Here is a 57,671-nt window from a genome sequence, read left to right on the forward strand (position 1 = left end):
GACACGCTCGGCGAAGCTCTTGGCATCTTTGATGCCGCGCCCCACCGAGAAGGTGGCGCCCCTCGGCAGCGGCAGCTCGGCGCGCTCCAGCAGCGCCCGGCGCATCCGCTTGTCCTGCGCATAGGTGACCGACCCGAGCGTCGTACTCCGCGGAATGCCGTGGATGAAGGCCAGCTCACGAGTCTCGTCCGGGGTGCTGACCATAAGCACCTGCCGGGGATAGAGCACCACGTTCAGGCCACGACGCAGGGCCGCCTGATGCACCTCGTAACCGTCGCGGACCTCGGGAGTCAGGTGCTCGACCCCGAGACCGGTGGGCACCTGGGCAGACTCAACCGACATGGACTAGCTCCTGTGGTGTGCGATCGACGATCTCAAAACTGTTCACATCCGGTGGCTGGACGTGGACCGTGGACACCGACGTGGGAAGCGCGTTCTTCGGGCCAAGCACGGCGGCAGCTGCCAGCGCGCTGGCAGCCGGCGTCGCGCCCACCAGCACCGCCTCGACCGTGCGGTCGTTGACGTTGCGCACCCAGCCGGTGACTCCGAAGGTCTCCGCTCTGCGCTGCATCCAGACCCGGTAGCCGACCCCGGTGACCCGGCCTCTGATGGTGAGCTTGAGCGCCAGCTGTTCCGCCCGCTGTTCGTGCGCATCCAGATTGAACTGGCGGACACACTCCTGCATGAACGTCCGCGCCACCTGGCGGGGCGAACCGTAGAGCGGATACTCACAGTTGCCGATCGCGGCATGTGCGTTCAGCTCGCAGATACCGGCTTGTTGCTCGTCGATGGGTTTCGTGTGGTCTTCGAGCAGGAAGTCGACACCACAGAACGCCAGCCCGGGAATGGCCCGCACAGCTTTGACACAGGCTTCCTTGATGGACGGGTGCATCTCGTCCAGCACGTCGATCGAATCGCCACCCTGCGACAAGCTGCAGGTGTTGGAGAGCAGCACCTGCTGGCCCGGCTCCGGTACCGACTCGAGGGTCAGACCGGCACGCTCCAGCTGATATCGAGCGGCATCGTCGTACTTGATCGGGCGGCCCCACAGATGCGGGTTGAGCCGGCGCGCGAGGTTCTTGCGGATCAGTAGCTCGGCGACCGAGTTCTTTCCGTCGCCGACCACCGAAGCGGGCTCACGAAGAATCGCGGCGATGACCTCGTCGCCGACCACCACGATCCGGTAGTCCCGGCCGGTCACATGCTGCTCGACGATGAAGTCTTGGTTCCCGAGCTTGCTGTCCTCCAGCTGCTGGAACGCGAGATCGAGCTCGTTCTCGTCCTGGATGTTGGCGACGACGCCGATACCACGCACCCCCATGGCCGGCTTCACCACGACGGGATAGCCGATCCGCTCGGCATACACGCGCGCGGAATCGTAGTCGCGGTTGGCGAACGTGCGGCCCTTGGGCACCGGTACGCCAGCTCGATTCAGCCGCATCCGGGTGGCCTCTTTGTGGGTGCACAAGGCGAGCGACACCGCGCTCGACAGCGGCGAGCGGCTCCACTTGAAGACCAGCTGGTCATGTATGCCGTCGGAGGCCACGAACGCACCCTTGGAGAAGCGCGTGGTGGACAACCCGAGCGCCAGCGCCTCACGTTCCAGCAGGTGCCCTTTGGTGCCATTGGGCCCGAGAGGCTGCAGGTACGGGACTTCGTCGTAGACGTTGGGTGTCTCCCCTGCCGCCCCGGTGAGCTCCACCGGCGTTGGCACAGTGACGTAGTCGGTGATTCGATCGACGATCGTCTCGTACGGCATGAGTGCGCCTAGCCCGGGCCCCTGCGGCGCGGTGACCTCCTCCGGCTCGTCATCTATCTGGATGTAGTCGAGCCGGGGCAGCGCCACCGCCAGATTGCGCAGCGCGGCGGCGGCGACCTCGCCGATGCCTTCGGAATGGCTCAAGTAGATCTGAATGTCCGGGTTGGCGGCCAGCGCGACCTCGGCCAGCTCGATGCTTGCCAGCAGGCCGCCGGCGGCCGCCGGCCGAATGTTCAACGCTCCACTGCCGCCGCGTGCGATCAGCCGGTCCAGGCCCTGCCGGCTCCACACGCTGCTGCCGGCCACGACCCGGACATCGACACCGGCGCGCGGAGAGGCTGCCGCTGCTGCAGCAGCCTTACGCTGCAGGTCGGGTAGTTGTTGCCGGTTACGGGGCCGCACCGGCTGCTCCAGGATCACCTGTCGCGGCAGCTGCTCCGCGGAGATCGCCCGGACCACCTGCTCGATGAGGTCGGCGGCGTCGGGCGGGCTCAACGACCCCCGAAGGTCGATCCACAAGGGCTCGTCGCCGTCACCCGATTGCGACGCCGCGGCCTCGGTGAGCAAAGCGAGGTTCTTCTCCACGCCAGAGCCGCCGGTCAAGGCCACCAAGCCGGAGACCTTGCCGGCGCGCAGCCCCAGGAGTTCGGCGACAGAAAGGTCGAGGCCGCGGGCGACGATGTCGAGCAGAGCGGTCTCGATGCCGATCAGCGTGCCCCGGAATGGGATGGCATCGTCGATGCGCCCGGCCCGGCCGGCCAGTTGCCGAGCCCAGCCCTTGACCGCCTTCTTCAGCGAGGTCGGGCGCGGGCGGGCCGGCGTGGCCTCCAGCGCGGCGGCGCGCAACTCGGCCATCACCTCTTGGACGGCGGCTACGGCAGCGTCGCGACCGGTGAGAACGAACCGGCGGCCCTCGAGCGTCTTGACGGCCTCGAGGAGGAAGTCCCACGAGGCGCTACCGCGATCTCCGGTGTCGCCGCCGCGCGGCTGGGCCTCGCCGAGTCCGATGAACCGGACACCCTCTCCGGCAGTGGCCTCCAGCTTGACGAGGTAGTTTCCCCTTGACTGCTTGGCCTGCCCGTTGCCACCGTTGGGAGTGCGGTACGCGATCGCGTGAACGCGGTCGACGGTTAGCGCCCGCCCGGATTGGTCCATGCCCCGTTGCCTCTCGTGACTCCTAGGATGTTGCGACCGGATTCGCGTTAACGGATGTGCACGGCCGCGTGCGCCTGCCGATTGTACGGGCGCTGGTAGCCGCGCGTCACGTCCCGCCCATCACCCGGACCGCAGAGGCAGAAATCGCTGGTGTTCACCCGCGTATCCGATTGACGCACGCGATTGCCAGCGCCTCCGCGGCATCCCAGGCGGGCGCGTCGATCCCATCAGGCGGGAGGCCCAACACAGCAGACACATCGGTACACCCGTAGATGATTCCGTCCGCGCCCCGCCCGAGCAGCTCTCGGGCAGCGTTGCTCAGTATGTCCCGGGCGCCGTCCAGCGAACCCGCCTTCACCGCCCTGATGCCGGCCATGACCGGATTGTCCGGGCCGAGGTCGGTCAGGTCGATGACTCGCTTGCCGGATTGAGCCAGGACCTTCTCGTAGATGCCGGACCGGACCGTGCCGTCGGTGGCCATCAGGCCCAATGTGGTGGCATCGGGAGCGTCGCGTTCGACCTGAGCGGCCACGGCGTCGACGATGTGCACCACCGGGACAGTGGTGGCCGCGGCGAGATCGTCATACCAGTGGTGCGCCGTATTACACGGGATGGCGATGAGGTCGCAGCCAGCCTCGTCGAGGAAAGCGATGCCCCGGAACATCGCCGGCAACGGATCTTCACCGTCGGCGAGGATGGCATCGGAGCGGTCCGGAGTAGTGGGGTCGGAGTACACGATGGTCGCGATGTGCTCTTGATCACGAGTAGCCGGCGTATGGGCGGCGAGCTTGGCGAGAAAGTCTGCGGTTGCGGCGGGACCCATCCCGCCCAGCACTCCGAGCAGCGGCGACATCATTCCTCGAAGGCTACCGTACGTACACCGCGTTGATCATGGCCGATTTGCCCCGGCTGTCAGCCTTGTGGGGAGATCTCCACTCAGATCGGCTCGTCGATTTCGACCGCCGGCGGCTCCGAAGCGAGATCGGTGGTGACTCCGCGCTCGGCATAGTAGGCACGTGCCCGGCGATCGGCGAACAGCGGCTGATGGGCCTGGAGGACGTTCATCCCCGTGTTGATGTTCGCCTCCAGCACCACGGGACCCTCGGGCGTCACGACGATGTCCCAGCCGATGTACTCCATGAAGGACAGCACCCGCGCGGAGTGCAGGACCAGGTCACGGATCTCGGCCCAGTACGGCACCTCGACACCGGTGATCGGCGCCCCGGTATCGGGGTGCGAGTCGAACCACTCAACCGTGTCGCGCTCGGGCAGGCGGGTCGCGCGACCCAGCTGACCGGTGTCCAGGTCGACCTGTGCGCTCAGGCCGCCGCGGCTCCAGTTGTCCGCGGGTTGCGAGCGATCTGTGCCGATCCGCTGGACCGCCATGGCGATGAACGGTCGGTGATCGTCGTTGATGTCGATCATGGTCAGCGCCCGGATGGTGTTGACCGCATGCGGGTAGAGGGCGCTCTGCTTCGGGTGCTGCTCCAGGCCCTCTTCCACGATCAGCGGGCGATTCTGCGCGTAGAACACCTCGATGACCTGATCGAGATCCTTTTCTTCGCCGTTGACGGTCCAGCGGTGCTCGGAAAGCCGTTTCACCGCGAAGATGTTCTTCCCCTCCGCACCGGAGAGAACCTTGAAGAACACCTGTTGCGCGACCCGGAGCCGGTCCAGATACTCGGGTAGTTCAACCCGCTCCTCACCTGGGAACCGATGCACCGCCCGTCGCCAGTACACCCCGAGCAACTCCGCGGAACGGATGTCCATGGTGCCCAGCAGCAGATGAGTGGTGAGCTTGTTGTTGATGACGTCCTGAAGCCGCTCGTGCACCATCCGCTTGGTGCGGTACACGCGCTGCAGATCGGACACATACTCAGCGGGATCGTTGTGACCAAGGTCGTACAGGACCGCGCTCCGGGACAGGAAGCCCTTCAGCCACCACCGGGGCCGTCGTAGCCGCAACGGCGCGTCCCACTCCCGCTCCTTCTTGATCAGCTTGCGGATCGCGGTCCAGCGCATCCGCCCGGCGCGGTACCGGTGCCGAGTCCGTTTCGGCAGCTTGCGAACCCGGCGCGCAGCAACGCGAGCCCGTCCACGCGCCCATGTGAGCCCCGTGCCAACTCTGTTCATCGTCCTACCTCAACGCGTCCCCGTGTGTGTGATTTCATGCGCGTCGTCGCGTCCGGGCCATTTCCAGGACGTCGAGAACCGCGGCCGACGCGCCCGCCTGTCCCGCTGGTTCGATCGTACGGTCGATGTACACCACCGTGATCGGGTGGATGACCCGGCAGGTCTCGTCAACCCGGCGACGCAGATAATCCTGCCATCCTTCTCCGTAGAGCGCGTTCCAGCCGGATTCAGGGACCAACGTCTCCAGAGTGACCCCGAACTCCACCGCTTCGTCCACCCACGACGGCGGAGCCAACACGGCCGGACGGAACGCGGCCGACATCTGGGCACGTTCGACGACCGCCCGCAGCGTGGCAGCGGGGTCCACCTCTTCGCCGGTGACGATGAGCAGCGCGACCGGCAGCCGGTCCGGCGCCGGATGGGTGATCGGCGCCCGCGCCGGCAACGTCAGATCGGCATCGCTCACCTCGAACAGCATCAATCCCGACGACGGCGCCACCCGCTCGAGCATCTTGACCCGGCCACGCCGCAACGAACTCATCGTCCGCCGCGCCGCATGCCGCAGCCGCGTCGGAGCCTTCCGGCGGAGCCTGGCCATCCGGCCGCGCTGCGGAGCGGTCGCGGGTCGCCCCGGCGCCCGGAAGGTCACGGTCCAACCCTCCGGGAGCGGCCAGGCGGGTGGTTCGGCGTCGGTCGTATCGTCCTCGGTGGTCACCGGAGCCGGCCGGTCGGATACTGACGGCGAACCACGATGCACACGGACACGTTCGATGCTCACGTCCTTCACCGAACCGGTGACCACCTTGGCGTCCGGCCCGCCACCGTCGACGACGACGATCCGCGACGGCCGGTGCGTAGCCACGAGTCCGTCCAGGCGCAGTGCCAGGTACCGCCGCCGCTCCGCGGCGGAAAGCTCGGCCAAGCCCCACGGGAAGGTCTCCACCAAGACTTCGCGCCGCTCAACGGCTCCCGCGGCCCGGCCCGGCTTGGCGACGGTTGGGACATGTGCCACCTCGGCGGCTCGCCACGCCGGCACCACCACCGCACACGGCCCCTCCCCGGTGACGTGCCCAACAACACTCGGCAACACCGAGCCACCGGTGGTGTCCCACCGAACGTCGATGACCAGTGTGCGCGGCCCATCGGCATGATTCACCCTCGGCCGACGCTGCTCCTTGGGCTTCTCGGACGAGGCTGCGGATCGAGCCGTGCGGCGGCGGGTAGCAGAGGCACGCGGTGAGCCCGTTGCGCCCTCGGGAGCGCCGATGAGCTTCTCGACCCGCTCGATGTGCGTCTCGTAGCTGAACCGCTTCTGGGCCAGCTCCACTCCGGCCTGGGATCGCGCGGCGAAGGCATCCCAGTTGCCGTACAGGTCGTCGACGTATCGCCGCACGTCGGCCGGGGATCCGTACAGACATGCGCCGCCGAACAACGGCTCCAGATATGGCGGCACTATGGCTACGGCCCCGGCCGACAACGCCTCGAGCACGACTCTCCCGAACGCCTCGACCAGGCCGGGATGGTGAAAGTAGACGAAGAAGTCGATCGTGGCCAGAAAGTCACGGACCGGCACCGAGTTGAACGGCAGGTCCACCCAGTTGGCCGGAATCCGGTCGAGGATCTGCGCCGGCGCGTCGGTGCCGCCGAGGATCCGCACGGAGTACCGCGGATCGTGCGGGTACGCCGCCAGGATGTCGGACTTGTTGTCCGGCCATTTTGTCCAGTGTCCGCGGCTGTGCCGCCCGATCACCGGACGGTCGGACACGAAGCCAGTCCGCTTCACCTGCGAAGCAGCGACGTCGATCACGTTCTCCCAGTCCCAGGGCAGCATCGGCAGCCAGCCCGCGTGCGACTCCAGCGACTGACGCACCCGGGGCCCGATCGGCGCCCACGTGGCTTCCTTGCCCATGAGACGTTCGATCTGACGGTGGACATGACGGACGTCGTAGTACGGCTGTACTCCCCGGTCGTCTGACGCGACCTGGTTGACGGCAAGGATCACGTGCTCCGCGTCGAGCTGCGGCAACCCATGCGGTGGGTCGGTGAAGATGGTGGGATGTCTGGCCAGCAGGAGCCCAGCCTCCACCCGGTCAGCGCCGAGCACCAGCTCGGCCTTGCCCTCATCCAGTGCCTTACGCACCTTGGGGGCAAACGGGCGAGCTTTGCCCAGCACCGGCGACGGCAAGTGCAGGAGGCCGGTCCGGTATCCGGCTCGGTGTTGTGCCTCGATCTCTTCGACCACACTCGACGTGGTCCCGCCGGGGAAGCGGCCGTCAGTGGCCATCAGGATGTCGAATCTCGTCGTTCTGCTTGTCATGAGACCTTCTGCTACGTGGACGCGACCTTCAGTCAGGAGTTTGAGAGGTCTCGCGCCCCGCACCGCGCGACCTGGTGTTCCGACCGCGAATCTTTCCATATAGCGCCCGCATCGGCATGATCCGGTCGCCACGCCCACCGAGCCGGGCCCGGATTGGTGCGGGACGGCCGGCGGCTGCGAGTAACTCCGAGATCCAGGCTTTTATCTGGTCGGTGCCCACCGAGGCGACCACCCGGACCCGTTCAGCTCCGAAGCGCCGCCTGGCCTCCTCGCCTACGTCGGGCTGGTCAGTCACGACATATCGACAGACGGCAGCCACTGGTGTATCGAGATCGTCGGCAGCTCCGGCCAGCAGGACCGAGGCGGTGCCGCGCCGCTCGCATTCGACGAGCACGTCGACGAGACCACCGGCCAGCTGGTCCGGTCCACCAGCTTCCTTTCCGACGATCAATACCAGCTCCGCCGCGGCGGAGCTGATTGCCGCCTCCGATCCGGCACCCTTCTGAGTGGATTCGTGGCCGAGAACCACATACTTCTTGCCCAACACGTCTCACCCACGCCCCAGTAGGGCGTCGATGCCCGAACCGTCGAGCACGTCCTCGTAATGATCGAGCCAGAGCGACAGGGTCGCCAGCCCCCGGATCAAATGCTGCGGGCGAGTGAGGTTCAAGTACTTCCTCCAGATATCGAGATCGGCGACAACGAGCTCGGGCGAGAGCAGCTGCCGCACGGGTTCACGAGTCACGATGTCGCGCAGGACCCGCGCGGCTTCTGCCGACGAGACGCGTCGTTGGTGCGGGCGTTCTTGCGGGGTGAGCTCAAGCGCCGTGGGCAGGTCAGCCAGTTGCGGCGCGAACGGCCGGAGCAGCTCCGGGTAGAGGCGGCCGTCGGCATGCTGCTCGGCCGGAATGGCCAGCGCGGCCCGGACCACGGCGTCGTCGAGGAACGGGGTCGCCACTGGTGTGGCCGAACTCAGCAGCCCGTAGGGTGCCAGGCTGATCCCGGGCAACGTGCGAGTCAGGTACGCGGTGAACGTGCTGCCGAAGGGGTGGTTCACCAACGGCGCGGCGACGGTGTCGAAACTTGCCCTGGTGCGTTCCCGGAGCTGCTCGACCACACGCGCATCCAAGATTTCTTCCGCACCGTGCAGGTACCTGGCCAGCCGATCGAACCGGCGGTCGAGAATCGGGCGTTCGGAGTCCTCGTCCGGGAAAGCGCCCCCGACGAACAGCCCGCCGCCAAGACCGTCGAGCACCGTGCGCGACGTTCCGGCCAGCGCCCGCGCCAACGGCACCAGCCACACGTGAAAGGACGTCTGGTAGTCGACCGACCGAGCGAAATGTTCGAGGTCAGCGCCGAAGTCGTCCCGGACCGGCGGCACGATCTCATGCTGGATCCCCAGCATCCCCGCAACTTTGGCAGCCACCAGCTCTTCCATGACCGTCCCGGTATCGGACGAGGTGGTCCACGCGGTCAGCTGCTCCGGCACCAGCCCGGACGCGATCGCCGTGAGCACCCGCGAGTCCCAGCCGCCGCTGAGCAGACAGGTCAGGCCTTGCCGCATGCCGAGTGCGGATACCGTCTCGGCCAGAGCATCCCGCACGGTATCGACCGAGGCGCCGGATACGGCGTCGACGTCCAACCACGGCCAGCCCGTCGAATTCACCTCTGGAGCCGAGCCCGGCGTCACAGTGATCCGGCTCCAAGGCTGCATCCGGTGAATGCCGGCGAAAACCGTCCGGCCCCCCAACGGGCCGCCCGCCGCGAGAATGTGCGCCCAGGCGTCCCAGTCGGGCCGGGCTCCGCCGGCCTGGGTGCGAGCCAGAGGCTCGATCCGGGAGCAGAAGTGCACATGGGGATCTTTGTCCGGCGCGGAGCCGGCATCCATGTAGATCGGCACGGCACCCGATATCCCACTGTGGAGGCGGGCGGCACGGCTGTCGACCACAAGCGAGAACGCGTCGTGCTCCCGGGCTATCCGGGAGTCGTCCGGAGGCAAGCTGGCTGGCAGCGGTGTGGGAGACCACGAAACGCCGGTGTGCTGGTTCGCATCGGTGTCCGGCGCAGCCCACCGCACCGAGCCCGCATCCGCGCGCAACGCAGCGCCAGGCTGGTCGATGAGCCCACGGACACCACCCAAGACGTCCGACATGGCGTCGACGCGGCTTCTGTCACCTGGTCCTACACGTCCGCACATGCCGAGTGTGCGTCTGGATCGGTCGCCCTGCATGGCTCCATCCTGCCTCCTCCCGCCGCGCATTCGCTCGCGACGGCAGCCAATCGGGCCGACTCCGGGCCGCATAGTCGGACAAAGCGGACAACTCTCAAATGGGTGACGTGGTTTTCCCATCTAACGGGGATGTAATGTCACATGAAGATCTCGTCTAGACAACAATTAAGCAGCGAATTCATGACACACCACGAAGAGTCCAGCTCCGTGCAAACCGAAGACTCAACCCGGCCTCCGGAATTCGAAGTCCTGATCGGTGCCGCGCTTCATCAGCTCCGCCACCTCGAGCCACGAGCGTATGAACTCGATCACAAGGTCGCCAAACGCGAACTCGATGCCGCGCTGATCGCCGACTCCGCCCGGCGCCGCGGCCTGGAGGTGCAGCGTCTCACCCGGCAGATGCAGATCATCAGAAGCGACTCACTCGCTGTCGGCTTCTTCCAGAACATGAGCTCGCCGCTCACCGCGCTCGACCGGGCAGCCACCAACAACAAGCTGCTCACCAAACGGATCCTGGCCGAGAACGGCATCCCACTGGCCCGGGGTGAGGTCGCCACCAGTGTCGACGACGCTCTCGCCGCCTTTCACCGGATCGGTCCGCCCGTCGTGGTCAAGCCGATCTCGGGCAGCCATGGCCGCGGCGTGACCGTCAACGTGCAGGACGAAGGCGAGCTCAAGACCGCTGCTGGAGAAGCCTTCGAGCGCACCAACCGGCTACTGGTCGAGGAGATGATCTCCTCGATCGACCTGCGGGTGATGACCGTCGCCGGCCGCGCGGTGGCCGCGATGCTCCGCGTCCCCGCCAACGTGCTAGGCGACGGCGTGTCGACGATCCGAGAGCTGGCCGATCAGAAGAACGACGTGCGAGCCGGCAACGCATACCTTCGCCATTGCCCCATCACCATCTCACCTTTCACCGAACACCATCTCGCGCTGCGCGGGCTCACCCCGGACAGCGTGCCCGAAGCGGGTCAGCGAGTCTTCCTGCACTACAAAGCCAATCTGTCGTCCGGTGGCGACAGCTACGAGATCATGGACGTCGTCCACCCGGAGATCCTGCGGCTGGCTGAACGGGCGGCATCGTGCATCGAGAGCGCATACCACGCTGGGGTCGACATCCTGCTTGAACGATTCGACGCCCCACCAGATGCGCAGTCATGCATCGTTTGTGAGATGAATCTCAACAACGAGATGCCCATCCACATCTACCCGTTGTTCGGAACCCCCAGCCCCACTGGCGACGAAACGGTCGAGGGGTACTTCTTCCGGGCTAGCGAGCAACTCCAGGCCGAGCCGCGCCGGCTGGCAACCGAACCGCCCCGCGCCGTACCCGGACCACCAACCGACGATGACGCCACCTCGATCGAGTTGCTCGAAGCACTGGCTGCCGCCGGGCCCGCAGAGCCCTCGAATGAATACCCCACCGAAGCCCACCGGAGCCCGCGACGGCTCGACCAGCACTACCTCGGGCAGGCTCTCGAACAAGCCGGGTTCGACAACGTCTCGTTCCAGGGCAAGCTGGTCCACGCCGTGGAACATGATCGCGAGGTCGTGTTCGAGCGCAGTGGACGCACCATCTTCGCCACGGTGCTTTCCAGCAATCCCGCTGCGCTGCGATCGCTCCTCAGCATCGCCGGCTTACCCGGCCTGGCCCGGAAACGATTCGCCCTGGATGAGCTGCCGGCAGCCAAGAGTCTGATTGCCGGCACCCCTGGGCCGTGGCGGCTCCGGCCACGCCCCCGCATCGACAGCCAGAGACAGAGCTTCCGGGTGGAAACCCCTTCGAGGCTCGAGCGGGTCTGGTCCGAGCTACCCGCCGGCGTCACTCATGTCTTCCTGGAGCAAGTGCCTACCGGGTCGGCCATGAGCGTCTTGATGATCAACGGAGCGCCTTCCGCATCGGTCCTGCTCAATCCACCCAGCGTGCTTGGTGACGGCTCGACGCCGCTGGGTGTGCTGATCGACCGGAAGGTGGCCGCGCGCACAAACCACCCGTACCTCCGGCACGCTCCGATCAAGGACTCGTTGCTCAGTGACGAGCGCCTGGCTCGAAAGCAGCTGAGCCGAGCCGACATCCCCGGCGCGGGCGAGGTGATCGGGCTGGCGCGCTCACCATTGATGTCGCTCGGCCCAGACACGGTAGGTGTTCCCGGATGTCCCTATCCGGAACTCGCCGCGATAGCCGGCACGCTGCTGCAACTGATCGGCGCGTTGCCCATCGTCAGCATCACCTTTGCGCGTCGGCCCGGCTCAGATGCGGGCAGCCCAGCGTGGGTGGTGTGGGAGATCGACCCTGATCCTGAACTCGCCCAGTTCGCGTTCCCATGGGTGGGCGACGTGGGTGAGATTTACCCGGCCGCCGCAGCGGCCCTGGCCGCTGGCCAGCGCTATCGTTTCTCACCGGACACCTCTGATGGGCCGACGCGCTAGAAACCTGACACCCATCACGCGCACACTTACCTGACGGGTCAGACTTCGTCACGTTCGGATAGTCAGGCATAGTGGACGGCGCGATCGTCCCGCCGCCGGTGACGATCCAACTCACGAGGAGGCAGATATGGCCGCAGAGCTCGCCGTCATCGGGCTCGGCTACGTCGGGTTGCCGCTGGCGCAGGAGGCAAGCCGGGCTGGACTGAAGGTGCTGGGGCTCGACGTTGCCCCGGATATCGTCGCCGGCCTCAACCAGGGCCGTTCCCATGTCGACGATCTCAACGATGAGGACGTCGCGGAGATGGTCGCCGCCGGTTTCGAGGCAACGACCGATCCCGCCGGCCTTGCCACCGCCTCCACCATCGTCATCTGCGTGCCGACGCCGCTGTCTGACGAAGGCGGCCCCGACCTGGCCGCGGTCACCAGCGCATCGGAGACCATCGCCGCACACCTTCGCCCAGGCATGCTGGTAGTCCTGGAGTCCACCACCTACCCGGGGACCACCGACGAGGTAGTCCGCCCCATCCTCGAACGCGGCGGGCTCGTCGCCGGCCAGGACTTCCATCTGGCGTTCTCTCCAGAACGCATCGACCCCGGCAACCCCACGTACGGCCTGCGCAATACCCCCAAGGTGGTGGGCGGGCACACCCCGGCATGTACGGCCAAGGCCGCCGAACTCTACCGGCGCTTCGTCGACACCGTCGTGGAGGCACGTGGCACGAGGGAGGCCGAGACCGCCAAACTCCTCGAGAACACCTACCGGCATGTCAACATCGCGCTGGTCAACGAGATGGCCCGGTTCTGCCACGAGCTGGACATCGACCTGTGGGACGTGATCCGGCTGGCCGCCACGAAGCCGTTCGGCTTCAAAGCGTTCTACCCCGGTCCCGGCGTCGGCGGACACTGCATACCCATCGACCCGAATTACCTCAGCCACAATGTGCGGGCCCGGTTGGGCTACCCGTTCCGGTTCGTCGAACTAGCCCAGGAAATCAACGCCACGATGCCGGGATACATCGCCCAGCGAATCCAGAACCTGCTCAACCAGGAACGCAAGGCACTCAACGGCGCGACCGTCCTGTTGCTTGGTGTCACGTACAAACAGAACATCGCCGACCAGCGCGAGTCGCCAGCCGTTCCGGTCGCGCGGCGGCTGATGTCACTGGGCGCCAACGTCGTGTTCCACGATCCCCATGTGCCGGTCTGGTATCTCGACGGGATGGCCTTGGACCGGGTGCCGGACCTCGATGCGACGCTGGCCGCCGCCGACATCGTCGTCATCCTGCAGGGGCACAGCGAATACGAGGGCGAGATGATCGCCAAAAAGGCGGCCAAAGTGTTCGACACCCGCGGCATCACGCCGCCGTCCGCCACCGTCGAGCATCTGTAGTCCACCTTCTGGGTTCGGCGCAGGGTAGGGTCTTCACCCGTGAACGTCCTGGTTCTGACCGTGGTGCACGATCCTGAAGACACCCGTATCCGGCACAAGCAGATCAACACTCTGCGCGCGGCCGGGCACGCGGTCACCTTCGCGGCTCCGTTCAGCGGTTATGACCGCCCGCGCCCCCGCGATATCACGTCCATCGACATCCCACGCGCCCGCGGGCTCCGCCGAATTCGGGCCCTGCGCGCCGCCCGGATTCTTCTACGGCGGCACGCCACTGAGTACGACGTAATCCTGATGCACGACCCAGAACTGCTGTTCGCCGCCGGCGGCCTCGAACACCCAGGGCTGGTGTGGGACGTCCACGAAGACACCGCCGCCGCCGTCCGGATGAAGCCGTGGCTGCCGCGGCCGGCACGTCCGCTGGCTGCGATGCTGATCCGCAAGGTCGAACGGCGCGCGGAGCAGAAGATGACTCTTCTCCTCGCCGAAGACGGCTACGCCGCAAGGTTCGAACGCAGCCATCCGGTCATCCGCAACAGCGCCGTCGAACCGGAGAGCCTCGACGTGGAGACCGGCAACCGGGTCGTCTACCTCGGCCGCATCACCCGCGCGCGCGGCGCCCTCGAGATGGTGGACCTCGGGCAGCGCCTCGCTCCCGACATCGAGGTACACCTCATCGGCAACGCCGATCCCGAGTGTGCCGACCAGATCCGTGCCGCCCACGAAGCCGGCCACGTCCACTGGCACGGTTTCGTCCCCAACGACGAGGCACTGGCGCAGCTACCAGGTGCGCTGGCCGGCATCAGCCTGCTGCACGACCAGCCCAACTACGCCCATTCACGGCCAACGAAGATCCTCGAATACATGGCCTACGGCCTGCCGACGATCACCACCCCGAACCCGGCTTCCCGGCAACTGATCGACCAGCACGGTTGTGGCGTCGTCGTGCCGTTCGGCGATGTCGACACCGTCGAAGCCGCCATCCGCCGCCTCGATGCCGACCGCCCCGAGCGCGACCGAATGGCCGCGGCCGGACGCCAGGCCGTGACAGAGCACTACAGCTGGGACGCCGACGCCGACACATTCGTTCGCACCTTGGAGCGGGTCGCTGCCAGGTCCTCCCGTCATCGGTGACCGGTAGCGCACGTCACACCCCGTGTGATCGTGAGCGGCTGAACGTCGCCAGAGCGACCGGATCCTGCTCACGATCACGGGAGTGACGGACGCTACATTTGGTCACATGCCCGACGTTGTGTGGAAGCCAGAGCCGCAGCGGGTTGCCGCCAGCCGGATCGCGCGGTTCCGGGACTGGCTACGGCACCAGCGCGGTATCGACGTCCAGGACTACGACGAGCTCTGGCGCTGGTCGGTCTCCGACCCCGGAGCGTTCTGGGCCGCGCTGGCCGAGCATTTCGACGTGATCTTCCACGATCCGCCGGTGGAGGCCTTGCCCGAGCGCACCATGCCGGGCACCCGCTGGTTCCCGGGCGCGACGCTCAACTACGCCGAACACGCTCTCCGGCCGGGCCCAGGCAAAGACGACGCCGACCCCGCCATCGTCTTCCGGCGCGAGGACGGGCTGACCCAGCGGCTCAGTTACGGCGAACTTCGCGCGGAGGTCGCGGCGGCCCGCTCAGCATTGAGCCAGCTCGGTGTCGGCCCAGGAGACCGGGTGGCCGCCGTGGTGCCGAACTCCCCGGAAGCCCTCGTCGCGTTCCTGGCGGCAGCCAGTCTGGGAGCCGTCTGGGCCTCGTGCTCGCCCGACTTCGGCACACGCGCGGTGGCCGACCGGTTCGCCCAGCTCGAGCCCACGGTCCTGGTCGCTGTCGACGGGTATCTGTACAACGGCCGCGCCTTCGACATCCGCGATACGCTCAGCCAGCTCCAGCAACAACTTCCCAGCCTACGAGCCACGGTGATCATCGGGTATCTGCCGGACAATGCGGACGGCTCCGCCGGCTCTCTACCGCCGGACTCGCTCAGCTGGGCCGCACTGCTGGACGCTCACCGCGGCGCGGCACTCGGCTTCCATCCCGTCGCGTTCGACCACCCCCTGTGGGTGCTGTACTCGTCGGGCACCACCGGGCTGCCCAAAGGCATCGTGCACGGGCACGGCGGGATCACCCTCGAACACCTCAAGGCCATGGCGCTGCACTTCGATGCCGGGCCCGGGGACCGCTTCTTCTGGTTCACCACCACCGGATGGATGATGTGGAACTTTCTCGCCTCCGGACTGCTGGTGGGCTCCACGGTGGTGCTCTACGACGGAAGTCCTGCGCACCCGGGCATGTCAGCGCTCTGGCAGCTCGCCGAGGAAGAGAAACTCACGGTCTTCGGCACGTCCGCCCCGTTCATCCAGGCATGTTTGAAAGACGATCTCTCGCTGGCGCGGTTCGATCTCGCTCACCTGCGCACGGTGGGTTCCACCGGAGCACCGTTGTCAGTCGACGGTTTCCGCTGGCTGGCCAGCAACCTCGGCCCGGCCGTGCAAATCGCCAGCTTCTCCGGCGGCACCGACCTGTGCACCGGATTCATCGGCCCGGCACCCGACGTGCCGGTATGGCTCGGTGAGCTGTCCCGGCCGTCACTCGGCGCTTCCGTTGCCGCCTATGACGAGTCCGGACGGCAGGTAGTCGGGCAGGTGGGCGAGCTGGTACTCACCGAACCGATGCCGTCCATGCCGGTAGCATTCTGGAACGACGCCGACGGCTCTCGCCTCAGAGACGCCTACTTCGCCGAGTTCCCGGGCGTATGGCGGCACGGCGACTGGATCACCATCACCGACCGCGGATCAGCGGTGATCCATGGACGCAGTGATTCCACGCTCAACCGCGGCGGCGTACGCATGGGCACGGCGGAGTTCTACCGTGTCGTCGAGGCACATCCCGGCGTCGCCGACTCGCTCGTCATCGACACCTCTGGAGCAGCGGACGACGAAGGGCGTCTGCTGTGCTTTCTGGTCCTCATGGCCGGTTCCGAGCTCAGCGACGTCGAACCCGAACTACGGGCCACACTGCGGCGTGAACTCTCGCCCCGGCACGTGCCGGACCGCTTCGTGGCGGTGGAAGACATTCCTCGTACGCTCAACGGCAAGAAATGCGAAGTCCCGGTCAAGCGCATCCTGGCGGGGGTGCCGCCCGAGAAGGCTGTCAGCCGCGAAGCCCTTCGCAATCCGGCGGCGCTGGAGCCGTTCCTCACCCTGCGGTAGGGGCGGCGGCGTCAGAGGCTTCGGCGCATGGAACCTCTCCTCGCCCAGCAGACTCGGTCGGAGAGGGGCTCCGCCATCGGCCTCCCTCGCTGAGGCCCACCACTCCATGGAGAGGTTCCATGCGCCGAAGCCTCAGTGGGCGCCGCGTACGCCGGCTCGCCACTCGACATGCGCGCCGCCTATGGAGCGACTTCCATCTCCCGGACAGCGGTTATCAAAAGCTCAGTGGGCGCCCCGGACACCGACCAATGAAGCGACGCGGCGCCGAGCCGTTGCCATACGGCGCGCCACTCGGTACGAGCGGCTATTCAAGATACGTTGCAGCCTGCCCTCGACCTTGGCCAGTCTGGCCTCCGAACGTGCCAACCTGAGCTGTAACTCGTCGATCTCTGTGCGCAAACGACCCACCTCGCTCTCAGAACTCCCGCCCGTCCGCATGCTCGGCACCACCGCTGCCGAGCTGCTGCGGTTGAGCAAGCCATCCGCCCCGTTACCCCGTGGAGGCGTGTGTACCGGTGCCAACTCGGTCATCACGCCGTAGTCACTGTTACTTTGACGCACGGACCTGACAATACGCAAGACCATCACAATCTGTGAAATCTTTGGTCACACTCTGAGATGGACGCTGGTCAGAAAGATCGTTCTCTGACAAGATACCGGGCGTGGACCGGGCGTCAAGAAGGTTGTCGATCAAGCACCTGGCGGCCGGACACCGATTGCGCAGTGCCGGGCTAGGTGTCGCCCGGCCTTCGGCTACATGTCCTCGAGGCTGAAGACGTCCTCGCCGACCTCGAGGAACTTCGAGTACGCGGCAATGACCTCTTCCGGCTCACCCTGCATCTTCACCTCGCCCTTGTGCAGCCAGATGCACTCGGAACAGAGCTTCTTGATGCTGCGCATGGAGTGGCTGACCAGGAACATGGTGCCGGCGTTCTCAGCGACCTCACGCATCCTGCGGGCGGCCTTCTGTTTGAACTTCGCGTCGCCGGTGGACAGGGCCTCGTCGATCAGCAGGATGTCCGGGTTCAGGTGCACAGCGACCGAGAACGCCAGGCGACTGTACATCCCGGACGAGTACGTCATCATCGGCATGTCGATGAACTCGCCGAGTCCGGCGAACTCAGCGATCTCTTCGTACCGCTCATCCAGCTCGTCGCGGGTCATGCCGGCTGCCAAGCCACCGAGTACGACGTTCTCCCGGCCGGACAGCTTCCGGTTGAACCCGACGCCCAGCGCAAGCAGCGTGCTGACCCGGCCGTGCACCTCGATCCGGCCCGTACTGGGCGGCAAGATACCCGCGATGGTGCGCATCAGCGTCGACTTACCGGCGCCGTTCGAGCCGATGACACCGATGCTCTTGCCGTGGTCTACCTGGAAGGACACATCGGTCAACGCCTGGACCTCGTGCACCTCGCGCTTGCCGCGGCCGAGGCGGCGCAGCGCGGATTTGAAGGTCGGCACCTTCTCGAACGTTGTCCGGTAGGTAACCGAGACATTGTCGACCCGCACCGCTGGGTTCGGCGTTTCCGCAGTGGTCACCATGCTGGCCTCAGAGACGGACGGCAAATTCGCGCTCCCTCGACATGAAGAACAACGATCCGACGATGAACGCCACCACCGCCCACGACGAGCCGGCGATCCACCACGCCGCCTCGGGGATTTGGCCCCGCACGATCAGATCCGTCCACCCACCCAGCATGGAATACAGCGGATTGATATGCACGATCCATTCCGGGATCCCCAGGCTTCGCAGCTGGCTGAGCGGCATGTCCGGGAACCAGAGAATAGGTGACAGATACAGCCACATCCGGACCATGTACTGCAGGAAGTTGCCGATATCGCGGAAGTACACCTGCATGGTCGCGAAGATCATCGCCATACCGGTGCCGAACAGCAGCACCATCAGGAAGAACGCCGGCGCGATCACGGTCTGCCAGTGCAGCGGACGGCCGAAGCCGAGCAGGATCACGAAGGTGATGACCAGCGTGGGCAGAAATTTGATGAAGGCGGTACGGACCTCGGCCAACGGCAGCAGCAGCCGCGGGAACGACATGTTCAGCAGCAATTTTCCGCCACCGACAACGCTCGAGGCACCCTGGCGCACACATCCGGAGAAGAAGAAGAACAGGAACAGCGCCGTGCTCAGGTGCGTGAAGCGCGCGATGCCCTCCTCGAACGACGACGCGCCACCCCGGATGATCATCACGAGCAGGAAGTAGACACAGGCCAGCAGCAGCGGATTGATCACCAGCCAGATCTGCCCGAAGAACGTGTTGACGTTGTCGGCACGGATGCTCGCCTTCGACATCTCCGACGCGAATGGCCGGCGCTGCCACAACGCTTTGAAGTACGGCCGCAGCCGGGGCAGCCCGGCACGGTGCGGCTCGTAGACGTGTACCGACGAGGTGAATTCCTCGTCGAGCCGAGTGGCGTTCATTGCCCAGCTTGCCCTTCCACGTCATACACCTGCCATTTCTCGCCGTGCGTCGCCCGCCGCGTGGCGAACCTGGTCAAGAGTAGACGACCGGCCGATGATCACGCTTGCCGTCTCCTTCGATCCTCGGTGTTCCGATGCCCACATTCCACATGCGGGCCCTCGGAGCAGTCTGTTCAATTCCAACATCCTCAAAACCACTTCGTCACAGGTGGATCGGTTGCACAACCAAGATGATCACGGCGAGCGCCACCACATACACGGAGAAGTAACGGAATCGCGCCTGGTAGAGCAGCTTCAGCACGGCCCAGAGCGCAACGGCGCCCACGCCGGCTGCCATGACGAAGGCCACGGCGTAAGCACCGGCGTCGATAGTGATGGTGAGATCATCGTCACGGACGACGTCCAGAGTCTGCACCATCATGGCGGACAGGATGGTCGGGATCGCGATGAAGAAGCTGTATTCGGCCGCCAGCTTGCGGTGCATACCAAGAAGCAGGGCCATCGCGATGGTCAACCCGCTGCGGCTGAGCCCCGGCAGCAGTGCCGCCGCCTGGGCCACGCCGATTCCGATAGCCACCCACACCGTCAGGTGCCGGGCATCCCGCCACAGCGGCCCAGCGCTGTCGGTCCACCAGAGGATCGCACCGGTGATGATCAGCGCTACCGCGATGACCGCGGGGTTGGCGAACACGTCGGTTCCGAACGCCCGCACCACCAGCCCGAGGACGCCCGTGACGCCAACGGTGATCACGCCTAGCCAGGCCAGACGCAGATAGTGAAGGTCGCCGATCTTCCGCTTCTGCCCCCGCCCCAAGCCGCCCCGCCGGTGGCTTCCTCGCTTCGGCGGACCGATGATCACGTAGCGCAGGTCGGTGATGATCCCCGCTGTCACACGCATCAAGCTGACCCGCATGACCAGCACAATCGAGACGAGGGTGCCGACGTGCACCAGGATGTCGAAGAGGATCATCTCCGGAGAATCCGGATCGGGGATGGCCGATCCGTGATCCAGGAGCCAGTGCTGGGTCAGCGCCAGGTGGCTGGTGGAGCTGACCGGGATGAACATGAACAGGCCTTGCACCACTCCCAGGAGAGCGGCCTCCCACAGCGTCATCCGCCAGCGCTCCTGGACCGGGCTGGGCCGGTGAGAAAGCCGGCCCCCCAGCTGAGATGGACCGTCATGAGCACGGCCGGAAGCCAGCAGCGTGCCCGTACCGGAAGGCCGCGTCCGATCGCGACGCTCGCGGCGAGGGCACCTGCCGCGTAGCCACCAGGCGCCAACCAGCCCAGGCTCAACCACCCCGGCGCGCCGAACATTGCCGCCAAGCCGGCCAGCGTGCCGACCGCCGAGGCGATCAAGACCACCGGTGGGGCAAGGTACCGTACGCTCGCGGTGTCCGGATACTTCCGCACGACCTCCCGCCGCCACTGACCGGTACGGAGGAACTGTTTGGCCAGCGCCCGCAGGGTCGGCCGCGGACGATAGGTCACGGTCAAATGGGGGGTGAACCAGACGCTTTCCCCATCCGCCCGGATCCGGTAGTTGAGCTCCCAGTCCTGAGCCCGGACGAAATGCTCGTCGTACCCGCCCAGGCGCTCCAGCACATCACGGCGGAAGACGCCGAGATAGACGGTGTCTGCCGGGCCCTCTGGACCTCCCACGTGGAACCGTCCGCCGCCGAGACCTAGCGTCGAGCCGTAGGCACAGGCCACGGCCCGCTCGAAGTCCGTGGTGCCCTCCGCGTGCATGATGCCGCCCACGTTGGCCGCGCCGGTCTTCTCGAGGACCTCGACGGCGGAGCGGATGTAACCCTCGGACAGCAGGCCGTGGCCGTCGACCCGCACGACGATCCCGTGACGAGCCTCGCCGATCGCCGCGTTGAGTCCGGCCGGAGTTTTGCCAGCGGGGTTGTCGACCAGCCGGATCCGGGTGTCCCCGGCGGCCAGGTCGGCAGCGATCTGCGCCGTGCGATCCCGCGACGGCGCGATAGCCAGCACCACTTCCATCTCACCCGGATAGTCCTGGCTCAGCACTCGCGCGACGGCGTCGGCCAGGTGCCGCTCCTCGTCGCGAACCGGCATGATGACCGAGACGGCAGGCCAGCCCGCAGCCTCATCGGGCTGGCCCCCGTGAGCTGGTGTCTCGCTGGCAGATTGAGGCTTGTGCATGTCGCGAGCAGATTACCCGTTCGAGATCGCGGCACCGGCAACGGCCCTCTCCGACCGCTTACTCGTACGAGCACACCGATGAGACGTCGGTGAGGGCGTCCTCGTCTTCGGGTTCGCCGCTGCCCGCGGACTCTTCGTCGTCGGATGCCTCGGCTGTTGTGTCGTCAGCGTCGGTCTGGTCCGGCGCCGGGCTCGGGCCGCTGCCGGACCCGGCGTCTCCCGGCTGGGTCTCGTCGGTGCCGGCCAGGGAGACGTCGTCGTTGGGGCGGCCCACACCGTCGAGAAGATCAGCGGTCTGCTCCGCGATGAGCGCGAAATCGGGATCGGCCGGAACAACAAGCGGTGGCACGAGCTGCAAGCTCATCAGTTCCTGGCCGCGTGCATCGAATGCGAGATCGACCAGGTTGCCGAGGTCCTCGCGGGGAATGTCCGTGGTCACCATGTCCGCCGAGGCGTCGGCCAGCTCGAGGAAGTTCACCAACACGTTTCGGGGATCGGCCTCGTTCATGAACGCGCCGAGCACGCAGCGCTGCCGGGCCATCCGGTCGTAATCCGACGTGCTCTCGCGAGAACGGGCGTACCAAAGTGCGTGGTAGCCGTCGAGTTCCTGCACCCCGGTTTCGAGCACCCGGCCCTTGTCCCCGATCGGCAACTCTTCTTCGACGTTGATGGTGATGCCGCCGAGCGCGTCGACGAGGTTGCGGAAACCCATCAGGTCGACCGCAACGTAGTAGTGCATCTTGATACCGAGTGTTCCTTCGACGGCCTGTTTGACGGCGGTGGGGCCAGGCCCCGACGGACCGTCGAACAGTTCCGGGTTCGCCTCGCCGTAGGTCCAGCTGGCATTGAGCAGGTACTCCGAGCGGTCGCCGTCGCCGGAGAATCCGTCCGGGAACTCGGCTGCCGCGGGCGTGCCACTGGGAAAGCGCGCCTTCTCCAGGTTGCGCGGCAGGCTGATCAGTGCGGGCTCGCCAGTCAGAACGTCGACCGAAACCACATGGATGCTGTCCGGGCGCGTCCCGTCGCGGCCATCCCCGGAGTCCAGGCCGAGCAGCAGGATGTTCAGCCGCCCGTTGCTCGCCGCGGCCACCTCCCCGGAAGGAAACATCGAGACCACCATGTCGTGGGCGGCCTCCGCATATCGCGCGGCGACGACGAACGGCGTGGACACGAGCACTGCGACAACCAGCGTCGCTGCCACCATGATCAGCCGATGCTTGCGGTTCAGGCCCGGCGGATGGCCGAGCCTCCATGCGTCGATGATGATCAGCACCCAGGCCAGAGCCAGCATGAATGCCAAGATCTGGAACGACGTCAGCAGCCAAGGACGGACCGCCATCTTGGCGAGATCGTTCATCGATGTGCGCCAGGCGACCAGCAAGACGATGGCGATCACGGCGCCCCACGCGTAAAGCGCGACCTTGCCGACCTGCCGATTGCCTTTGACGAGCTGAGCACTGCCCGGTGCCACCACGGACATACCCAGCAGTGTGATGGACCGCCGGAAACGAGTGGCCTCGGCGCGCTGCTCACGGACCGAGACCCGAGGCCGCCGAGCAGGACGACGTGGATCACGGATCGATCCCCGTGTCCGTGTCGTCGGCGCCATACCTGTCCCCCAAGGAACGTGTCACACCGACGCCCCCGTAGCGCCAGCATGGCCAGTATCACCACGAAGAGCCGCCGGATTGGCGACGGCACGCCGAGTGAACTGGCACACCTCCTGTCACATCAGTCACAGGACATCATGACCGGCGGTGTTGGTGATCACGGCTTGACCACTACCGTGACTTGGTGATTACCATATCGTCACACGACTCAGCCGCATGGCAGCCGCGGGCGCGGCGTGTCGCTCCCCAGATGCCCGTCGCCGCATCGTCAGTGGGCATGGGCATACCCACTCACTCACGTAGCCGGAATTTTGACGGTACGTCTGGAGCATTTCGCCACAAGAAGCAGGTACCGTTCACACCGTGAGCGAGCACCGCAGCCAGGGTGAGCGAGGCCACGACGCACCGTTGCCGGGTCCCGTCAAGGTGACGACGTACACGTCGGGTAACGTCCCCGGCGTGTCGTACAAGGGTGGCTACGCACATAGCCCACGCGACGAAGACGAAGCTGCCCCACCGGCCGCCGCGGCGGCTCGCCAGGGCGCACCAGGCGGCACCCGGGTCATGCCCGCTGACCGCGACCATCCGGCGTCGGCACCGCCGCCCGCCAAGCCCCCACGTAGCCGGAGGTCTGGCGGCCGGCCCAAGAAGCGCCGCTCGGGGTTCGGGCGGTTTCTGCGCTGGTTCCTCGCGATCATCCTCGTCATCGCCATCGCGCTGACCGGGCTCATCTGGTTCATCTGGTCACGGATCGAGAAGGTCGACGCGATCCCCGACGACCACGGCTCCGCCCGCTCCGACGGCCAGGTGTTCCTGGTGGTCGGCTCCGACCGGCGCGACGACCTCGACGAGGAAGAGCAGGCTGAGCTCGGCACCGGAACCGCAGAGGGCGAGCGCGCCGACACGCTCATGCTGTTGCACCTCCCGAACAGCGGCCGTCCGGCCTTGATCAGCGTGCCGCGCGATTCCGTCGTCGACATCCCTGGGCATGGCTCCGGCCGGGTCAACGCCGCCTTCGCCTACGGCGGCCCCGCCTTGCTCGTCGAGACGATGGAGGCCAACACCGGTGTAGCTATCGACGACTACGTGCAGATCGGCTTTGGCGGTTTCGCGCAGATCGTCGATGCTCTGGGCGGGGTGGAGATGTGCCTCGACGAGGCCATCCAGGACGAGAAGGCGAAGATCGACCTGCCCGCGGGGTGCCAGGAGCTCGCCGGCACCGACGCGCTTGGATTCGCCCGAGCCCGCTACTTCGATCCGCGAGCCGACCTCGGCCGCGTCGAACGCCAGCAGGAGCTCATGGCGGCTATCGCCGACGAGGCGCTGTCTCCCGGCACGCTTCTCAACCCGATCGAATTCACGCGCACCGCTTTAGCGGGGGGCAACGCGCTGATCCTCGACGAGGGCACCGGCCCGCTGGACATGTACAGGTTCATCCGCGCCATGGGCAGCATCGCTGGCGGCTCCGGCGACACCCTGACCGTCCCGCTCGGCCGGGTAGGGAACACCGTCGACTGGGATCCGGCCGCCGCCGGTGAGCTCTGGTCGGCGCTGCAAGAAGGCCGGAGCGTGCCCGAGAACCTCCTCGAGTAGGCCCTAGATGATCATGTTTGATCATCTAGGGGGAGCGGCGGTTAGGGGCGGCCTAGGCCGCGGTAGGTCCATCCAGCAGCACGCCACGCGTGGTCGTCCAGACAGTTGCGGCCGTCGAGAACCGTGCGGCTGGCCACGACGTCACCCACCACCGCCGGGTCCAGCTCGCGGAACTCCGGCCACTCGGTCAGGTGAAGAACGACGTGCGCTCCCCGGCACGCATCCAGCACAGATTCGGCGTAGGTCAACGTCGGGAAAATCCGGCGCGCGTTGTCCATGGCCCGGGGGTCGTAAACCACCACTCCCGCGCCTTTGAGGTGCAGCTGACCGGCGACGGTCAATGCGGGAGAGTCACGGACGTCGTCCGAATTGGGTTTGAACGCAGCGCCAAGAACCGCGATGCGCCGTCCGATCACCGAACCTCCGGCCAGATGACGGGTCAGGTCGACGACCCGATCTCGCTGGCGCAGGTTGATGGCATCGACCTCGCCCAGCAATGTGAGGGCATCGGCCACGCCGAGCTCACCGGCTCGGGCCATGAAGGCCCGTAGGTCCTTGGGCAGGCAACCGCCCCCGAAGCCGACGCCGGCGTTGAGAAACTTGCGGCCGATACGGTCGTCGTGCCCCATGGCATCGGCGAGCCGGGTCACGTCGGCCCCGGTCACCTCGGCGACTTCGGCGATCGCATTGATGAAGGAGATCTTGGTGGCCAGGAACGCGTTGGCGGATACCTTGGCCAGCTCGGAGGTCGCCAGGTCGGTGACCACCACGGGGGCGCCGTCGGCGATCATCGTCGCGTGTAGTTCACGCAGCACCTTCTCGGCCCGGTCCGAGGCCACCCCGAAGACAAGCCGGTTCGGATGCAGGGTGTCCTCGATGGCCCGGCTCTCCCGGAGAAACTCCGGATTCCACGCCAGCTCGGCCTCGGCGCCGACGGGCGCCAGCTCTGCCAGCCGTTGCGCCAGCTGTTCGGCGGTACCGACCGGCACCGTCGACTTCCCGACGACCAGACACGGCCGGGTCAGATGCGGAGCCAGCCGCTCGAGGGCTTCATTGACGTACTTCATGTCGGCACCGAGTCCGTCAGCCAGCTGCGGTGTGCCCACACAGATGAAATGGACGTCCGCGTCGGCGACGTCAGATATCGAAGTGGTAAACCGCAGCCGGCCGGTGCCGATGTGCTTGGCCACCAGTTCTTCCAGGCCAGGCTCATAGATTGGCGGAATCCCGGCCGCGAGGCGGGCTATCTTTTCCTCGTCGTTATCGACGCCGACGACGGAGTAGCCCAGCTCAGCCATACACGCCGCGTGAACGGCGCCAAGGTAGCCAGTGCCGATGACCGAGATATGCATACGCACGAGACTAACGGACGCCCGGCGCGGCACCAGCGCGGCAGCTCGCCCGACGCTCGCGACCGATGCCGGAGCTCGGCAGCCGCTGCGGGACAGCCCGCATGACAGGTTGATCTGCGCCACACAAACGGACACACTCATGCCACCATGACCGTGCCTGCCGCCTCGTACCGCAGCGTTTTCGCCATCCCCGAGTTCCGTAAGCTCTGGGCGGCGCATGCCCTCTCGGTAGTAGGCGATCAGCTGGCGCGTGTCGCCATCACGATTCTGGTCTACGAGCGAACACGGTCGGCCGGGCTCGCGGCGATGACCTACGCGCTGACGTACCTTCCGGACTTCATCGGCGGTGCGGCGCTGGCCGGACTGGCCGACCGGTTTCCCCGGCGCACCGTCATGGTGAGCACAGACCTCGCCCGCGCCGGCCTGGTCGCGCTCATGGCCGTTCCTGCCGTGCCATTGGCGGTACAGGCCGGGTTGCTCTTTGCGGTGCAACTGCTGGCCGCACCATTCGCCACGTCGAGGCAGGCCATCTTGGCCGACATGCTGCCCGGTGATCGGTTGACAGTGGGGCTGGGGGCGATATCGATCACCTCCCAGGCGGCATTCGGGGCGGGATTCGCGCTTGGCGCCGTCCTCGTCGCCCAGGTGGGTGTTGCGGCCGCGCTGCTCATAGACGTGCTCACGTTCCTGATCTCAGCCGCGATCATCCGTTCGGGCATCCGTCTCTACCGGCCCGTAGCGCCCGACGGAGACGACAGCCGTCCGCCAGGCCATTGGCAGACGGTGCGGGCCGGGTGGTCCGTCGTGGCCCGGAGCGCACGGCTGCGCACGCTGCTGGCGATTGCCTGCTGCTCAGGCTTCTACGCCGTTCCGGAAGGTCTGGCTGTGCCCTACGCCGAGCAACTGGGCGCGGGAACGGCGGCCGTCGGGTGGTTGCTCGTAGCGAACCCACTGGGCACGGTGATCGGCATGGCGTTACTCCGCGCCATTCGACCTGATCGCCGGCTCGCATTGCTAGGTCCGATGGCGGTGTGCAGCAGCTTGGTGTTGCTTCCCACCGGGTGGTCACCCGGCCTCGCCATCACGGTGTCGCTGTGGACACTCAGCGGACTGTTCTCGGCACACGACATCGTCACTCAAGCCACGTACGTGCGAAACGCTCCGCCCGAGCGGCGTGGACAGGCAATAGGTGTGGCAATTGCCGCACTCCGCGCAGCCCAAGGGCTAGGGATCGTACTCGGTGGCGTCATCGCCCAGCTCGTGAGCCCAGCAGTGACAATCGCGGGCGCGGCCGCGCTCGGCACCGTGGTGACCGCCATCGCGGCGTACAGGTGGACCCGTGCCGTCTCGTCCCGTCCAGATCCGCCCGGAACGAGACTCACGAGTTGACCGAAATCAGCACTACCTGCCCCCCCGGCTCGCCACGACTTCCGTTCAGACATCATTCAGTCCCAGCTATTCGCACGCATCACGACACTCCTCTCCCTCGCCGTACCACCAACACCGCCACACTTCAGTCCCAGCTATTCGCACGCATCACGACACTCCTCTCCCTCGCCGTACCACCAACACCACCGCACTTCAGTCCCAGCTATTCGCACGCATCACGACACTCCTCTCCCTCGCCGTACCACCAACACCGCCACACTTCAGTCCCAGCTATTCGCACGCATCACGACACTCCTCTCCCTCGCCGTACCACCAACACCGCCACACTTCAGTCCCAGCTATTCGCACGCATCACGACACTCCTCTCCCTCGCCGGATCCTGCCGGTTTACAAGCAGCCTGTCGCACTGGACGGAATATAGGTAGATGTCACATTTGCCCGTCCGCTCCTCGGTGCCCGAACGCTGCTACATTGGTCGCTCTGGGTCTATTGTCCATAGTCCGCCCTAAAAGCTTGTGCGATCGAGCTCCTAGCGGGTGGCTCGTTTCAGCTTGACCAGGTGGAGGCAGGTGCACGTGGCATGAGCCGCGCAGGGCGCTGGTGCAAGGGCTGGGCCCTGTGGGGTTTGCCCGTGCCAGTCCGCGTGCTCGTTGTCGTGGTGAACATCCTGGCGATCACGCTGGCGGTGATCACCGCCTTCTTCGCCCCAGTGGAAAATGTGGACCTCATGCGGTTCGCACTCCTGGCCGGCTGCGCGCTGGGCGCGATCGAACTGACCCGGCACGTTGAGCGCCGCCGGACATTCGCCCACCGTCCACATGTCGCATATATCGACTCGACAGCTGTCTGGATGGTCGCCGCGGTGATCGTGCTGCCGCCGGTCTTGGCCTCGATACTGGTCGTCACCATACGAGTGGTCGTCTGGCTACGGGTGAAGGGCCGCAAAGCGGTGCCGTACCGGTGGATCTACTCCAGCTCCACGGTGTTGTTAGGGGTACAGGCCGCCATTCTGATTCTTGCAGTCGGGCTGCGGTCCTACCCGGGGCTGCCCGGCGGCACGTTCCTCGTCGGCTTGGCCGATCTCGGCGTGATCATGCTGGCTGCCGCCGCCTCATGGGCGGTGAATTTCCTGCTGATCCTGGCAGCGGTCGCCGCATTCAATCCGCAGGCTTCCGTGGCGGACCTGTTCTCGAACTTCAGTGAACAGATCCTCGAGGCCGGTGCGGCCGCGCTGGGCATCCTGGTGGCGATCGTCCTGGTCGCGAATCCCGTCGCCGTGCCGGTGGTTCTCGTGGTTTTGGCCGCGATGCACCGCGGCCTCCTGGTCAGCCAGTACGAGCACGCAGCGCGGATCGACAGCAAGACAGGGCTGGCCACCGCGGGCCGATGGCACGACTTCGCGGAGGACATGCTCGCCCGGGCTCGGCATCATCAGACCAGCCTGGGTGTGCTCATCGTCGATCTTGACCATTTCAAGTCGATCAACGACACCTATGGGCATCCGTTCGGAGACAAGGCCCTTCGAGCCGTCGCAGACGAACTGCGTAGTGAGGTCCGCGAGCTCGACGCTTGCGGACGATGGGGCGGCGAGGAATTCGCCGTTGTGCTGCCGGACGTCGGCACCGAGGACAACGTCCACCGCATCGCCGAGCGCATCCGGCTGCGAATACAGTCCATCTTCCTCGACCCGCCCGCAGGAACCGGAGACGCGGTCAATATCACCGCGTCCGTCGGCGGGGTTTTCCATGAGGCCGACGACACCACGTCGATGGACGACCTCATCCTCGCGGCTGATTCCGCCCTGTACGAGGCGAAGAACGACGGCCGGAACACCGTACGGCTGCGATCGGCAACCGTCGACGATCCCGGCGTTGCAATCCCGCCCGCTCCGGACGCGGCCAACGCCGCCGACCAGGCGATCTCCGAGTAAGTACCCAGGCGCGTAGGGGCGCGGGTTCTCAGACGCCACGGGCCGCAATGAGGAAGCTTGTGGTGCCCCAGCAACAACAAGCTTCCTTATTGCGCCAGCCGGTGACCGTTGACATCCCGATCGTGATGCGGCGTGCTCGGCACCGGCACACTGGGCCGTGGAGATCCTCGAATCTCCCGCGGATGTCCAGGTGCACGTACAGCGCTGACGTGCGGTTCGCTCGTTCACCAGGTCCGATGCACGAGCCGCCCTTCAACGATCGTGGCTGCCACCCGGCCGTCGTCGTCCAGCATCACGACGTCGGCGTCCTTACCCGGCTCCAACGTGCCCTTCCGGTCGGCCACCCCGATGGCCTCGGCGGCGTTACGGCTGACCGAGTCCCACGCGGCGTCGAACGGAAGGTCGTTGGCCGCGCAGTAGGTGCGCAAGCCGACGTCGAGTGTGCTGGTACTCGAACTGATGGTGCCGTCGGCCATCCGCATCGCGCCGTCGCGCACGGTCATCTTCCGGCCCGCGCGAATGTACTCTCCGTCGGCCAGGCCCGCGGCCTTACCCGCGTCGCTGACCAAGATCACGCCGCGTCGGCCCTTCGCCTGCCGGACGAGGCGCAGCACCGCCGGATCGACGTGGATGCCGTCTGCGATCAGCTCGCACGAGATCTGGTCGAGGAGGAGGGCCGCGCCGGCTGCCCCAGGCTCGCGATGGTGCACCCCGCGCATCCCGTTGAATACGTGCGTCACCTGCGAGACACCGGCGTCCGCCGCGGCCAGCATGTCCTCGAACGTGGCGTCGGTATGGCCCGCGGAGACGGCCACACCGCGGTCTCGCAAAGCGGCGACCAGCCCCGCGTTCCCAGGCTGTTCGGGGGCGACGGCCATCAGCCGTACCACACCCGTCGCGAGGAAGGCGTCCAGCTCTTCCCAGTCGGCCTCGCGGATGTATTGCTGCCGGTGCGCGCCCCGGCGGCGACGGCTGATGTACGGGCCCTCCATATGCGCGCCGAGCACGGTGGCGCCGCCGTCGACCGAGCCCTGCTGAGCGGCGATGATCTTCAGGACGTGCAGCGTGTCCTCGCGCGAGGCCGTATAGGTGGTCGGGAGGAAAGCCGTCGTTCCATGCCTGGCCAGGAAGAACGAGACACCGGCCAGCGCGTCCTCGCGGCCCTCCATGATCTCGTGGCCGCCGCCGCCGTGAATGTGGAGGTCGATGAAACCCGGACCGACCCACCTGCGACCGGCATCCAGCTCCGTCGCGTTCGCGGCCGCATGAGCCGGTACCGGGCCGGAACCGAGCGCCGAGATAACGGTGCCGTCGGTCCGCAACCAGCCGGTATCGAATGTCTCGGTGGGTGTGACGATGCGCCCGTTGGTCACCAGCAGCGGCGTCCGAGCCGATCCCGCCGTCGTCATCCTTTCTCCGCGCCGCTTGTCAGGCCGGACACGAGGGCCTTCTGCGCGAACATGAAGACGACGACGATGGGCACGGTGATGGCGATGGAGCCGGCCATGAGGATCGTCGGGGACACCGTCAGCGAATCGCTGAGCTGGTGCACGCCGAGCGACACCGTCCACCGCGGACGGTCGTCCACGAGGAAGAGCAACGCGAAGAGGAACTCGTTCCACGCGATCATGAAGACGTACAGGGCCGTCGCCACGATGCCGGGCATGGCCATCGGGATGACCACCTTCCGGATCGTCTGCAAGCGGGTGCAGCCGTCGATCATCGCTGCTTCCTCGACGGAGGGCGGCACGGCAATGAAGTAGTTACGCAGCATGTACAACGCCACCGGCACCGTCTGCGCGAGGTAGATGATCACCAGGGTGAACAGGGAGCGACGCAAACCCATCCGGGAGAACATCACGAACAGCGGCACCGCGAGCACGATGGTCGGAACCAGGTAGACGGCAAGGAACAGGCCGTTGACCGTGTCCCTCCCGAAGAACCTCAGCCGCACGGCGGCATATGCGCCGAGCACCGAGAAGGTGATGACCAGGACCATGGTGCCGAGCGCCACCATGGCGGAGTTGCCCATGAAGCGCGAGAGCCCGAATCCGCCGTCGCTCTCGGAACGCAACGCGGTTCCATAAGACGACAGATCCCACTCGCCCGGCATGGGGATGACGTTCAGCGGATTGTTGACCACGTCGGTCATCGACCGCATGGACAGGAAGATCCCGTAGAGCAGCGGACCGGCGCACACGAACACGGTCGCCGCGATGATCAGCCAGCGCAGGACCCGGAAGACCTTCGTCTCGATCGCGACCCGGTTCGAGCCGCGCGGCCGGCTCACGGGTTCCCCGGCTACCGGATGATCGCCGGTAGTGGTGGCCTCAGCGCCGGTAGCGGCGCGCGGCAACGCGCTCATCGGTCCACCTCCGCTCGGCTCATCCGGACGTAGACGACGAGGAATCCGAGCAGCACGACGGTCATCACCAGGCCCAGCGCGGAGGCGGTGCCGATGTTCGCGCGGGTCGCCATCTCCTCGTACACGCGCACCGCGATCACCTGGGTGCCCCCGGCACCGCCGGTGAGCAGGTAGATGTCGTTGAAATTCTGGAAGGACCAGATGAACCGCAGCACGCTCAGTAGCGCGATCACGCCGTACAGCTGCGGGGCGATGACGTGCCGGAAGCTCTGCAGCGGCGACGCCCCGTCGATCAGCGCGGCTTCCTCGATATCGGCCTGGGCTGCCTGCAGCCGCGCCATGATGAACAGATAGGCCAGCGGGAATGACTTCCAGATCTCGAACACGACCACAACGAGGAGCGTCATCGGCACGCTCACCCCGCCGATCTCATGACTGACGGTGGCGAGGAACGAGATCGGCGCCTCCCAGCCGAGGAACTCCTGCCCGAAGGCGTTGACGAAGCCGTACTGGGTGTTGAGCAGCGTCTTCCAGATCATCACCGCGGCTACCACCGGCAGGACGAACGGAACCAGCACCAGCCCGCGAACGATAGCCCGCCCACGGAAGGGTTTACGCAGCGCCAGTGCAACGACCAGACCGGTGCCGATGGAGCCGATCGTGGTCAGCGCCGCGTAGATCAGGGTGGTGCGCATCGCGGTCCAGAACCCTGAGCTGGACGTGACCTCGGAGAAGTTGTCCCACGTCAACCGTAGATCGGTCAACGACATCGTGGGGATGTCGATGACGCGAAGATCCTGGAAGGCGAAGAGCAGCGTCGCCCCGAACGGCACCAGGACTACCGCGACCACCACCAGAAAGGTGGGTGTCACCAGCAGCCGCCCCGCGCGGTCCTCACGCCGGGCCATCTCGGAGCGCCGGCGGCGGCGTGTGGGGGCGGTGGCGCCCCCGCGCCACCGCTCGACGCCGGTAGTCATTCTCCGGAGCCTCCGGCCGCCGCCTCCGCCGTCGCTTGCATGGCCTCCGCCACGGACGCCGGGTCCGCGCCCCCGAACAGCGACTGCAGGTCTTCGGCGAGCGCGTTCTGCGCCGCGAGGCTGCCGGCCACCGCCGCGTGCTCGGTGCCCAGACCCCAGCGGGAGAAGCCGTTCGCGCCGTCGACCACCGCGGTGATGACGTCGTCGGAGTACACCTCGTCGAACGGCATCTGGGCCGACGGGTCCGCGCCGAGCGGCTGACTACGCCACTCCCGCACGAAGACGTCCGGGTCCTCCGGTGTTCCGGTCCGTACCGGGATCCGGCCTTCGGTGGCACTGGACAGCAGCTCGATGTAGCCCTCCGACAACGCGTACTCCACCCACAGCTGTGCGGCCTCGGTGTCCGCGCCGCGAGTGATTCCGAGGTTCATGGTCAGGCCGTAGGTGGTGGGAGTCGGGTTGTCCGGCCCGGTGAACAGCCCGACAACACCGGTGTTCTTCGCCAGGTGCTGCGGGTCGTCCGCGCACTCGTCGCAGCTCACCGGGAAGTTCGGATCCAAGCCAGCCAGCTCGTCGAGGAAATGTGACGACCAGAGCGTCATGGCGGCGTCGCCGGCCAGGTAGGCGGCTCGGGTGCTCTCGACGTCCTGGTCTCCGTTGACCGACTCCGCCTGGATCCGCTGGTACTCGGCCAGCGCCGCCGCGCATTGGCCGGAGCTGAGGCTCACCTCGGATCCGGTGAAGAGCTGGCAATCGTTCATCAGGGCCAGCGTCTCCAGCGTCTGAGTCGTGTAGTCCTCACCCGGCGCGGTGCCGAGCACGATCCCCGTGGTGCCGGCGTCGTTCAGAGCCGCGGCCGCGTCGGCGATGTCCTCCAGCGACGACGGCGGCTCGACCCCGGCGTCGTCGAACAGATCACTGCGGTAGTAGAGGAACTGGCCCCAGCCGTCGCTGGGCACCGCCTGCAACTCACCGTCGAGCGTCACCAGATCCACGGCATGCTGGCTGAACGTTTCCGGACCGAGCCGCTCGAAGACCTCCTGGGCCGCATCGGGGTCCAGCAGACCCTGTTCGGCCCACGACGCGGTCTGGTCCGGACGGTGCAGGACGACGTCGGGCATATCACCGGAGGCGGCCCCCGCGACGATGGCCTGATTCGCACCGGCCGCGTCGAGTCCGACGACGTCGACCTCGATACCGGTCTCGGCGGTGAACGCCGCAGCCACCTCCTCCTGGATCGCCAGCCGTTGCGGGGTGGTGTGCGGTGTCCAGAAGACGATCTCGCCGCCTTCCGTGGCGGCGGCGTCGCCGTCGTCGGAACCGCATGCGGCCAGGCCGAGCGCCGCCACGGCGCCGATCGCGGCCAGTGTTCGTGCTGTGCTTCGTATGGTCATGACAGCAACTCCTCTATTGGCCCCGTTTCAACGGGGCCGCGTCCGAAATCGAGCCCCACTCATGCGGCGGGCATCAGGTCGAGATCGACGGGCTGTCCCGTCCGTGCGGACTCTTGAGCGGCCACGACGATCCGCACCAGGCGCAGGCCCGTGTGTCCGTCCGGCTGGGGAGCCACGCCGGTGCGGATCCCGTTGAGAAAGGCATCGAGCAGGCGGGCTTTGGGGCTGTCGCCGTACGGGATCCACATCTCCCGGCGGGCGTTCTCGTCGAACCCGCCGACGCGGGCGGCGTACGGATCGATCCGCATGGTGCCGGCTGTGCCTACCACCTCGAGCGTCACGCCGCCCCAGGTCGGTGCGTGCGGCGGCTGGCTCCACGAGCAGTCGATGGTCGCGACCACGCCGTTGTCGTAGGCGATCGAGACAAGCCCGCCGGTTTCGGTGGCGACGGCCGGGTTGTCCGCGTGCAGGACGCGGTTGCTCACCGCCCGGACCCGCACCGCCTGGCTGCCGAGCAAGCAGTCGAGCAGGTCCGCGACGTGCACCGTGTGGTCGGCGATGGCCCCACCGCCGGCCAGCGCAGGGTCGGTGAACCAGGCACGCCCTGAGGGCAGCCAGCCGTTGTTCGTCCCGGTGGCTCCGAGCACGTCGCCGAGCCGGCCGGCCTCGACCGCCGCGCACAGCGCCTGAAAACTCGGGGCGAATCGCACCGGGAGCGCGGTCATCAAGAACACACCCGCCGCGTCGCACGCGTCGATCATGGCCTGAGCATCGTCGACACTGGTGGCCAGCGGCTTTTCACACAGAACGTGTACACCGGCCGCTGCCGCCCGTTCCACGAGCGGCCGGTGGCGGGCGTTCTCGCTGCACACCACCACGGCGTCGGGCCGCCAGGCGAACAGCTCGTCGTAAGTGTCGACGTAGGGCAGGCCAAGATCAGCGGCCAGCGCGGCGCCGCGCAGCTCGCCCGCCGGGGCGGCGGCAGCGTCCGGATCGGCACACATCAGTTCGACGTCCGGGCGCCCCTGCAATACACCGGCGAAACCGGCGGCATGCAGATGCGCGAACGACATCACGCCGACCCGCAGCGTCCGTCCCCCGTCGTGCAGCGCCTTCTGGCTGGGCATGGTCACCACCCCCCGTTCCAGGTGAGAAACGGCACGGCCTTGCCGGTCCGGATGGACTCCAAGGCGGCCAGCGCCAGATCGACGGCGATGATGCCGTCCCGCGCGTTCAGCCGGGCGGGCGGTCCCCCGCCGATCGCCCGGCTGAACTCCCGCAATTCCCCCAAGAACGGATCCCCTCCGGCCCGGACATCCGGCGCCCCCGCGCCGTCGGGAGTGTTGAGCCGGATGGTGTGCTCGGCCGCGGAGTCGAAGCTCAGCACACCGTGTGTCCCGGACACGTGGTAGCTGGTGGTCAACCGGATTCCTGGTGCGCCCCACGTGCCGGTCACGTGGCTGATGGCGCCGTTGGCGTGGGTCAGCACGGCGTGCGCCGTCGCCGTCGGCGTCCCCTGGTGCTGCGCTTGCGAGGTCACGGCATAAACCTCGGTGACCTCCCCGCAGACCCAGTGGGCGATGTCCAGGTCATGGATCAGCAGGTCGAGGACCACCCCGCCGGATTCCTGCGGATCGGCGAACCACGACGACCATGCCGGGAACGGAGCCGTCCTGCTGTACCGCGCCACCGCGGGCACACCGATCCGGCCCTCGTGGACGGCCGCGCGCATAGCGGCATACTCGGCGCGAAAACGCACGACGTGTGCGGGCAAGAGTTGCCGGCCCTCCTGGTCGGCAAGCCGGGCCATCGCCACGGCGTCATCGTGATGACGGGCCAGCGGCTTCTCGCAGATCACGTCTTTGCCCGCCCGCAGGGCAGTCTCGGCACATACGCGATGTACCGGCGTGGGTGTCACGACGTCGACGACGTCGCAACACTCCAGCAACTCGTCCAGCGACGCGACCGCAGTTCCACCGAATCGTTCGGTCAGCTCGCGCGCGCCGCGCTCCGAATAGACGACCACCTCGGCACCCAGGCTCAACCACGCAGGCAGATGCCTGGTCGCGATGCCGCCAGCACCGATGAGGCCGATCCGAATGCCGCTCATGGGTCTCCCTCGTGTGGAACCGCCCGGGAGGGCGTTGCCACGAGACACTAGACCGATGGACCATTTTTTGGCAAGGCATAGCTCATCTTCGGTGCACATTCGCTGGTCGCGCTAGTATGCCGATGGTCTATGTGAGAGACTTCCCATGGGCGTCGGCAGCAGGTCACGAGGGGAAACGGCATGAGCGGTGAAAGCAAGCGCGAAGCGGTCCGCCGCGCCCTGCTCGACTTGATCGCCGACCTGCCCAATTGGCACCCGCTCCCGCCGGAGCGGCAACTCGCCGAGCAGTTGAACGTCGCCCGGATGACACTGCGCACCGTCATGGATGAGCTCGCCGCCGAGGGTCGCGTCATCCGGCAGCCCGGGCGCGGCGCGTTCGTGTCGTCTCCCAAGCTGAGTTATCCGGCAGAGCTGACGTCGTTCAGCGACTACGTCGAGGGGCGCGGACTCAAAGCCTCCAGCCGCACGGTGGAGTTCAGCATTGCGCCAGCCGGGCCACAGCAAGCCCGCCAGCTTGGTATCTCACCTCGCGACCACGTGGTCCGGGCGGTGCGACTCCGACTGGCCGACGGCGAGCCGATGGCTGTCGAGAGGCTGCACGTCGCCGAAGCCCGGGTGCCCGGCCTCACTGCCGAGGATCTCGAGCAGCACAGCTTCTACGCCATGCTGAAGGAACGCTGGGGGATCACCGTGCACTCAGGCACCCGCGTCACCGAAGCGACATGCACCGATGAGCACGAGTCCGAACTGCTCGGCGTTCCGCTGTACACGCCGGCGTTCCTGTTCGAGCGCACCACCCAGGACGCCGACGCAACGGTGATCGAGTTCGTGTCGTCGGTCTACCGTGGTGACCGCTACCGATTCATCACCAACTTCGGCTCCGCCGGCTCACCGACAACCATCACCGAGACGTACAACACCGCGGCCCCGCCGGGCACCCAACTGTGACGCACGGCGTCGCGGCGTTAGATGCCGGACGCGGTCAATCGTGCGCCTGTCGCCATAGGTGGGCGAACTCGGCCATCCGGTCCGAGTAGCCGTCGAACGATCCGAACCACACGGCCACATGATCGGCACCGGCTTCGGCAAGCCCTGACGCCTCCGCGACGGCAGCGGCCGCCGTCGTGCCCGCGTCCATACTCGTCCGGGTGCCGACCTCGATGGGCCGCTCAGCGCGGCGCCGGAGATCACCGACACGCTCCCGGAATCCAGCCTCGTCGAGCCCCACACCCTGCCAGACGTCGGCGTAGCGAGCGGCTCGACGCAGCGCTGCGCCGGAGGTGCCACCGACCATGATCGGCACTGGCGATGACGGAAGGGGCGCGAATTCCCCGGCGCCGAACCCGTAGTGCTGGCCGTTGAACGGCCCGCGGCCGTGTTCGTGCAAGTGCCGGATCAGCCGGAGGGCCTCGTCCGCGCGGGCACCCCGGTTGGCAAAATCAGCTCCGACGGCGGCGAACTCGACGGCGTCCCACCCGGTGCCGACGCCAAGAGTGAGCCGGCCGGGCGCGAGCCGTTCCAGCGTGGAGGCCTGTTTGGCAAGCAAGAAAGGATCCCGCAACGGCAGCACCAGCACAGATGTCCCGAAGCGGATGCGGCTCGTCGCCGCGGCGATCGCCGTCATCGTGATCAGCGGCTCGTAGACCCCGCCGTAGGTGGTGCCGTACGGCCTGGGCGGAAGAAGGTGGTCGGGTAGCCAAACCATGTCGTACCCGAGATCCTCCGCCGTGCGAGCAAGGCTCACGATGTGCTGCGGCTCCATCCCAACCGATTCGCTGGGCAGGATCGCGTGTAGTGCCGTCGCCATCAGTCAATGATCGTTGGGCGGGTCAACGGACGTCGAACCCGGTCACGCCCTCGACCTGTTCATCCGTCGTGTCCACCTGCCGCACCTGGGCAGACGGCGGGCCCTGCCGAGCCCACGCGACCATGGCTTCGACCCCTTCGGGCTGCCCCTCGAACACGGCCTCGACCGTGCCGTCGGCGTTGTTCCGGACCCAGCCGCCGACGCCGTGCCGAACGGCTTCGCGACGACAGGTGTCCCGGAAGAAGACACCCTGCACCATGCCGTGAACGACCACTCTTCGACGAATCAGCGACGCGCTCATGTCCCCCAGCCTCGCGCAGGAACACCGGCCGCGCCAGAAGTCTGCCCGCATCCGCGCATGTGGAGCTTCTCACTCCTGACTTCAAGGCCTGTCCCCCGTTGCTACCAGCCAGTAACATGTGGCCATGAGCGCCGACTTCGACCTGTACAAGCTCACCGACGAGCACGGAGCGATCCGCGATGCCGTCCGTGACGTATGCGCTACCAAGGTCGCACCCCACGCGGCCGAGGCGGATGAGAACGCCGAGTTCCCGAAAGCCTCCTACGACGCCCTGCGCGCCACTGACTTCCACGCTCCGCACATCCCCGAACAGTACGGCGGGGCCGGTGCCGATGCCCTGGCCACGTGCATCGTCATCGAAGAAGTGGCGCGGGTCTGCGCCTCCAGCTCACTCATTCCCGCGGTGAACAAGCTCGGCACCATGCCCTTGCTCCTCGCCGCAGCCGACGACGTCAAAGACCGCTACCTGCCGCCGGTTGCCAGCGGCGAGGCGATGTTCTCCTACGGCCTCTCCGAGCGCGAGGCAGGCTCGGACACAGCGTCTATGAAGACCAGAGCCGTGCCGGACGGCGATGGCTGGGTTCTGACGGGCCAGAAGTCATGGATCACCAACGCCGGAGTGTCGAAGTACTACACCGTGATGGCCGTGACCGACCCGGAGGCCGGGACACGCGGCATCAGCGCCTTCGTTGTACATGACGATGACGACGGGTTCTCCGTCGGGGCGCTGGAACGCAAGCTCGGCATCAAAGGCTCCCCCACCCGTGAGCTGCTCTTCGACAAATGCCGTATCCCGGGCGACCGCATGGTGGGTGAACCCGGCGAGGGCCTGAAGCTCGCGCTGCGCACCCTGGACCACACCCGGGTCACCATCGGCGCGCAGGCCGTGGGTATCGCCGACGGCGCGCTGGCCGCCGCCACCGACTACGTGAAGGAACGCCAGCAGTTCGGCAAACCCATCTCCGACTTCCAGGGCGTGCAGTTCATGCTGGCCGATATGGCGATGAAGGTCGAGGCCGCCCGCCAGATGGTCTACCGGGCCGCTGCCGCCAGCGAACGCAACGAGCCAAACCTCCCGTTCCTGGGTGCCGCCGCCAAGTGCTTCGCCTCGGATGTCGCCATGGAAGTCACCACCGACGCGGTCCAGCTGTTCGGCGGCTACGGATACACCCGCGACTACCCCGTCGAGCGAATGATGCGCGACGCCAAGATCACCCAGATCTACGAAGGCACCAACCAGATCCAGCGCCTGGTGATGGCGAGGCAGTTGCTGAAGGGGAACGTGTAGCCAGGTCGCGTGGACCGACTTCGATACCGCCAGGTGGCTGAAAACGTCGAATCGGCCCGATAAACCCACCTGGCGGTATCGAAGTCTCCCGGATGGGTGCGGCCGCGGCACGTCAGCCGCACCCATCGCCGGCAGACCTACTCGATGCGGATCGGCGCGATCTCGAACTTGTCGAGGTTGGGAGCCCATTCGCTGTCGAGCACCGGCATACACGGCGCCGGGCAGCCTTCCGCCGTGGCGCTGTTGGCCGGGTCGTTGTACAGCGCGATCTCGTTTGTACCGGCATCGAGCGTGACCGGCACGCCCCTGGCCCACCAGTTGCCCCAGGACCAGGTGTTCTTGAACCAGAATCGGTTGGACTCACCACCGTTGACCGAGATGTCGATCGGCCGGGAGACGATATCGGTGTTGTACGGATGCCCCTCGTCCCGCTCATCGTGGGCGTAGTGGACGACCAGCAGGTGCTCGCCGGCGCGATCGGCCTCCACCTCGAACGTCACCCGGTTCTCCGGTCCCTGCCCCACCCAGCCGACGTAGTGTCCTCCCGACGCGTGGCTGTGGGCTTCGACCGCCGCCGACCCGCCCAGCTCAGCGTCTTCGGCCTCGATCGACTGCACCGGCAGCTCCCCGTCGACGGCCCGGGTCACATTCAGTGCGTCCAGCCGTACCGGCGCTGCTCCGGCCGGCTCGACCGTGACCCGGTTGACACCGGCGGAGAGGAACAGCCGGTGGCTGTCGACGCTCCAGAAGTCACCGCCTGGTGCTGCCCGCAACGTCCCGCCGTCGACCGGACGCCTGTCGAGGCCGATCTCGGCGACGACGGACCCCGGGCGACCGGGACTGTTGTGGCGGAACTCCAGATCGTAGTAGCCGTCCTCCTCGGCGTAGACGGCGAACAACGCCTCGCCACCACGCTTGAGCTCGATGTACCCGGCGCCGGACTGGTCGGGCCGGTCGTACTGGAAGGCGACGTTGCCGCTCGTCTGGGAATTCTCCGCCTCGTACCGGCGGGTCACGGGACCGTCGCTGGTGATCCGTTCCAGGTCGATCCGGTCCAGCGTGGCCTCACCTACAGCCCTGCCCAACTCGGGATGCGACGTCGCCAGGCGGATCTCGTTGGCCCCTTCTTGCAGCTCGATCGTCACATCCTTGCGCGTACGCCACACCCAGCTCATCGTCGCTTCGTAGTCAACGAACTGTGCCTGGTCACCGTTGACGGTCAACACCTGTTGAGACGGCTGGCCCGTCTGGTTGCCGTACATGATGCCCAGCCGGTACTCGCCCGCCTCCGGCACCTCCACCTCGAACGTGACCGAGCTGTCCTCCTGGTTGAGCGAACCGACGTCTCGGTTGCCCGACGCGGCTCCGGTGTTCCAGTTCTGCGGCGTGCCCTGCGTGTAGACCTGGCCCGATTCGATAGTGGCATCTTCGGCCTCGTAGGAAGCCCGCCACGGCAGATCCGGAGCTTCCCGGGTGCCGTTGCCGCCCGGCGACACCACGATCTCGTAGGCCGCCATCAGGTCGACGTTCGGACCACCGTCACCGTGAACGCCGAGCCCACGGACGGGCACCGTGACTGTTCCGCCGTCGACCACGAAGTCCTCCTCGAGAAGAACCACCGGCGGTGGCGCATCGGAGTTCTGCCCACTCCAGGTGGTCGCCGAAAGCGCGACGTGCACGGTGTCGCCGAACAGGTCCGTGTCGACGTTGTCGAGCACGACGTCGAAATCGCCGGCTGTACCACCCGCCACCACCCGCGCCTGACGACGCTCGTCGTCCACCACCCCGATGGCGTCGAGGGCGTCAAGGCTCGTGGTGTCCGGCCGGGTCACCTGAACTGTCTCGCCGCCGTGCAGGTCCGCGTACATCTTGTAGAACCACCACCCGCCACCCGGCTTGTTGGTCTGCACGACGTCGCCGGCGAGCCCCCCTGCGGCGGTCCAGTAGGCCTTGCCGCCCGCTGCGACCTTCGCCTCCTCGAACATGGCCACCCACTGGATCAGCTGGCCCGGAACGGTCAGATCCCGGTTACCGCCGTACTCGTTGATGTCGATCGGCCGAGCGGTGATGCCGAACTCCTGCTCCAGACCGCGGTAGATCTCGTAGGTGTTGCGGAAGTAGTTCGAGCTCGACGGCTCCAAGCTGTTCGACGGCAGTTGATGCCAGGCGGTGATGTCCGGCAGGACGTCGTTGTCGCGCGCGAAAGTGAGAAAGTCCCGGTAGTTGCGCTCTCGGAACGTCGCGTCGTTCATGCCGACGACGCGCGCTCCGGGATGATTCTCCCGGATGTATTCCACGGCGGTCTTCCAGTGCTCGAGGAACACAGCCATCCGCTGCTGATAGAGAGCATTGTTACCGGTACCCAGCCCGTACCAGATGTGATCCGGCTCGTTGAATGGCACGTAGACGAACCGGTCCGCATGCGGGCTGTCCACGACCTGATCGACCACCCACGCCAGCTTCTCCATGTAGACGTCGAAGCAGACGTCGTTACATGGGACCACTCCGCCCGGGTTCTCGTATTCCCATTCCTCGAACATGTCCTGCACGTAGATCTGGATGTACTCGCCACCGGTTCGGAAGAACGGCTCAGCCACCACAAGCGAGTCACCGTTGGGGTGCTGGGCGCCGGCCGGCGGCTTCTGGGCGATGCTGTGCATCCGCAGCGGTTCGAGAGTGTTGTCGCTGGGGACGCCGTCGTCGCTCAGGCCGTACAGGACACCGCTACCTGCGCCGAAGAACTCGCCGGTGCGCTGACCAAGATCCACGCGCAGCTCTTGGGCTCCGTCCGCCCGGGCTTCTTGCTGGGACGTGGTCACCGCGGTGACTGTACCGGCCACGACGCTCAACGTCGCGACCAGAGTGATCCATCTTCGCATGTCTTCTCCATTTCGCGTTCCATCGGACAGACAACGGCTCCCCTGGTACTGCGCGAGACCCTCCCTTCACGGTTGTTGGTCGGCGGGCATGCCCTCGCCCCACGTGCGCCGTCAGCCACTCACTTGACGGCGCCGCTGGTGATGCCCGAGATGATGCGCCGCTGCGCCACGACGAACACCACGACCAGCGGCAGGCTCATGACGACGACGTAGGTGAAAATGAGATGCCAGTTGTTGAGGTATAGGCCGGCGCTGGCCACCTGGAACAGGTTCAGTGGCAGCGTGTCGATGCGCCCGCCGATGACGAAGAACGCGTAGAAGACGTCGTTCCATACGTACAGGCAGATGAGGATCGTTGCGGTGGCCAGGACCGGGCGCAGTAGCGGCAGGATGATCCGGCCGAATACCTTGACCGGGCCCGCACCGTCCACCCTGGCCGCTTCCTCCAGCTGCGTCGGAATGGTGCGGATGAAACCGGTCACGAAGAAGACAACCGTGGACATGTAGATGCCCATGTAGACGCCGATCATCCCGACGGCGGTACCGGCGAGACCGAGCTGACGCAACAGCAACACGATCGTCACCACGGCGGGCGGCAACACGATTCCGCTGATCGCCCCGGCGTAGAGGACCGAGAAGAACCGGCTACTGCGGCGAGCCAGGATCCACGCGGCCATGGACCCGAGCACCAGCACTCCGAATACGGCCGGCACCATCACGAGCATGCTCCCGGCGAATGCCGCGGGCACCCGACCGCGGTCCCACACCTCGCCGATGTTGTCGAGCAGGTGCCACTCGGTCGGCAGGGAGAAGTCCGGCGTGAGCGCCTCGCCTTGGGATTTCCCGGCGGTCGCGACGACGAGCCACAACGGCACACCGATGAGCACCACCACGAGGATGACGACGACGACCGGCTGCAGCCGCGCCGCGATCCCACGGGCTTCGGACCGGGTCGACGTCCTCCGCCTTTGCGGGCCGGTGCGGGGCTCGGCGACTGTAGCGCTCACAGCACCTCCTCCCGTTTGCGCAGAGTCCGGATCAACGGGAAGGCCAGCAACACGACCGTCAGGAACAGGATTAGGCTCATCGTCGTGGCCTGGGCGAACAAACCCTGGCCGAATGTCCGGTAGATGAAGATGTTGAGGATCTCGGTGGTGCGGGCCGGGCCGCCCTCGGTGGTGGCCTGGACGATGTCGAAGCCGTTCATCGAGCCGAGCAGAGCGGTGGCCACGCTGAATGTCACGGCCGGCGCCAGCAAGGGGAACCGCACTGCCCAGAACGCCTTCCACGCAGACGCGCCGTCGATCCGGGCAGCTTCGAGAATGTCCTCCGGCATGGTCTTGAGCCCGGCCAGGTAGATCAGCATGGACAGGCCCATCCATTTCCACGCGTGGATCAACGCGACGACGACGATCGTCCAGGTGGTGTCGCCCAACCAGGCAATGGTGACGTCGGTGCCCAGTACGGCGCCCACCGCACCGTTGAGCGCGCCGTCGGGCTTGAGCAGTGCCTGGAAGATGTAGCCGACCGCCAACGCGGACATCACCACCGGGATGAAGAAGCAGACCCGCGCGAACCTGTTCAACCGGGTGTCGCGCTCGAGGAGGACCGCCAGCGCAAGGCCGAACACGTTCTGGAAGATCGCGACCAGCAACGCGTAGACCAGGGTGATCCGCAGCGAGCCGAACAGGGTGCCGGTGACGGTGAGGTCCCGGAAGTTCTTGAACCCCACGAAGTCGATCTCGCTCTTGAACCCCGACCAATCGGTGAAGGCGTAGACGAAGTTGAACAGCGTGGGAAGGAAGAAGAAGATTCCGAGCACCGCAAATGCGGGAACGAGAAACAGCCCCGGGTGATTGGCACGCTCACGCCTACTCTGACCGCCCTGACCACCTGGCCGGCCACGCCGGGCCGGAGACCGCCCGGACCGCCGATCATCCCCGCGCACCGCGATGTCCGCGTCACCTGCGACAGCCATCTGCCTAGAAGCCCTCCGCGCCGGCCGCCTGTGCCAGCTGCGCGAACTGCGCCTGTGTCGCGGCGGCCACCTCCTCGGGGGTCATGGCGCCGTTCAGCATGTCGGCCAGGTTCAGATACAGGTCCGGGTTGGCCACAGCCAGGGCTTGCATCGACCCCACCGAGTCCGACAGCGAGGCGTGCACATCGAGCAGCGCGTCGGGAACCCCACTGGGGGTGGCGACATCCGGCTTAAGGGAAACCGTTTCGCGCTCGTTGACGAAGTCCTCGTAGTACGGGCCCATCCAGAAGGCGAGGAACTGCTTGGCCGCCTGCTCGCGTTCCTCGTCCCCGGTCCGGAACGCGACAAGCGCATTGGCCTGATCGGGAATGAAGGTGGCGACGTTGCCAGACGGCGAGATGGGGAAGAAGCCGATCTTCTCGTTCAGTTCCTCACCCGTGGCTTTCGCCTGGAGCTGCCCGAAGAACGTGTTCACCTGAACCACCATCGCGGCATCCCCAGCGAGCAGAGCGTCACCCTGGTCCTCGAAGGTGGCCGTCGTGATGTCGTCGTTGAACAGCCCTTCCTCGACCAGATCCTGGTAGGTCTCGATGGCGCTGAGCACGGTCTCGTCCTCGAACGACTCTTCGTTGGCGTTGATCCGATCCCACAGGCCGTCGCGTGCGGCGTCGGCGAGTTGCACCTGCACCCACCACTGGGTGGCCCACCTGTCACCACCCATCTCATAGAAGGGTGTGACACCCTCGTCGGCCAGTGTCCGGGCGACGTCGACCATCTCGTCGAAGTTCGACGGCAGCTCGGTGATCCCGTACTCGTCGAAGATCTCCTTGTTGTAGTAGACGCCTTCCACCCCCGGGCTGGTGATCAGCGCCGCATACCGGGTTCCGTCGAGCATGCCGGTGATGTCCTGCAACGTCGGCTCGAGCTCGTCGATCCAGGGAGCGTCGTCGAGAGATTGCAGATTGGTCGGCGCATTGATCGCCGTCAGCATCGAAGCTGTCGGCTGCCAGAACGCGAGATCCGGCTTGTCACCGGTCGCGACCCGGGTCTGAATGCTCTGTTCATAAGGGTCGGGCACGGTGACGATGTCGATAGAGGCGCCGGTCTCCGCCTCGAACGCCTCCGCCACCTCCACCGGGATCATGTTGCTGTTCTGTGCTGCCCAGATGCTCAGCTCGACGCCGTCGAGCTCGGCCGCCGGATCGATCTCGGCGCCGTTGACGTCCGGTTCGGTCCCGCCGTCGTCGCCAGAATCGACCGCCGGGTCACTGCATCCTGCTACCACGAGCGCCATGGCCGTAGCCACCGCCGCTCCAATCAAGGGTTTCCTCATCGAACTCCCCATTCGTCGGTGGATGGTTCGTCTGGGTGGACGGGTTCGTCTGGGTGGACGGTTCGTCGTGGTCACAGCCTCGTGGCCGTGAGCTTGATCAGTCGCGCGGTGGGTTCCGGGCCGTCCGTCGTCGCGGACAACACACCGAGCTGGGAATCCCAGGTCAATTCCCAACCTGGGAGGTTTGCCGGGAAGACGACGTCGGTGTGGACCGCCCTTCCCTTCAGGTGCGGCAGCTCGAGCGAGATGTCCCGCTCGGAGCTGTCACGCCGCCATACGGCCACGTAGGTGCTGTCGGTGTCGTCACCAGCTGTCTCGAGGCCGAGGGCGACCCAGGGGTCGTCCCAGCGCGGCAGCCCCAACGGCCACACGGGCACTGCCGTCGCGAGTTGGTGCCGGATGTCACGGTGGAGCGTCACAGCCTGCCTGACCAGGGCTGCCTGCTCGGCCGTCATCCGGTTCAGGTGCCCGGTGAGATACAACCGGCCGGCCAACCCGGTGACCAGGGTGAAGACCATCTGCTCGGCCGACATCTCCGGTTGGGGATAGGCCCAGTTGCCGGCCTGTTCGGGCAGTATCGACATCGGGGCCGCTGCAGCGATCGGTGCGTAACGCAACGGATCACGCTGGTCGCTGGTCGACTGCAGGTGCAGCCGGGAGAGCATCGCGTAGTCCATCCGCATGGCGCCCGACGCACAGTTCTCGATGACGAGACCGGGGTGCCGGTCGAGGATGTCGTCGAGCCAGGCGAGGAAGGCACGGTTGTGCCCCAGCAGGCCGTCACCCGGCGCGGAGGCCTTGACCTCCGTGCCCACGCCGGGATTGATGTTGTAGTCCAGCTTGAAATAGCCGACCCCCATCTCGTCGACGAGCCGGTCGACCACCGAGGTGAGGTGCGCCGCGGCCGCCGGATGCCTGAAGTCAAGGTGGTATCGCCCGTGTTCGATCTGCCGCCGGCCGCCGCGCTGAAAGAATGCCTCGTCGGGAAGGCGCTCGGCGACGGGGCTTCGCACCCCCACGACCTCGGGCTCCAGCCAGAGCCCAGGCACCATGCCGGCGCCGCGGATGTGCTCGATCACTTCACTCAAACCGCCCGGGAACCGAGCGTCGGATGGCTCCCATGCGCCGACGGCGTCCCACCAGTCCCCGTCGCCGTACCAGCCGGCATCAATGCAGAAGTACTCCGCTCCTACACCGGCCGCGGCGTCGATCAGCGGCAGCAGCCTGGCCGTGCTCGGATCACCCATCAGGGTGTTCATGTAGTCGTTGAAGACCACGGGCAAGGTGTCGCGCGCCGGGTGGGGGCGCAGGATGGACCGCCGATACGTCGTCATCGCTGCCACCGCGCCCGGCATCCCTTCGTCGGACGCCGCCAGCGCAACCGGCACGGAGACGAACTCGTCACCGGGCTCGAGTACGTGCTGCCACTGATGGTCGAGGTCCGTCGGGCCGGTAGCGAACAGGTACACACCGGCGCGGCTCTCGCCGACTTCCCAGCGCCACGCTCCGTTGTGCTCCACCTGCCATGCCAGCGACGCGTGGGTGACGCGATCGACCAGCACGCCGTTGGGCAGCGACGCCCCAGTTGACCACGAGCCCTGGCTGACCGCGGCGACGCAGCCCCTGGGATCGGCGTCGTGCAGGCTGAGATCGAGATCCGGTAGTCGCGCCGGGCGCAGCGGCCCGGCGCTCCAAGCCCCTTCGCCGAGCCAGTCGTTACGTCCCCGATAGAGCTCGAGATCGTCCGGCGTGACGACACCGGACGGGAACGACGTGGCGGCGAATGAGCTCACCGCGTGCAGAGTCACCGGCTGATCTCCGGCCGCCCGCACCCGGGTCCATGTCCGCACCGCGGGCAGACCGTCGACGGTGCTGAACACGACGTCCACAGACAGGCCGGTGAATTCGTCCTGGGAAGTGATGTGCAGCTCGGACCAGGCGCCGTTGGCGATCTCGCGGTGCCCGGTGTAGCGCAGCCGCTGACCGGCGGACGTGCCGACCGACCGGGTACCCGACCAAGTCCCACCCTGGCCGGCGACGCGTAACTCGACTAGCGGCTGGCCGGGCGGGCCGTTGTCGCCCGGATCGTCACCGCGGCCGGGACCCAGGTGCACCAGGCGTGGCGGCCCGTCTTCGGGAGCGACCACCGTCAGGGCAAGTGCCGAGTGGGCCCAGCGGACGATGGTGTCGTTCGAGCGGGTTGTCGGCACGGTGGCGCCCTCCAAAGGAAGCCGGCGGAGTTGACTTGTTAACGCTCACAGATGACGTGTACCGAAAATGATAAGGTTTTCAGAACACGTGTCAACCGCGTTAACCATGATCATTGGCCTTTGCCCCCATGATCATGTGGCCAAAGGCCAATGATCACCGGGGGGATTAGTCGCGCGGCGGCGCCGCACTTTCCCGAATGACGAGGTGTGGTTGTCGTGCCGATGTCATCGGCGCCGGTTTGCCCTCGATGAGCGCCGCCACGAGATCGAACGACCGCCGGCCCAGCTCGGCGAAGTCCTGCTCGACGGTCGTGAGGGAGGGAGCCCAGAGCTCACCGAGCGGATGCCCGTCGAAGCCCACCACGCTGATGTCGTCCGGTACCCGCCGTCCACCGTCGTACAAACCCCTCATCAACCCGATGGCGAGCTCGTCGTTGCCGCATAGCACGGCGGTCACATCCGGTCGGCTGGCGAGGCTGAATCCGATCTCATGTGCACGACGGGGCTCCCAGCCCGCATACATGACCTCGGGCACCTCCGCGCCGGCTCGCTCCAGCGCCTTCTGCCAGCCCAGCGCACGGCCGCTGCGACGGCCAGACGACGGGATGGCGACGTGGTGAACGGTGGTGTGACCGAGTTTGAGCAAGTAATCAGTGGCTTCGGAGGCCGCGGCAGTGTCGTCGAGCGTCGCGTGCGGGATGCTCGTTCCCCGGCTACCGGATGCCGCCACCACGGCAAGACTCTTCGGCAAGGCCCGCAGGGCGGCGACGCCCACCGGATCGAACTTGAGCACAACCACGCCAGAAACCGGATTCCTCAAGGCGAGATCGACCGCGGACGTGACGGCCCCGGCGTCCTCCGACTCGATCACCGTGATCATCACGATGAAACCGGCTGCTCGAGCGGCCTCCTCAATGCCTTGAATCGTGAGCGCGTACCCGTATCTGGTGGTGTTGCTCGCCAGCACCGCAATCACCGATTGATGACCCTTGACCAGCGCCCGTGCCGCTCCGTTGGGCCGATAGCCGAGTTCTTCGATCGCGGCCAGCACGCGTTCCCGCCGCGCCTTGCTGACCGGCACCGATCCGGTGAGCACGCGCGAGACGGTCGGCACCGAGACGCCGGCCAGCTTGGCGACGTCGGTGATGGCAGGGGCGCGAGTGGAAGGTCGTGGCATCTCAATGCAGAGCCTACCCACTACGGGCTTGCTCCCCAGCCCGACTTCGATACCGCCAGGTGGCTGAAAACGCCGTGCAAGCCCGATAAACCCACCTGGCGGTATCGAAGTGCCGTCTACGGGCTTCGAACGAGCCCTTCGGACTCGACCACCCAGCGCCCATCCGATGGGAAACCGGGTGCCGCCGTGTCCGGCGCGCCGTCCCAGCCACCGGCCATCAGCGCGACCGCGGCCAGCAGGCCGCCGTTTCCCGGCAGGTACAGCGGGAGCGAGGGCGTCTGCCAGTTGTGCCCGTTCGGCAGGAAGAGGTTCTTCCCGGCGTCCATCGCCAGTGCGGAGACCGCCAGCTCCGGCTTCCCCAGCCGGGCTGCACACATCGCCATGACCGGGTAATCCCAGCCCCACGTGCTGTCCCAGTCCCAGCCACCGAGTACGTCGTCCAGGGTGGCCCGCATGGTCGCCGGGTCGATCAACGGCGTCGACGGCACGAACCCGAGTCCACACAACATGGACGGATGGTCGGTGCGCACGGTGTACGGCTCGGCGTCGATGGCCGTGTACACACCATCTCGCACGTGCGGCGGCACGAGACCACGCGCGACGTCGTGCCACCGTGGCTCCGGAGGCAGCCCCAGGCGCTGGCGCCACTGCTGCGCCACGTCCAGGCCCCACTGCCAATAGGCGAGCTCGAAGGTCGGATTGGTCAGCCGGTCCCGCATCTCGACGTACGATTCCTGCGCCGGAATCAGCGGCGGCCCCAGCTCGAATCCGCGTGGCGTGTGTGTTGCGAAACTCACCATGAACTCAGCGGTGTCAGCGACGAGCCCGGCGTAGGTCTCGAGGATCCGTCGTTCCGGCGTCGCGCGGTACAGCAGCTCAGCCAGGTAGATCGGGTGGGGCTGCTGCCAGATCAAGAACGGGCCGATGGAGCTGGGGCTTTCCCGCGCGTCCGGGCCCACCTGCTTTGGCCAGCGCACCCCGGCGTAGCCCTGCCGCTTGGCCGTGATCCGGCCGGTCTCCGCCGCCACCTGATACCAGCTCAGACTCCGCTCGATGAGTTCCGGGCGGCCCCACAGGGCGAAGTGCGCGGCATGCCACCAGTGCATCTCGAGGTGGAACCGCCCGCGCCATGAGTTGCAGACCAAACCGGTCTCCTGCGGCGGCAGCGAGCCCGCGCAGTTGACCGCGGTGAGGTACTGCGAGAGCACGACGCGTCGTTCCAGCTCGGGGGCGCGTTCATCGACACTGCGACTGAGCTGGACCGCTCCGCCCGTCGACCAGAAACGGGGCCAGTGTTCCTGTGCGGCCGTCCGGACGTCGTCGAAGGACACCTCGTTCGGCGGTGCCGTCGATAGCCCTGCCCCCGGCGGCGTCGAGCCGGCGAAGCCGAGTACGAGATCCAGCCGCTGTGAACGAGACGTCACCCGCAGCTCGTGCGGTGCGGTTTGCTCCAGTGTCGTATCCGGCAGGAGGCCGACTGCGACGTCATACCGGGCGGTGTCCAGCAGGCGGGTGATTCGCCAGCCATGATCCGCTCGCTCGACGGTGGTGCGGTGCGCCTCGGGCCGATCCCAGTCGGCGGCGCTGTGCCATAGCTCGCTGCCGTAAGGGAAGGCCATTCTGATTGCGAGCCGCCCCTGGCTGAGCGCAGACGATCTCACGGAGACCGCCAACAGGTCATGCTCGGGATGACAGACGGTACGGACCTCGACGAGATCGCCGCGGACCTCGAAACGGCTGCGCAGTATCCCGCGCCAGAGGTCCAAGACCTGGTGGACGTTGCGCAGGTCGGAGAGCGCGACCGGTTGCGGACGCCCGGAGGCGTCGAGAAACTCCAGCCCGATCCGGCCAAGATCGAGCCGATGCGGGTTGGCCCGTAACCAGCGCTCGGTCTCGGAATCGACGTCATCGCCGTCGATGCCCACCATGCCGCTCATGTCGACATACGGAACCGCGCCGCTCGGCGTGTCATAGCTGACCAGCACGTCGTCGAGCGAGTGCCGATCCGCGCCGGGCATCGAGTGCCAACCCCATTGCGCCTGTGTCCCGAGCAGCGTGCCGTCGGGTTCGCCCCCTCGCCCGGCCACCCGGTATTGGTCCGGAAAGGTCTGCAGCCCGGTGACGTCCGCGGTGAAACAGAACTCGCCGTTGCCGACTGAGAGTGGTGAACGCACGTCAGCGCCGGAGAGTTCGACGTTGTGCCGTTCGACCAATGCTCGGCGATCGATCACCTGAACCTCACTTGATTCCCGTGGTGGCGATCCCACGAACGAGATAGCGCTGACCGGCGAGGAAGAACCCGAAGATCGGGCCCAGCGCCACCATGGACATAGCGAACAACGGACCCCACGCTGATTCGCCCTGTGAGTCGACGAAGGTACGCAGCGCGACCGGAACCGTGTACATGTCGGGATCAGTGATGAAGATCAGCTGGCTGAAGAAGTCGTTCCACACCCAGATGAAGGTGAAGATGGCGGTGGTCGCCAACGCGGGCGTGCACAACGGCATGATGACCCGCCAGTAGATGCGCAGATGCCCACACCCGTCGATCCTGGCAGCGTCGTCCAGCTCCCGCGGCAAACTGCGGATGAACTGCACCATCAAGAAGATGAAGAAGGCATCCGTCGCCAGGAACTTCGGCACGATCAGCGGGTAGTAGGTGTTGATCCAGTCCAGCTGCGAGAACAGGATGTACTGCGGCACGATCACCACATGGATCGGCAGCATCACCGTGGCGAGCATGACGGCGAAGAACACCTTCTTGCCGCGGAATTCCAGACGGGCAAAGGCATACGCGGCCATGGAACAGGTCAGCAGATTGCCGATCACCGAGGCCGCGACGATCACGCCCGAGTTCAGCAAATAGCGATGGAACGGGTGCGCCAAGGCGTTCCAGCCCGTCACGTAGTTGCTGAAGTCGAATGCACTCGGTATAAGCGAGGGTTCACGGAAGATCAGCTCAGACGGCTTGATCGAGCTCGAGAGCATCCACAACAGCGGATACAGCATCACGAAGCCGAAGGCGATCAGCAGAGCGTGCTTGAGCAAGCGCCGTCGCCGGCTCGTGCCCCGGCGGGCCGGGCTGCGCGGCTCGGTCTCCGCGGCGGCGGTCTCGGAGGTCTTCTCAAGATCAATCGCCATAATGCACCCACCGCTTTGCTGCCCAGAAGTTCACCGCGGTGAATCCCGCGATGACGACGAGGAGGAACCAGGCCAACGCTGAGGCGTAGCCCATTTCGAACGAACCGAAGCCACGCTGGTAGATGTACAGCGTGTAGAACAGCGTCGAATCCGCTGGACCGCCGCTTCCACCGCTCACGATGAACGCCTGGGTGAACGTCTGAAACGCGCCGATGATCTGCAAGACAAGGTTGAAGAAGATGATCGGGGTCAGCAGCGGAATAGTGATCCGCCAGAACTTCGTGAAGCCGTTGGCGCCGTCGACGTCGGCTGCCTCGTAGTACATCGTCGGGATCTGCCGCAATCCGGCCAAGAAGATCACCATCGGAGAGCCGAAGGTCCACACGTTCAGCACCACCAGCGTCGACAACGCATGATCAGGGTGGGACACCCAGCCTTGCCCCTGAATGCCGACCAGCGCCAGCAACTGGTTGACCAGCCCCTCGGTGCCGAAGATCTGCCGCCACAGGATGGCGATGGCCACGCTGCTGCCGAGCAGCGACGGCAGATAATAGACAGAACGGTAGAGCGAGAGGCCGCGCACGCCTTTGTCGAGAAAGAACGCCAAAGCCAGCGCCAGGGCCAGTTGCAGTGGAACCGAGACGAAGACGTAGGTGAACGTCACCCTGAGTGAGTTGTGCAGCCGCTCGTCTTCCAACATGCGCTGGAAGTTGTCGAGACCGATCCACTCCGGTGACGACAGCAGGCTGTAGTCGGTGAAGGATAGGTAAAGGGAGCCGAGGATCGGCCCGATGGTGATCAGGCCGATGCCGACGAACCAGGGCGCCAGGAAGAAGTAGGCGGCGCGGCCTTCTCTCTTGGCCAGCTGGCCGCGTGGGCGCGGGGGGCTCTTACGCTGCCCTGTTCCGGGCTCACCGGCCCGCTCGGTATCCGCGTGTTGGGTCGTTTCAGCCATGGCCGCTCGCCGCCTGCCATCGGGCACAGCAGCCCGCTCCTTCAACGCACATCGACGGCCTCCCGCGCACTTCGAGTCATCGTCCACCACGCATCTGAGATATCGCTTTCACAGCCCCACCGACCCGGCCGGGCGCAACTCGCCACCCGGCCGGGCGGTGCTCGGTCTATTCGATCGCGGAAGTGACCTCGCGCACGAGTCGCTCCCCTGCTTCCTCAGGCGAGATCCGATCGAAGAGGACCTCGTCGTTGAGGCGCTCCACGATCAGCCGGGTCTCGGTTGAACCTGTGGGCCCGATGATGAGATCCGGGTTGACCTCGTCAGACACTGCAGCGATGAAGTCTGCCTGTGCAGCGGTGTCCTCGTCCAGCTCTGGTGTGATCGCCTCGAGCACTTCCCCGTTTGCCGGGATTCCCCGGTCAGCCTTGATGAAGGCCGCCGCTTCGGCGTTGTTGACCAGGAAATCGATCAGCAGCGCCGCCTCCTCGGGATGGTCGGACTCCGCGTAGATGGCATACGACTGCGACGCCTGTAGCCACATGCCGGGCGCTACGCCGTGCGATTCTCCGGGGGCGCGTAGCATCTGCAGGTCTGCGCCGGATGCGCCGCGCAACGCTGTGAGCTGGTTACTCCAGTCGAATTGCATACCGGCTAGGCCGCGTCCCATCAAAGTCTGCTCCGGCGCCGCTTGACCAGCCAGCTCCGCCGTCAGCGACGCCGATGGCGTGGCACCGGACTCGCTCATCTGCTTCGTCATCGTCCACCAGTCGCGGGCGGTCTCCGCCGCGATCGCGACCTCGCCGTCCTCGGTGTACAAACCCGCGCCGGTGTGTTGCCGGGAGTACAGGTCCATGACATCAGCGCTGGTCGGATCGACCGCGCCGTAGGTGTCGTCCGGCGTGTTCTCCGAGATCTCCTGCGCTATGTCGATGAAGTCGTCCCACGTCCAGGAGGTGTCGTCCGGCAACGGCACACCAGCGGCGTCGAAGACCTCCGGGTTCACCACCATCGCGTACGTATTGACACCCGTCGGAATGCTGTATTGGACGTCGCTGAAGAAGCCGTTCGACAGGGCGGCCTCGTCGATCTGATCGGTCGGAAGCTGCTCCGCGACCGTCGAGAGGTCGAGCAACACACCGCGATCGCCATACTCCCTGGGGTAGGCACCGCCGAGCGTGATGACATCGGGCGCGTTGCCGGCGGCCACACTGGTGGCCAACCGGTCGAAGTAGCCATCGAAGTCCAAGGGCTCGGTGTCGACCGAGATGTGCGGGTATTCCGCTTCGAAAGCGTCGAGTGCCTCCTGTGTGATCCGGGCGCGCTCGTCGTTGCCCCACCAGGAGAACCGGAGAGTCACTTCGTCCGTTCCGGCTTCCGTTCCGGTACTTGCGTCGTCACCCCCGCACGCGCTCAGCGCCAGCGTCGCCACAAACACGGCGGCAACCGCTGTGCGCCCCCTGAGCAGGTTGTTTCCGTATCGATTCGACATGTGGCCATCCTTCCTCTCCCGCCCCGCGAGGGCGAGTGACGGTATCCCGAGACTGACCGAATTTGAAACGTTTTAAGGTCGAGAGCCTCATGTTTGCACGCGCGTTACCGGTATGGCAACCTCGTGAGGAACCGGTTTCTTAATTGTGACTTTCCGGAAACCGTCCGGAACCGACGACCAGGAGGTCAGCTGATGCCCATGCCGTGGATCCGCGTCGACGGAGACCAGCTCGTCGACGACTCCGGGCGCCCTGTCCTGCTGCGCGGCTTCGGGCTGGGCGGGTGGATGAACATGGAGAACTTCATCAGTGGTTATCCAGGCACGGAGTCGCAAACCCGCGCGGCCATGCGCTCAACGCTGGGCGCCGAGGGCTACGCCAGGTTCTTCGACACGTTCCTGCGCGACTTCTTCGATGAAGATGACGCACAAATGCTCAGCTCGCTAGGCGTCAACTGTCTGCGCGTCCCGTTCAACTATCGGCACTTCGAGGACGACGACGCGCCGTTCGTCCTGCGCGAAGACGGCTTCCGGCTGCTCGACCGGGTGATCGACATCTGTGCCCGGCACGGGATCTACACCATCCTCGACCTGCATGCCGCACCCGGCGGCCAGAACCACCACTGGCACAGTGACAACCCCACACACCACGCCTTCTTCTGGGTGCACCGGCATTTTCAAGATCGAGTAGTTTACCTGTGGGAAGCCCTGGCCGAGCGCTACCGCGACAATCCGGCGGTCGCCGGCTACAACCCACTCAACGAGCCAGCAGACGAGTCAGGCGAGGTCATCGGCCCGTTCTACACGAGACTCGAACAGGCCATCCGGGCAGTTGATCCCCGCCATGTGCTGTTCCTCGACGGAAACAAGTATTCCAGCGACTTCTCCGTCTTCGACGAACCGGTCAGCAACGCCGTCTACACCGCGCACGACTACGCGTTGCCCGGAATCGCCCGCACGAGCGAGTATCCCGGCACTACCCGAGGCGAATACTTCGACCGCGGCGTCGTCGAGCAGACGTTCCTCCGCCGAACCGAGTACATGCGCCGGACCGGGACCCCCATCTGGGTCGGTGAGTTCGGCCCCATCTACACCGGCGATCCGGTTCGGGACGCGTCCTGCTATCAGTTGCTCCGGGACCAGCTATCGATCTACGCAGCGCACGGTGCGAGCTGGTCATTGTGGACATACAAGGATGTCGGCCGGCAGGGTCTGGCTTATCTCCCGGCAGACAGCCAGTACCTCCGGCAGATCTCCCCGTCGCTGGAGCAGAAGCTCCGGCTGGGCACTGATTCATGGGGCGGTTCCGACGCGCACGTCCGTCACATCATGCAACCTATCGAGGATCTGTTCGCCCAGGAGTTCCCCGACTTTCAACCGTATCCGTGGGGACAACGGCAATGGATCCCACTGCTGGTTCGCAACATCATGCTGGCCGAGCCCGCGGCGGAACGGTTTGGCCAGTGCTTCGAGGGCGTCAGCCCACAGCGAGCAGAAGAGCTGGCCTCGTCGTTCGCGCTCTCATCATGTGTGGTTCGTGCGGAACTGGCCGATGTGTTGCGGGACCACCTGAATGCCGTGCCGTCGAGCTGACCGCTTCTTCGCGACAGCCTGAGGCGACGCCGCTACCTCATCCGAAGATTCGCCCCGGCACCGGCCGTCGTCGACCGGTACCGGGGCGATGCGCGATTCCGCGGAAACGCGTCAGTTCAAACGACGCCGCAGCAAGCTCAGGCCACCCGCAGCGCCAATGGCGCCGACGCCAGCCAATGCCAACAAAGCCATGCCCGCACCGGTGTCAGGCAACGCCTCTGGCAGGCCGTCTTCTTCGTCGTCGTCTTCAGTCGGCTTGCCAGTGCCGTCGTCCTCGAACGGGCACAGCGGCAAGAAATCGCCACCTCCGGCAACCAGTTCCTTCAGCCGTTCCCCGCCGGCCGCGAGGCCACTCACCCGGCCGAGGTCGTCGATCGAGGTGAACGGCCGCAGTTCGATGATCTGCGCCGCGCGATCGGGCCCGATGTGCTTAAGCCGCTGAAGTTCTTCTTCGTCAGCCGTGTTGACGTCAACGCACAGTTGCGCCACGTCTTCGTCACACGGGGACACCTCTATGGGCAAGGTGTCGTACGGCAGGTCGACGTCCACCCACCACGCGAGTTCGTACTCTCCAGGTTCCACGGAAACACTCGTGGCACCGTCCTCGTCCGACAACACACTGATACCAGCGTCGTCGCCGCCTACTGTGACGATCTGCCAGCGTTCGGCGTCGTCCAGGCCCTCCACCACGATGGTGGCAGCGCCGTCCTCACACACAATGTCCGCACTTGGCCCCCTGTCACCGGGATCTGCCGAAGCGGCAGCGGTACCACCAAGAACTAGTGCCAAAGCCGCGGGCGCGGCCATGATGATCTTTCGCAATATGTCCCCCCTCTAAGGACTGATGACGGGAGATGTCTAGTACCGATCATCATGGGTGTCAATGGGTGCAACCGCAGATACACCTAGCGATTCCGTGCAAGGTGGTACTTTATTGCCGAATTGGCCCCCACCCCACCCCACGGGAAGTGCTAGGACAACCGCCAAACCGGCTGGTAGTCCTCGTGATCAGCCCAAGGCAAGGCTAAGAGAGACAAGACGTTCTCGGCAACGATCGCCACAACCGCACCCCGACCGCCCTGCGCCGCTTCCCGTTGCCACATCAGGCACTGATCGATCAGTCCCCGCTTGGCCTCGATCCCGGCCAGGACCCGCGCGGGCGACTGGAGCGCCACGTGCCAGCCGGCATCGTCCAGCTCAGCCACCAGAGGCGCGATCTCGTCCGCTTCGCCGGCCGCCGCCATCCCCGGCTCCTGCATCGGCTCCAGGACGACGTCACCCGCGGCATCGGCGCCCCAGAACAGACCTCCAGCTGAACGCGCCGCTGCCAGCGCAGCAGTCTCGAGCTCATCCAGCCGCTCCCGCAGGAATGCGGCTAGCTCGTCTTCAGCCATGAGCGACCTCCACCCTCACCAGGACGGAGCGGTGAGCGAAATCGGTTTCGGGACCGCACGAGAGACCACTGTGGCGGCCGATCACCAGGCAGCCCGATCTAACCAGCTCCAACCGGACGAAGACGTGCCCACGTGCGGGCCTCGTCCAGCCACTCCACCAACGTCAGGCCCGCGGCCTCGGCAG

General features: G+C 66.3%; 44 protein-coding genes (2 of these 44 cut by a window edge). 10 read left to right on the forward strand and 34 right to left on the reverse strand.

Annotated features, from left to right (window positions below):
• The 7 genes from F7O44_RS10125 to F7O44_RS10155 all read right to left on the reverse strand — a co-directional run.
• On the reverse strand, positions 1-342 hold the 5' portion of the coding sequence (locus F7O44_RS10125) for an ATP-binding protein (RefSeq protein ID WP_162450139.1). It extends 885 nt beyond the left edge of the window; the window shows 342 of its 1,227 coding nt (coding positions 1-342); its start codon is at positions 340-342; its stop codon lies off the left edge, out of view.
• Complete coding sequence (locus F7O44_RS10130; RefSeq protein ID WP_162450140.1) at positions 332-2,914, reverse strand: acylphosphatase; 2,583 nt, start codon at positions 2,912-2,914, stop codon at positions 332-334. Before F7O44_RS10130 ends, F7O44_RS10125 begins: the two co-directional genes overlap by 11 nt.
• A gap of 154 nt (positions 2,915-3,068) precedes the next feature.
• Positions 3,069-3,770, reverse strand: a complete 702-nt coding sequence (gene cuyB, locus F7O44_RS10135) for a cysteate racemase (RefSeq protein WP_162450141.1) — start codon at positions 3,768-3,770, stop codon at positions 3,069-3,071.
• Positions 3,771-3,850: 80 nt separating this feature from the next.
• Positions 3,851-5,047: a sugar-transfer associated ATP-grasp domain-containing protein gene (locus F7O44_RS10140; protein WP_162450142.1), complete on the reverse strand. Its 1,197-nt coding sequence runs from the start codon at positions 5,045-5,047 to the stop codon at positions 3,851-3,853.
• A gap of 34 nt (positions 5,048-5,081) precedes the next feature.
• Positions 5,082-7,364 carry a glycosyltransferase gene (locus F7O44_RS10145; protein WP_162450143.1) on the reverse strand — a complete coding sequence of 761 codons (2,283 nt, stop codon included), beginning with the start codon at positions 7,362-7,364 and terminating at the stop codon, positions 5,082-5,084.
• Positions 7,365-7,392: 28 nt separating this feature from the next.
• Positions 7,393-7,911, reverse strand: coding sequence for a hypothetical protein (locus F7O44_RS10150; protein ID WP_162450144.1), 519 nt, complete (start codon positions 7,909-7,911; stop codon positions 7,393-7,395).
• Positions 7,912-7,914: 3 nt separating this feature from the next.
• Entirely contained in the window at positions 7,915-9,516 is a 1,602-nt protein-coding gene (locus F7O44_RS10155) for an asparagine synthase-related protein (protein WP_162450145.1), read from the reverse strand.
• A 258-nt stretch (positions 9,517-9,774) separates the two neighbouring features.
• Here F7O44_RS10155 and F7O44_RS10160 point away from each other — a divergent pair, with 258 nt between their 5' ends.
• The 4 genes from F7O44_RS10160 to F7O44_RS10175 all read left to right on the forward strand — a co-directional run bounded on the left by F7O44_RS10160 (position 9,775) and on the right by F7O44_RS10175 (position 16,619).
• Positions 9,775-12,024 (forward strand): acetate--CoA ligase family protein, encoded by a 2,250-nt coding sequence (locus tag F7O44_RS10160; RefSeq protein ID WP_162450146.1) that lies wholly within the window; start codon positions 9,775-9,777, stop codon positions 12,022-12,024.
• Positions 12,025-12,151: 127 nt separating this feature from the next.
• Positions 12,152-13,414 carry a nucleotide sugar dehydrogenase gene (locus F7O44_RS10165; RefSeq protein ID WP_162450147.1) on the forward strand — a complete coding sequence of 421 codons (1,263 nt, stop codon included), beginning with the start codon at positions 12,152-12,154 and terminating at the stop codon, positions 13,412-13,414.
• A 39-nt stretch (positions 13,415-13,453) separates the two neighbouring features.
• The gene (locus tag F7O44_RS10170) at positions 13,454-14,545 is read left to right on the forward strand and encodes a glycosyltransferase (RefSeq protein ID WP_162450148.1); all 1,092 of its coding nucleotides are present in this window, start codon (positions 13,454-13,456) and stop codon (positions 14,543-14,545) included.
• Positions 14,546-14,651: 106 nt separating this feature from the next.
• Entirely contained in the window at positions 14,652-16,619 is a 1,968-nt protein-coding gene (locus F7O44_RS10175) for an acetoacetate--CoA ligase (protein WP_162450149.1), read from the forward strand.
• Positions 16,620-17,372: 753 nt separating this feature from the next.
• On the opposite strand, the gene F7O44_RS10180 is transcribed toward F7O44_RS10175, so the two are convergent.
• The 5 genes from F7O44_RS10180 to F7O44_RS10200 form a co-directional block, all read right to left on the reverse strand.
• The gene (locus tag F7O44_RS10180; protein WP_222851239.1) at positions 17,373-18,185 is read right to left on the reverse strand and encodes an ABC transporter ATP-binding protein; all 813 of its coding nucleotides are present in this window, start codon (positions 18,183-18,185) and stop codon (positions 17,373-17,375) included.
• Positions 18,169-19,056 (reverse strand): ABC transporter permease, encoded by an 888-nt coding sequence (locus F7O44_RS10185; RefSeq protein ID WP_162450150.1) that lies wholly within the window; start codon positions 19,054-19,056, stop codon positions 18,169-18,171. Before F7O44_RS10185 ends, F7O44_RS10180 begins: the two co-directional genes overlap by 17 nt.
• Positions 19,057-19,258: 202 nt before the next feature.
• Positions 19,259-20,170 carry an undecaprenyl-diphosphate phosphatase gene (locus F7O44_RS10190; protein WP_162450151.1) on the reverse strand — a complete coding sequence of 304 codons (912 nt, stop codon included), beginning with the start codon at positions 20,168-20,170 and terminating at the stop codon, positions 19,259-19,261.
• A complete protein-coding gene (locus tag F7O44_RS10195) occupies positions 20,167-21,225 on the reverse strand; it encodes a glycosyltransferase family 2 protein (protein ID WP_162450152.1) in 1,059 nt (352 codons plus the stop codon). The genes F7O44_RS10190 and F7O44_RS10195 overlap by 4 nt, the downstream gene beginning before the upstream one ends.
• Before the next feature lie 58 nt (positions 21,226-21,283).
• Positions 21,284-22,705, reverse strand: coding sequence for an LCP family protein (locus F7O44_RS10200; protein WP_162450153.1), 1,422 nt, complete (start codon positions 22,703-22,705; stop codon positions 21,284-21,286).
• 493 nt (positions 22,706-23,198) lie between these two features.
• Between F7O44_RS10200 and F7O44_RS30215 the strand changes: the two genes are divergently transcribed.
• On the forward strand, positions 23,199-24,428 hold the full coding sequence (locus tag F7O44_RS30215; RefSeq protein WP_222851240.1) for an LCP family protein: 1,230 nt from the start codon (positions 23,199-23,201) through the stop codon (positions 24,426-24,428).
• A gap of 41 nt (positions 24,429-24,469) precedes the next feature.
• Here F7O44_RS30215 and F7O44_RS10210 read toward each other — a convergent pair whose 3' ends face one another.
• Positions 24,470-25,786 (reverse strand): nucleotide sugar dehydrogenase, encoded by a 1,317-nt coding sequence (locus tag F7O44_RS10210; RefSeq protein ID WP_162450501.1) that lies wholly within the window; start codon positions 25,784-25,786, stop codon positions 24,470-24,472.
• Between the two features lie 141 nt (positions 25,787-25,927).
• Here F7O44_RS10210 and F7O44_RS10215 point away from each other — a divergent pair, with 141 nt between their 5' ends.
• A complete protein-coding gene (locus tag F7O44_RS10215; RefSeq protein WP_162450154.1) occupies positions 25,928-27,169 on the forward strand; it encodes an MFS transporter in 1,242 nt (413 codons plus the stop codon).
• A gap of 580 nt (positions 27,170-27,749) precedes the next feature.
• Entirely contained in the window at positions 27,750-29,099 is a 1,350-nt protein-coding gene (locus tag F7O44_RS10220) for a GGDEF domain-containing protein (RefSeq protein WP_162450155.1), read from the forward strand.
• A gap of 224 nt (positions 29,100-29,323) precedes the next feature.
• On the opposite strand, the gene nagA is transcribed toward F7O44_RS10220, so the two are convergent.
• The 6 genes from nagA to F7O44_RS10250 all read right to left on the reverse strand — a co-directional run bounded on the left by nagA (position 29,324) and on the right by F7O44_RS10250 (position 36,044).
• Positions 29,324-30,508, reverse strand: coding sequence for an N-acetylglucosamine-6-phosphate deacetylase (gene nagA / locus F7O44_RS10225; RefSeq protein WP_162450156.1), 1,185 nt, complete (start codon positions 30,506-30,508; stop codon positions 29,324-29,326).
• Positions 30,505-31,389 (reverse strand): carbohydrate ABC transporter permease, encoded by an 885-nt coding sequence (locus F7O44_RS10230; RefSeq protein ID WP_425501385.1) that lies wholly within the window; start codon positions 31,387-31,389, stop codon positions 30,505-30,507. Before F7O44_RS10230 ends, nagA begins: the two co-directional genes overlap by 4 nt.
• Positions 31,390-31,460: 71 nt before the next feature.
• Positions 31,461-32,441 carry a carbohydrate ABC transporter permease gene (locus tag F7O44_RS10235; protein WP_162450158.1) on the reverse strand — a complete coding sequence of 327 codons (981 nt, stop codon included), beginning with the start codon at positions 32,439-32,441 and terminating at the stop codon, positions 31,461-31,463.
• Positions 32,438-33,835 carry an ABC transporter substrate-binding protein gene (locus tag F7O44_RS10240; protein WP_162450159.1) on the reverse strand — a complete coding sequence of 466 codons (1,398 nt, stop codon included), beginning with the start codon at positions 33,833-33,835 and terminating at the stop codon, positions 32,438-32,440. Before F7O44_RS10240 ends, F7O44_RS10235 begins: the two co-directional genes overlap by 4 nt.
• A gap of 59 nt (positions 33,836-33,894) precedes the next feature.
• Complete coding sequence (locus F7O44_RS10245) at positions 33,895-34,962, reverse strand: Gfo/Idh/MocA family protein (protein ID WP_162450160.1); 1,068 nt, start codon at positions 34,960-34,962, stop codon at positions 33,895-33,897.
• A 2-nt stretch (positions 34,963-34,964) separates the two neighbouring features.
• Positions 34,965-36,044, reverse strand: coding sequence for a Gfo/Idh/MocA family protein (locus F7O44_RS10250; RefSeq protein ID WP_281353504.1), 1,080 nt, complete (start codon positions 36,042-36,044; stop codon positions 34,965-34,967).
• An 81-nt stretch (positions 36,045-36,125) separates the two neighbouring features.
• On the opposite strand from F7O44_RS10250, the gene F7O44_RS10255 reads away from it, so the two are divergent.
• A complete protein-coding gene (locus F7O44_RS10255) occupies positions 36,126-36,893 on the forward strand; it encodes a GntR family transcriptional regulator (protein ID WP_162450162.1) in 768 nt (255 codons plus the stop codon).
• Positions 36,894-36,927: 34 nt separating this feature from the next.
• Here the strand turns inward: F7O44_RS10255 and F7O44_RS10260 are convergent, their stop codons facing one another.
• Positions 36,928-37,752, reverse strand: a complete 825-nt coding sequence (locus tag F7O44_RS10260) for a TIGR03619 family F420-dependent LLM class oxidoreductase (RefSeq protein ID WP_162450163.1) — start codon at positions 37,750-37,752, stop codon at positions 36,928-36,930.
• A 22-nt stretch (positions 37,753-37,774) separates the two neighbouring features.
• Positions 37,775-38,053, reverse strand: a complete 279-nt coding sequence (locus F7O44_RS10265; protein ID WP_162450164.1) for an acylphosphatase — start codon at positions 38,051-38,053, stop codon at positions 37,775-37,777.
• Between the two features lie 124 nt (positions 38,054-38,177).
• On the opposite strand from F7O44_RS10265, the gene F7O44_RS10270 reads away from it, so the two are divergent.
• Complete coding sequence (locus tag F7O44_RS10270) at positions 38,178-39,341, forward strand: acyl-CoA dehydrogenase family protein (RefSeq protein WP_162450165.1); 1,164 nt, start codon at positions 38,178-38,180, stop codon at positions 39,339-39,341.
• 137 nt (positions 39,342-39,478) lie between these two features.
• Here F7O44_RS10270 and F7O44_RS10275 read toward each other — a convergent pair whose 3' ends face one another.
• The 10 genes from F7O44_RS10275 to F7O44_RS10320 all read right to left on the reverse strand — a co-directional run bounded on the left by F7O44_RS10275 (position 39,479) and on the right by F7O44_RS10320 (position 54,503).
• Positions 39,479-42,220, reverse strand: a complete 2,742-nt coding sequence (locus F7O44_RS10275) for a CBM35 domain-containing protein (protein ID WP_162450166.1) — start codon at positions 42,218-42,220, stop codon at positions 39,479-39,481.
• A gap of 119 nt (positions 42,221-42,339) precedes the next feature.
• Positions 42,340-43,152, reverse strand: coding sequence for an ABC transporter permease subunit (locus F7O44_RS30220; RefSeq protein WP_162450502.1), 813 nt, complete (start codon positions 43,150-43,152; stop codon positions 42,340-42,342).
• A 71-nt stretch (positions 43,153-43,223) separates the two neighbouring features.
• Positions 43,224-44,198, reverse strand: coding sequence for a carbohydrate ABC transporter permease (locus F7O44_RS10285; protein WP_162450167.1), 975 nt, complete (start codon positions 44,196-44,198; stop codon positions 43,224-43,226).
• 4 nt (positions 44,199-44,202) lie between these two features.
• Positions 44,203-45,531: an ABC transporter substrate-binding protein gene (locus F7O44_RS10290; protein ID WP_162450168.1), complete on the reverse strand. Its 1,329-nt coding sequence runs from the start codon at positions 45,529-45,531 to the stop codon at positions 44,203-44,205.
• A 71-nt stretch (positions 45,532-45,602) separates the two neighbouring features.
• The gene (locus tag F7O44_RS31040; RefSeq protein ID WP_222851242.1) at positions 45,603-47,741 is read right to left on the reverse strand and encodes a glycoside hydrolase family 36 protein; all 2,139 of its coding nucleotides are present in this window, start codon (positions 47,739-47,741) and stop codon (positions 45,603-45,605) included.
• A gap of 166 nt (positions 47,742-47,907) precedes the next feature.
• Complete coding sequence (locus F7O44_RS10300; protein WP_162450169.1) at positions 47,908-48,918, reverse strand: LacI family DNA-binding transcriptional regulator; 1,011 nt, start codon at positions 48,916-48,918, stop codon at positions 47,908-47,910.
• Between the two features lie 116 nt (positions 48,919-49,034).
• On the reverse strand, positions 49,035-51,149 hold the full coding sequence (locus tag F7O44_RS10305; RefSeq protein ID WP_174255900.1) for a hypothetical protein: 2,115 nt from the start codon (positions 51,147-51,149) through the stop codon (positions 49,035-49,037).
• Positions 51,150-51,156: 7 nt separating this feature from the next.
• Entirely contained in the window at positions 51,157-52,059 is a 903-nt protein-coding gene (locus F7O44_RS10310) for a carbohydrate ABC transporter permease (protein WP_162450171.1), read from the reverse strand.
• The gene (locus F7O44_RS10315) at positions 52,049-53,014 is read right to left on the reverse strand and encodes a carbohydrate ABC transporter permease (RefSeq protein ID WP_162450172.1); all 966 of its coding nucleotides are present in this window, start codon (positions 53,012-53,014) and stop codon (positions 52,049-52,051) included. The genes F7O44_RS10310 and F7O44_RS10315 overlap by 11 nt, the downstream gene beginning before the upstream one ends.
• Positions 53,015-53,180: 166 nt before the next feature.
• Positions 53,181-54,503: an ABC transporter substrate-binding protein gene (locus F7O44_RS10320; protein ID WP_162450173.1), complete on the reverse strand. Its 1,323-nt coding sequence runs from the start codon at positions 54,501-54,503 to the stop codon at positions 53,181-53,183.
• A gap of 192 nt (positions 54,504-54,695) precedes the next feature.
• On the opposite strand from F7O44_RS10320, the gene F7O44_RS10325 reads away from it, so the two are divergent.
• Complete coding sequence (locus F7O44_RS10325; protein ID WP_162450174.1) at positions 54,696-56,093, forward strand: glycoside hydrolase family 5 protein; 1,398 nt, start codon at positions 54,696-54,698, stop codon at positions 56,091-56,093.
• Positions 56,094-56,204: 111 nt separating this feature from the next.
• Here the strand turns inward: F7O44_RS10325 and F7O44_RS10330 are convergent, their stop codons facing one another.
• The 3 genes from F7O44_RS10330 to F7O44_RS10340 form a co-directional block, all read right to left on the reverse strand.
• Positions 56,205-56,915: a ComEA family DNA-binding protein gene (locus F7O44_RS10330; protein WP_162450175.1), complete on the reverse strand. Its 711-nt coding sequence runs from the start codon at positions 56,913-56,915 to the stop codon at positions 56,205-56,207.
• Positions 56,916-57,064: 149 nt separating this feature from the next.
• On the reverse strand, positions 57,065-57,487 hold the full coding sequence (locus tag F7O44_RS10335; RefSeq protein ID WP_162450176.1) for a DUF6221 family protein: 423 nt from the start codon (positions 57,485-57,487) through the stop codon (positions 57,065-57,067).
• 98 nt (positions 57,488-57,585) lie between these two features.
• Positions 57,586-57,671: the 3' portion of a class I SAM-dependent methyltransferase gene (locus F7O44_RS10340; protein ID WP_162450177.1), read on the reverse strand. 577 nt of this gene lie beyond the right edge of the window; only the last 86 of its 663 coding nucleotides appear in the window; its start codon lies beyond the right edge, outside the window; its stop codon occupies positions 57,586-57,588.

It is taken from the genome of Phytoactinopolyspora mesophila (assembly GCF_010122465.1).
In the GTDB taxonomy this organism is placed as follows: Bacteria; Actinomycetota; Actinomycetes; order Jiangellales; family Jiangellaceae; genus Phytoactinopolyspora; species Phytoactinopolyspora mesophila.

What these genes read in the sequence shown, in the direction of transcription:
- F7O44_RS10130 (WP_162450140.1), bottom strand. Translation starts at nt 2,914, where the DNA reads ATGGACCAATCCGGGCGGGCGCTAACCGTCGACCGCGTTCACGCGATC.
- cuyB (WP_162450141.1), bottom strand. Translation starts at nt 3,770, where the DNA reads ATGATGTCGCCGCTGCTCGGAGTGCTGGGCGGGATGGGTCCCGCCGCA.
- F7O44_RS10140 (WP_162450142.1), bottom strand. Translation starts at nt 5,047, where the DNA reads ATGAACAGAGTTGGCACGGGGCTCACATGGGCGCGTGGACGGGCTCGC.
- F7O44_RS10145 (WP_162450143.1), bottom strand. Translation starts at nt 7,364, where the DNA reads ATGACAAGCAGAACGACGAGATTCGACATCCTGATGGCCACTGACGGC.
- F7O44_RS10155 (WP_162450145.1), bottom strand. Translation starts at nt 9,516, where the DNA reads ATGTCGGACGTCTTGGGTGGTGTCCGTGGGCTCATCGACCAGCCTGGC.
- F7O44_RS10160 (WP_162450146.1), top strand. Translation starts at nt 9,775, where the DNA reads ATGACACACCACGAAGAGTCCAGCTCCGTGCAAACCGAAGACTCAACC.
- F7O44_RS10165 (WP_162450147.1), top strand. Translation starts at nt 12,152, where the DNA reads ATGGCCGCAGAGCTCGCCGTCATCGGGCTCGGCTACGTCGGGTTGCCG.
- F7O44_RS10175 (WP_162450149.1), top strand. Translation starts at nt 14,652, where the DNA reads ATGCCCGACGTTGTGTGGAAGCCAGAGCCGCAGCGGGTTGCCGCCAGC.
- F7O44_RS10185 (WP_162450150.1), bottom strand. Translation starts at nt 19,056, where the DNA reads ATGAACGCCACTCGGCTCGACGAGGAATTCACCTCGTCGGTACACGTC.
- F7O44_RS10190 (WP_162450151.1), bottom strand. Translation starts at nt 20,170, where the DNA reads ATGACGCTGTGGGAGGCCGCTCTCCTGGGAGTGGTGCAAGGCCTGTTC.
- F7O44_RS10195 (WP_162450152.1), bottom strand. Translation starts at nt 21,225, where the DNA reads ATGCACAAGCCTCAATCTGCCAGCGAGACACCAGCTCACGGGGGCCAG.
- F7O44_RS10200 (WP_162450153.1), bottom strand. Translation starts at nt 22,705, where the DNA reads ATGTCCGTGGTGGCACCGGGCAGTGCTCAGCTCGTCAAAGGCAATCGG.
- F7O44_RS10215 (WP_162450154.1), top strand. Translation starts at nt 25,928, where the DNA reads ATGACCGTGCCTGCCGCCTCGTACCGCAGCGTTTTCGCCATCCCCGAG.
- F7O44_RS10220 (WP_162450155.1), top strand. Translation starts at nt 27,750, where the DNA reads ATGAGCCGCGCAGGGCGCTGGTGCAAGGGCTGGGCCCTGTGGGGTTTG.
- nagA (WP_162450156.1), bottom strand. Translation starts at nt 30,508, where the DNA reads ATGACGACGGCGGGATCGGCTCGGACGCCGCTGCTGGTGACCAACGGG.
- F7O44_RS10235 (WP_162450158.1), bottom strand. Translation starts at nt 32,441, where the DNA reads ATGACTACCGGCGTCGAGCGGTGGCGCGGGGGCGCCACCGCCCCCACA.
- F7O44_RS10240 (WP_162450159.1), bottom strand. Translation starts at nt 33,835, where the DNA reads ATGACCATACGAAGCACAGCACGAACACTGGCCGCGATCGGCGCCGTG.
- F7O44_RS10245 (WP_162450160.1), bottom strand. Translation starts at nt 34,962, where the DNA reads ATGCCCAGCCAGAAGGCGCTGCACGACGGGGGACGGACGCTGCGGGTC.
- F7O44_RS10250 (WP_281353504.1), bottom strand. Translation starts at nt 36,044, where the DNA reads ATGTGCACCGAAGATGAGCTATGCCTTGCCAAAAAATGGTCCATCGGT.
- F7O44_RS10255 (WP_162450162.1), top strand. Translation starts at nt 36,126, where the DNA reads ATGAGCGGTGAAAGCAAGCGCGAAGCGGTCCGCCGCGCCCTGCTCGAC.
- F7O44_RS10260 (WP_162450163.1), bottom strand. Translation starts at nt 37,752, where the DNA reads ATGGCGACGGCACTACACGCGATCCTGCCCAGCGAATCGGTTGGGATG.
- F7O44_RS10265 (WP_162450164.1), bottom strand. Translation starts at nt 38,053, where the DNA reads ATGAGCGCGTCGCTGATTCGTCGAAGAGTGGTCGTTCACGGCATGGTG.
- F7O44_RS10270 (WP_162450165.1), top strand. Translation starts at nt 38,178, where the DNA reads ATGAGCGCCGACTTCGACCTGTACAAGCTCACCGACGAGCACGGAGCG.
- F7O44_RS10275 (WP_162450166.1), bottom strand. Translation starts at nt 42,220, where the DNA reads ATGCGAAGATGGATCACTCTGGTCGCGACGTTGAGCGTCGTGGCCGGT.
- F7O44_RS10285 (WP_162450167.1), bottom strand. Translation starts at nt 44,198, where the DNA reads ATGGCTGTCGCAGGTGACGCGGACATCGCGGTGCGCGGGGATGATCGG.
- F7O44_RS10290 (WP_162450168.1), bottom strand. Translation starts at nt 45,531, where the DNA reads ATGAGGAAACCCTTGATTGGAGCGGCGGTGGCTACGGCCATGGCGCTC.
- F7O44_RS10300 (WP_162450169.1), bottom strand. Translation starts at nt 48,918, where the DNA reads ATGCCACGACCTTCCACTCGCGCCCCTGCCATCACCGACGTCGCCAAG.
- F7O44_RS10310 (WP_162450171.1), bottom strand. Translation starts at nt 52,059, where the DNA reads ATGGCGATTGATCTTGAGAAGACCTCCGAGACCGCCGCCGCGGAGACC.
- F7O44_RS10315 (WP_162450172.1), bottom strand. Translation starts at nt 53,014, where the DNA reads ATGGCTGAAACGACCCAACACGCGGATACCGAGCGGGCCGGTGAGCCC.
- F7O44_RS10320 (WP_162450173.1), bottom strand. Translation starts at nt 54,503, where the DNA reads ATGTCGAATCGATACGGAAACAACCTGCTCAGGGGGCGCACAGCGGTT.
- F7O44_RS10325 (WP_162450174.1), top strand. Translation starts at nt 54,696, where the DNA reads ATGCCCATGCCGTGGATCCGCGTCGACGGAGACCAGCTCGTCGACGAC.
- F7O44_RS10335 (WP_162450176.1), bottom strand. Translation starts at nt 57,487, where the DNA reads ATGGCTGAAGACGAGCTAGCCGCATTCCTGCGGGAGCGGCTGGATGAG.